This window comes from Dyella sp. (assembly GCF_035685805.1).
Taxonomy (GTDB): Bacteria; Pseudomonadota; Gammaproteobacteria; order Xanthomonadales; family Rhodanobacteraceae; genus Dyella_A.
Map to the genome: position 1 here is coordinate 172,519 of NZ_DASSAB010000043.1, position 43,659 is coordinate 216,177.

Annotated in this window: 40 protein-coding genes and 1 pseudogene (1 of these 41 only partly in view); 26 read left to right on the forward strand and 15 right to left on the reverse strand. The window is 67.2% G+C overall.

From position 1 onward, the window contains the following. From dnaK to dapB, 3 genes are all read left to right on the forward strand, one after another. Nucleotides 1-941: the 3' end of a molecular chaperone DnaK gene (gene dnaK / locus VFG40_RS13020; RefSeq protein ID WP_324898135.1), read on the forward strand. The gene continues 985 nt to the left of window position 1, outside the view; only the last 941 of its 1,926 coding nucleotides appear in the window; the start codon falls outside the window, past its left edge; the stop codon is at nt 939-941. 132 nt (nt 942-1,073) lie between these two features. Then, entirely contained in the window at nt 1,074-2,201 is a 1,128-nt protein-coding gene (gene dnaJ / locus VFG40_RS13025; protein ID WP_324898137.1) for a molecular chaperone DnaJ, read from the forward strand. Between the two features lie 69 nt (nt 2,202-2,270). Continuing rightward, nucleotides 2,271-3,071: a 4-hydroxy-tetrahydrodipicolinate reductase gene (gene dapB / locus VFG40_RS13030; protein ID WP_324898139.1), complete on the forward strand. Its 801-nt coding sequence runs from the start codon at nt 2,271-2,273 to the stop codon at nt 3,069-3,071. A gap of 20 nt (nt 3,072-3,091) precedes the next feature. Here dapB and VFG40_RS13035 read toward each other — a convergent pair whose 3' ends face one another. After that, nucleotides 3,092-3,787, reverse strand: a complete 696-nt coding sequence (locus tag VFG40_RS13035; protein WP_324898141.1) for a 2OG-Fe(II) oxygenase — start codon at nt 3,785-3,787, stop codon at nt 3,092-3,094. 215 nt (nt 3,788-4,002) lie between these two features. Here VFG40_RS13035 and carA point away from each other — a divergent pair, with 215 nt between their 5' ends. From carA to greA, 3 genes are read left to right on the forward strand one after another with little or no spacing between them, the layout of a single operon-like run. Continuing rightward, on the forward strand, nt 4,003-5,139 hold the full coding sequence (carA, locus tag VFG40_RS13040) for a glutamine-hydrolyzing carbamoyl-phosphate synthase small subunit (RefSeq protein WP_324898143.1): 1,137 nt from the start codon (nt 4,003-4,005) through the stop codon (nt 5,137-5,139). Then, nucleotides 5,132-8,359: a carbamoyl-phosphate synthase large subunit gene (gene carB / locus VFG40_RS13045; RefSeq protein WP_324898145.1), complete on the forward strand. Its 3,228-nt coding sequence runs from the start codon at nt 5,132-5,134 to the stop codon at nt 8,357-8,359. The genes carA and carB overlap by 8 nt, the downstream gene beginning before the upstream one ends. Continuing rightward, nucleotides 8,356-8,832, forward strand: a complete 477-nt coding sequence (gene greA, locus VFG40_RS13050) for a transcription elongation factor GreA (protein ID WP_324898147.1) — start codon at nt 8,356-8,358, stop codon at nt 8,830-8,832. Before carB ends, greA begins: the two co-directional genes overlap by 4 nt. A 137-nt stretch (nt 8,833-8,969) precedes the next feature. On the opposite strand, the gene ykgO is transcribed toward greA, so the two are convergent. The 4 genes and pseudogenes from ykgO to VFG40_RS13070 form a co-directional block, all read right to left on the reverse strand. Continuing rightward, entirely contained in the window at nt 8,970-9,095 is a 126-nt protein-coding gene (gene ykgO / locus VFG40_RS13055; RefSeq protein ID WP_008215056.1) for a type B 50S ribosomal protein L36, read from the reverse strand. Nucleotides 9,096-9,158: 63 nt separating this feature from the next. Continuing rightward, nucleotides 9,159-10,070 carry a LysR family transcriptional regulator gene (locus tag VFG40_RS13060; protein WP_324898158.1) on the reverse strand — a complete coding sequence of 304 codons (912 nt, stop codon included), beginning with the start codon at nt 10,068-10,070 and terminating at the stop codon, nt 9,159-9,161. A 256-nt stretch (nt 10,071-10,326) separates the two neighbouring features. After that, a complete protein-coding gene (locus VFG40_RS13065) occupies nt 10,327-12,345 on the reverse strand; it encodes an FAD-dependent oxidoreductase (RefSeq protein ID WP_324898160.1) in 2,019 nt (672 codons plus the stop codon). Nucleotides 12,346-12,441: 96 nt separating this feature from the next. Beyond that, a pseudogene (locus VFG40_RS13070) lies at nt 12,442-12,698 on the reverse strand (acyl-CoA-binding protein). Between the two features lie 109 nt (nt 12,699-12,807). Here VFG40_RS13070 and cmk point away from each other — a divergent pair. From cmk to VFG40_RS13120, 10 genes are all read left to right on the forward strand, one after another. Continuing rightward, nucleotides 12,808-13,488: a (d)CMP kinase gene (cmk, locus tag VFG40_RS13075; RefSeq protein WP_324898222.1), complete on the forward strand. Its 681-nt coding sequence runs from the start codon at nt 12,808-12,810 to the stop codon at nt 13,486-13,488. A gap of 168 nt (nt 13,489-13,656) precedes the next feature. Continuing rightward, the gene (gene rpsA / locus VFG40_RS13080) at nt 13,657-15,330 is read left to right on the forward strand and encodes a 30S ribosomal protein S1 (protein WP_324898162.1); all 1,674 of its coding nucleotides are present in this window, start codon (nt 13,657-13,659) and stop codon (nt 15,328-15,330) included. Between the two features lie 9 nt (nt 15,331-15,339). Further along, a complete protein-coding gene (locus tag VFG40_RS13085) occupies nt 15,340-15,711 on the forward strand; it encodes an integration host factor subunit beta (protein WP_324898224.1) in 372 nt (123 codons plus the stop codon). 142 nt (nt 15,712-15,853) lie between these two features. Continuing rightward, entirely contained in the window at nt 15,854-16,108 is a 255-nt protein-coding gene (locus VFG40_RS13090; protein ID WP_324898164.1) for a lipopolysaccharide assembly protein LapA domain-containing protein, read from the forward strand. Beyond that, complete coding sequence (lapB, locus tag VFG40_RS13095; RefSeq protein ID WP_324898166.1) at nt 16,105-17,277, forward strand: lipopolysaccharide assembly protein LapB; 1,173 nt, start codon at nt 16,105-16,107, stop codon at nt 17,275-17,277. Before VFG40_RS13090 ends, lapB begins: the two co-directional genes overlap by 4 nt. 106 nt (nt 17,278-17,383) lie before the next feature. Continuing rightward, nucleotides 17,384-18,316: an MraY family glycosyltransferase gene (locus VFG40_RS13100; protein WP_324898168.1), complete on the forward strand. Its 933-nt coding sequence runs from the start codon at nt 17,384-17,386 to the stop codon at nt 18,314-18,316. Further along, nucleotides 18,303-20,198 (forward strand): polysaccharide biosynthesis protein, encoded by a 1,896-nt coding sequence (locus VFG40_RS13105; RefSeq protein ID WP_324898170.1) that lies wholly within the window; start codon nt 18,303-18,305, stop codon nt 20,196-20,198. Before VFG40_RS13100 ends, VFG40_RS13105 begins: the two co-directional genes overlap by 14 nt. Next, on the forward strand, nt 20,199-21,071 hold the full coding sequence (galU, locus tag VFG40_RS13110; RefSeq protein ID WP_324898172.1) for a UTP--glucose-1-phosphate uridylyltransferase GalU: 873 nt from the start codon (nt 20,199-20,201) through the stop codon (nt 21,069-21,071). Nucleotides 21,072-21,190: 119 nt separating this feature from the next. Next, nucleotides 21,191-22,528: an NAD(P)/FAD-dependent oxidoreductase gene (locus VFG40_RS13115; protein WP_324898174.1), complete on the forward strand. Its 1,338-nt coding sequence runs from the start codon at nt 21,191-21,193 to the stop codon at nt 22,526-22,528. A 64-nt stretch (nt 22,529-22,592) separates the two neighbouring features. After that, the gene (locus VFG40_RS13120) at nt 22,593-22,943 is read left to right on the forward strand and encodes a tRNA-binding protein (RefSeq protein ID WP_324898176.1); all 351 of its coding nucleotides are present in this window, start codon (nt 22,593-22,595) and stop codon (nt 22,941-22,943) included. A 34-nt stretch (nt 22,944-22,977) separates the two neighbouring features. Here the strand turns inward: VFG40_RS13120 and VFG40_RS13125 are convergent, their stop codons facing one another. From VFG40_RS13125 to VFG40_RS13135, 3 genes are all read right to left on the reverse strand, one after another. Further along, a complete protein-coding gene (locus VFG40_RS13125; RefSeq protein ID WP_324898178.1) occupies nt 22,978-23,922 on the reverse strand; it encodes an MBL fold metallo-hydrolase in 945 nt (314 codons plus the stop codon). A 244-nt stretch (nt 23,923-24,166) separates the two neighbouring features. Beyond that, nucleotides 24,167-24,868: a pirin family protein gene (locus tag VFG40_RS13130; RefSeq protein WP_324898180.1), complete on the reverse strand. Its 702-nt coding sequence runs from the start codon at nt 24,866-24,868 to the stop codon at nt 24,167-24,169. 123 nt (nt 24,869-24,991) lie between these two features. Next, on the reverse strand, nt 24,992-26,005 hold the full coding sequence (locus VFG40_RS13135; RefSeq protein ID WP_324898182.1) for an NAD(P)H-quinone oxidoreductase: 1,014 nt from the start codon (nt 26,003-26,005) through the stop codon (nt 24,992-24,994). Nucleotides 26,006-26,172: 167 nt separating this feature from the next. Between VFG40_RS13135 and VFG40_RS13140 the strand changes: the two genes are divergently transcribed. Next, nucleotides 26,173-28,074 carry an esterase/lipase family protein gene (locus tag VFG40_RS13140; protein WP_324898183.1) on the forward strand — a complete coding sequence of 634 codons (1,902 nt, stop codon included), beginning with the start codon at nt 26,173-26,175 and terminating at the stop codon, nt 28,072-28,074. A 358-nt stretch (nt 28,075-28,432) separates the two neighbouring features. Here the strand turns inward: VFG40_RS13140 and VFG40_RS13145 are convergent, their stop codons facing one another. After that, nucleotides 28,433-29,314, reverse strand: coding sequence for a formate/nitrite transporter family protein (locus VFG40_RS13145; protein WP_324898184.1), 882 nt, complete (start codon nt 29,312-29,314; stop codon nt 28,433-28,435). A gap of 174 nt (nt 29,315-29,488) precedes the next feature. Here VFG40_RS13145 and VFG40_RS13150 point away from each other — a divergent pair, with 174 nt between their 5' ends. Beyond that, entirely contained in the window at nt 29,489-31,009 is a 1,521-nt protein-coding gene (locus VFG40_RS13150) for a methyl-accepting chemotaxis protein (protein WP_324898186.1), read from the forward strand. A 97-nt stretch (nt 31,010-31,106) separates the two neighbouring features. Beyond that, nucleotides 31,107-31,763 (forward strand): hypothetical protein, encoded by a 657-nt coding sequence (locus VFG40_RS13155; protein WP_324898188.1) that lies wholly within the window; start codon nt 31,107-31,109, stop codon nt 31,761-31,763. A 35-nt stretch (nt 31,764-31,798) separates the two neighbouring features. Here the strand turns inward: VFG40_RS13155 and VFG40_RS13160 are convergent, their stop codons facing one another. Continuing rightward, complete coding sequence (locus VFG40_RS13160) at nt 31,799-33,124, reverse strand: PQQ-dependent sugar dehydrogenase (RefSeq protein WP_324898190.1); 1,326 nt, start codon at nt 33,122-33,124, stop codon at nt 31,799-31,801. A gap of 126 nt (nt 33,125-33,250) precedes the next feature. Continuing rightward, nucleotides 33,251-33,688, reverse strand: a complete 438-nt coding sequence (locus tag VFG40_RS13165; RefSeq protein WP_324898192.1) for a PepSY domain-containing protein — start codon at nt 33,686-33,688, stop codon at nt 33,251-33,253. Nucleotides 33,689-33,850: 162 nt separating this feature from the next. On the opposite strand from VFG40_RS13165, the gene VFG40_RS13170 reads away from it, so the two are divergent. The 4 genes from VFG40_RS13170 to VFG40_RS13185 all read left to right on the forward strand — a co-directional run bounded on the left by VFG40_RS13170 (nt 33,851) and on the right by VFG40_RS13185 (nt 35,869). Continuing rightward, nucleotides 33,851-34,453 carry a molybdopterin-dependent oxidoreductase gene (locus tag VFG40_RS13170; protein ID WP_324898194.1) on the forward strand — a complete coding sequence of 201 codons (603 nt, stop codon included), beginning with the start codon at nt 33,851-33,853 and terminating at the stop codon, nt 34,451-34,453. Between the two features lie 84 nt (nt 34,454-34,537). After that, on the forward strand, nt 34,538-34,939 hold the full coding sequence (locus VFG40_RS13175; RefSeq protein ID WP_324898196.1) for a VOC family protein: 402 nt from the start codon (nt 34,538-34,540) through the stop codon (nt 34,937-34,939). A 23-nt stretch (nt 34,940-34,962) separates the two neighbouring features. After that, on the forward strand, nt 34,963-35,226 hold the full coding sequence (locus VFG40_RS13180) for a hypothetical protein (protein ID WP_324898198.1): 264 nt from the start codon (nt 34,963-34,965) through the stop codon (nt 35,224-35,226). A 58-nt stretch (nt 35,227-35,284) separates the two neighbouring features. Next, the gene (locus tag VFG40_RS13185; RefSeq protein ID WP_324898200.1) at nt 35,285-35,869 is read left to right on the forward strand and encodes a TMEM175 family protein; all 585 of its coding nucleotides are present in this window, start codon (nt 35,285-35,287) and stop codon (nt 35,867-35,869) included. A 68-nt stretch (nt 35,870-35,937) separates the two neighbouring features. Here the strand turns inward: VFG40_RS13185 and VFG40_RS13190 are convergent, their stop codons facing one another. Next, nucleotides 35,938-36,423: a hypothetical protein gene (locus VFG40_RS13190; RefSeq protein ID WP_324898202.1), complete on the reverse strand. Its 486-nt coding sequence runs from the start codon at nt 36,421-36,423 to the stop codon at nt 35,938-35,940. Nucleotides 36,424-36,541: 118 nt separating this feature from the next. Here VFG40_RS13190 and VFG40_RS13195 point away from each other — a divergent pair, with 118 nt between their 5' ends. Continuing rightward, entirely contained in the window at nt 36,542-38,032 is a 1,491-nt protein-coding gene (locus VFG40_RS13195; RefSeq protein ID WP_324898204.1) for an ATP-binding protein, read from the forward strand. 1 nt (nt 38,033) lies between these two features. Then, on the forward strand, nt 38,034-38,708 hold the full coding sequence (locus VFG40_RS13200) for a response regulator (protein ID WP_324898206.1): 675 nt from the start codon (nt 38,034-38,036) through the stop codon (nt 38,706-38,708). Between the two features lie 47 nt (nt 38,709-38,755). On the opposite strand, the gene VFG40_RS13205 is transcribed toward VFG40_RS13200, so the two are convergent. Continuing rightward, nucleotides 38,756-40,024 (reverse strand): helix-turn-helix transcriptional regulator, encoded by a 1,269-nt coding sequence (locus tag VFG40_RS13205; protein ID WP_324898208.1) that lies wholly within the window; start codon nt 40,022-40,024, stop codon nt 38,756-38,758. A gap of 75 nt (nt 40,025-40,099) precedes the next feature. On the opposite strand from VFG40_RS13205, the gene VFG40_RS13210 reads away from it, so the two are divergent. Next, nucleotides 40,100-41,518 (forward strand): tyrosinase family protein, encoded by a 1,419-nt coding sequence (locus VFG40_RS13210; RefSeq protein WP_324898210.1) that lies wholly within the window; start codon nt 40,100-40,102, stop codon nt 41,516-41,518. Nucleotides 41,519-41,629: 111 nt separating this feature from the next. On the opposite strand, the gene VFG40_RS13215 is transcribed toward VFG40_RS13210, so the two are convergent. Both VFG40_RS13215 and VFG40_RS13220 read right to left on the reverse strand, forming a co-directional pair. After that, the gene (locus tag VFG40_RS13215; RefSeq protein WP_324898212.1) at nt 41,630-42,835 is read right to left on the reverse strand and encodes an acetyl-CoA C-acyltransferase; all 1,206 of its coding nucleotides are present in this window, start codon (nt 42,833-42,835) and stop codon (nt 41,630-41,632) included. Nucleotides 42,836-42,939: 104 nt separating this feature from the next. Continuing rightward, nucleotides 42,940-43,659 (reverse strand): enoyl-CoA hydratase/isomerase family protein (locus VFG40_RS13220; RefSeq protein WP_324898214.1); only part of this gene is annotated, 720 nt, incomplete at its 5' end.

Genomic DNA, 43,659 nt, shown 5'->3' on the forward strand with positions numbered 1-43,659 from the left:
GGCTGCGCGTGTCCGACATTACCGAGGTGATCCTCGTCGGTGGCCAGACCCGTATGCCCAAGGTGCAGGAGTCGGTGAAGGAGTTCTTCGGCAAGGAGCCGCGCAAGGACGTCAACCCGGACGAAGCCGTTGCCGTGGGCGCGGCGATCCAGGGTGGCGTGCTGGGCGGTTCGGTCAAGGACGTGCTGCTGCTCGACGTGACCCCGCTGTCGCTGGGTATCGAGACCATGGGCGGCGTGATGACCAAGCTGATCGAGAAGAACACCACGGTGCCGACCAAGGCCTCGCAGACTTTCTCCACCGCCGACGACAACCAGACCGCGGTGACCGTGCACGTGCTGCAGGGTGAGCGTGAGCGCGCCAGCGCGAACAAGTCGCTGGGCAAGTTCGATCTGCAGGGTATCGAGCCGGCGCCCCGCGGCATGCCGCAGATCGAGGTCACCTTCGATATCGATGCCAACGGCATCCTGCACGTGTCGGCCAAGGACAAGAAGACCGGCAAGGAGCAGAAGATCGAGATCAAGGCCGGTTCGGGCCTGTCCGAGGAAGAGATCCAGCGGATGGTCGCCGACGCCGAGGCGAACAAGGAAGAGGACAAGAAGTTCCACGAGCTGGTCGCCACCCGCAACAAGGCCGACCAGCTGGTGCATGCCACCCGCAGCGCGCTGAAGGAGCACGGCGGCAAGATCCCGGCCGATCAGTTGTCCACCATCGAAGGGACCCTGTCGGATCTGGAGAAGGTCAAGGACGGCGACGACAAGGCCGCGATCGAGGCCAAGGTCGAAAAGCTCGAGCAGGCCGCTCAGGCGCTTTACGCCGCGGCGCAGGCCGGTGGCCAGGGCGATGCCGGTGCGCAGTCCGCGCCCGGCGGTGGCTCGGCTCAGCCCGATGACGTGGTGGACGCGGAGTTCACCGAGGTCAAGGACGACGAGAAGAAGTAATCGTCGGCAGCGGGACAGCCGATAAGACCAGCCCGCGCCGGAGCCGCAAGCCGGCGCGGGCTGTTTGCTTCAGTGGGGCATGCAGTCCGAGGGGGCTTGGTGCTGGACGTGGTCGATGTCGTGGGTATCTGAATGAGCAAGCGTGACTATTACGAAGTGCTGGGCGTGGAGCGCAGCGTCACCGAGGTGGAGCTGAAGAAGTCGTTCCGCCGCCTCGCCATGAAGTACCACCCGGACCGCTGTCCGGATGACCCCGAGGCGCAGGAGAAATTCAAGGAGGCCAAGGAGGCCTATGAGGTGCTGGCCGACGGCCAGAAGCGCGCCATGTACGACCAGCACGGGCACGCGGCATTCGAAGGCGGCATGGGTGGACGCGGTGGCGCCGGCTTCGGCGACATGGGCGACATCTTCGGGGATATCTTCGGCGACATCTTCGGACGCAGTGGCGGCGGTCGCGGTCGGCCGCGCCGCGGCGCCGACCTGCGTTACATCATGGAGCTGGATCTGGAAGAGGCGGTGTTCGGCATCGAACGCGCCATCGAGATTCCTACCCAGGTCAATTGCCATCACTGCAACGGCAGCGGCTCGGCCGACGGCAAGACCGTGCAGTGCCGCACCTGCCATGGCCACGGCCGCGTGCGCATGCAGAACGGCATCTTCTCGATCCAGCAGGCGTGCCCGCATTGCCACGGCAGCGGCCAAACCATCGAGAAGCCGTGCAAGTCGTGCCACGGCGAAGGCCGGCTGGAGGAAACCCGCAAGCTCTCCGTGCGGATTCCGGCAGGCGTCGACAATGGCGATCGCATCCGGTTGGCCGGCCAGGGTGAGGCCGGTCCGTCCGGTGCCGAGTCCGGCGACCTTTACGTGGAGGTGAGTGTGCGCGAGCACGTGATCTTCCAGCGCGATGGCAACGATCTGCACTGCGAGGTGCCGATCCGCTTTTCGCAGGCGGCGCTGGGCGTGGAGTTGCCAGTGCCGACGCTGGAGGGCGAGGTGCCGATCACCATTCCGCCGGAAACCCAGACCGGGCAGCACTTCCGGCTGCGCGGACGTGGCGTGAAGTCGGTCCGCAGCGGTCGCCACGGTGACCTTATCTGCCGCGTCGTGGTGGAGACGCCAGTGCGCCTGACGCGCGAGCAGCGCGAGCTGTTCGAGCAACTGGAGGCAACCTTCGCCGGCGGTGGCGCCGAAAAGCACATGCCACGTGCACAGACATGGGTCGATGGCGTCAAGCAGTTCTGGTCACGCGTCACGTCCTGACGGAAAGGCGACGCGCCAGCGGGCCCGGTTAGCCGGGTTCGCCGGTTTTCAATACGGGGGAAAGTCAACATGGGTGAGATCGTTCGCGTTGCAGTCAACGGGGCCACCGGCCGCATGGGCCGCGTCCTGCTGGATCTGTTGCGGCGCGACCGTCGGTTCGCCCTGGTCGGTGCGCTCACTGCGCCAGATTCGCCCGAGATGGGCGCCCCAGTCGCCCACGGCAGCGACCTGTGCTTTACGCACGACTGGTCCCGTCTGGGTCCGGTCGACGTGGTGATCGACTTCAGCGGCCCGGAAGGGTTCGCCGCCGCGCTCGCTCATTGTCGGGAAACGGCCGCCGCGCTGGTGACCGGCACCACCGGTCTAGATGCTCAACTGAAGGCGCAGCTTGACCAGGCTTCCGCCCGGATTGCCTGCCTGCACTCGGCCAATTTCAGCCTGGGTGTCGCGGTGCTATCGCGCCTGCTGCGCGAGGCGGCCGCGGCGCTGCCCGAGTGGGACCTGGAGATCGTGGAGGCACATCATGGGCGCAAGGAAGATGCTCCCTCGGGTACGGCGCTGGCGCTGGGCGAGGTCGCGGCATCCGCCCGCAGCGTGCTGCTGACCGAGCAGGCCGTGCATGCGCGCGAGGGGCACACCGGTCCGCGTCGCGCCGGCAGCATCGGCTTCGCCGTCGTGCGCGGTGGCGACGTGGTTGGCGAGCATTCGGCGTTGTTGCTGGGGCTGGGCGAGCGGATCGAGCTGTCCCATCGCGCCACCGACCGTTCGATTTTCGCGCGCGGCGCGATCGAGGCGGCCCACTGGCTCGCGGGCAAGCCGCCCGGATGCTATGCCCTGGACGCAATGCTGGCCGAGCGCCTGCCGCGCTGATCGCTGGAAGCTGCTGCGGGTCAGTCGCGGTGCGAGGCGTCGCGGGCGCGGCCGGCACCCAGCCGCGTATCGAGCTTGCCAAACAGCTTCTTGAAGGCGCGAGAGAATTTGCCGCGCTTGGTTTTGCGCAGTTTCTCGTCCTCGCTGGTGAGCCAGGCGACTTGGATCACCCGTCGTTCGCCTTCGTACGGCAGGTGCCCGTGATAGGAGTTGTCGCAGCGCTTGAACACGGCGAACTCGCCGTACAGCGGTTTGAGCTCGGGCACGATCATGTCGTCGATGTCGTCGATCCGCTGCAGGAATCGCAGGCAGCCGTCGCTGGTGTCCGGCCACCGCGAGTTGAGATAGAGCAGCGCAGTGGCGACCTTGGACTTGCTGTCGGTATGGATGGTGCCGTGACGCTTGTTGAGCGAGCGGCACAGGGTCACCAGCGTCGGATACTGCGCCAGGTTCTCGATCCCCAGCCGCTTGCCCACCGCGCCGGCGAATGCGGGTGCGGTGAGGTGGTCGACCAGCGCCTGGATGGTCGGGCCGCAGTCGCTGGGGTCATAAGGGAAGAAACCCGCGCTGGTGTAGCGCGGAAAGTCGCGCTCCAGGTCCCCTCGTGCGTCATCCGGTAGCTGGCCGTGGGCGATCATGAACGGGAACGGCTCGGCGCGCACCTCGGTGTCGGGACGATCCAGACGGGCAGGGTCGAGCAGCACGACAGCGTTCATGACCAATCAAGCTCCTCTGCGGACAGCGCCGTAGTGTAGCGTTCCAGCGCGCCCGGGAAGGCGGTCCCGGCACGTTCGTTCACGCACCGTCGGTGGACAGCGAACGCCGTCGAGCCTATCATTTCGACCCGCCCAGACCCATCCACGACCTAAGGTCCACAAGCCAGCTTCACTGCGGCTTGCGGGCTTTGCTGCACCTAAAGGCGGCCCTCCCGATGATTATTCCTGCTCTGCTTGCTCTCGAAGACGGCAGTGTTTTCCGCGGCCATGCCGTGGGCGCCACCGGCCAGACCGTGGGCGAGGTGGTGTTCAACACCGCCATGACCGGCTACCAGGAGATCCTCACCGATCCCTCCTACGCCCGGCAGCTGGTCACCTTGACCTATCCGCACATCGGCAACACCGGCTGCAACGCCGACGATGCCGAATCCACTGCCGTGCATGCAGCCGGCCTGATCGTGCGCGACGTGCCGCGGCGGGCGAGTAACTGGCGCAGCAGCGAGAGCCTGCCCGATTACCTCAAGCGCCAGGGCATCGTGGCGATCGCCGGCATCGACACGCGGCGACTGACGCGCATCCTGCGCGACAAGGGCGCGCTCGGCGGCTGCATCGTTGCCGGCGACTCGATCGACGAGCAGGCTGCGATCGCGGCGGCACGGGCGTTTCAGGGCCTCAACGGCATGGACTTGGCGAAGGTGGTCAGCACCACCGAGAACTATGCTTGGCGAGAAGGCGTCTACGATCTGGACCGGACTCAGGCCAGCGATCCGGCCAAGCGCTTCAAGGTTGTCGCCTACGACTATGGCGTGAAGCACAACATCCTGCGGCTGCTGGCTGAACAAGGCTGCGACATCACGGTGGTGCCGGCGCAGACGCCCGCCGCCGAGGTGCTGGCGATGCAGCCCGATGGCGTGTTCCTGTCCAACGGCCCCGGCGATCCGGCCGCCTGCGATTACGCAGTCACGGCCACGCGCGAGTTGCTGGATGCGAAGGTGCCGCTGTTCGGCATCTGTCTCGGTCACCAGCTCATGGGTCTGGCCGTGGGCGCGCGCACGCTGAAGATGAAGTTCGGCCACCACGGCGCCAATCACCCGGTCAAGGACCACGACGACGGCCGCGTGCTGATCACCAGCCAGAACCACGGATTCTCGGTGGACCCGGACACGCTCCCGGCGAACGTGCGTGTCACCCACACCTCGTTGTTCGACGGCTCGCTGCAGGGCTTCGCCCTGACGGACCGACCCGCGTTCTGCTTCCAGGGCCATCCGGAGGCCAGCCCCGGTCCGCACGACATCGGCTACCTGTTCGATCGATTCGCCGCCCTGATGCAGGAGTCCCGCAAGCATGCCTAAGCGCACCGATATCAAATCCATCCTGATCATCGGCGCCGGCCCGATCGTGATCGGCCAGGCCTGCGAGTTCGACTACTCCGGCGCCCAGGCCTGCAAGGCGCTGAAGGAAGAGGGTTACCGGGTGATCCTGGTGAACTCCAATCCCGCCACCATCATGACCGACCCGGATACCGCCGATGCGGTGTACATCGAGCCGATCAACTGGCAGATGGTCGAGCGCATCATCGCCAAGGAGCGTCCGGACGCGGTGCTGCCCACCATGGGTGGCCAGACCGGCCTGAACTGCGCGCTCGACCTGGCCGACAACGGGGTGCTCGAGAAGTACAACGTCGAGTTGATCGGCGCCTCGCGCGAGGCTATCCGCATGGCCGAGGACCGCGAGCTGTTCAAGCAGGCGATGGCCGAGATCGGCCTGGACTGTCCCAAGGCAGCGGTGGCCAGGAGCTACGAGCAGGCCGTGGAAGTGCAGGCCACGGTGGGCTTCCCCACGGTGATCCGGCCGAGCTTCACGCTGGGCGGCTCCGGCGGCGGCATCGCCTACAACGTCGAGGAGTTCGAGGAGATCGTCAAACGTGGCCTGGAGCTCTCGCCGGTGCACGAAGTGCTGGTGGAAGAGTCGGTCCTGGGCTGGAAGGAATTCGAGATGGAAGTGGTCCGCGACAAGGCGGACAACTGCATCATCGTGTGCTCGATCGAGAACCTCGATCCGATGGGCGTGCATACCGGCGACTCGATCACCGTGGCGCCGGCACAGACGCTGACGGACAAGGAATACCAGCGCCTGCGCGACGCCTCGATCGCCGTGCTGCGCAAGATCGGCGTGGACACCGGCGGCTCCAACGTGCAGTTCGGCATCAACGCCGAGAATGGTCGCGTGGTGGTGATCGAGATGAATCCGCGCGTGTCGCGTTCCTCCGCGCTGGCCTCCAAGGCCACCGGATTCCCGATTGCCAAGATCGCCGCCAAGCTGGCGGTCGGCTACACGCTGGACGAGCTCAAGAACGACATCACCGGCGGCTTGACCCCGGCCTCGTTCGAGCCGGCGATCGATTACGTGGTGACCAAGATCCCGCGTTTCGCGTTCGAGAAGTTCCCGTCGGCCGACGCCCGCCTGACCACCCAGATGAAGTCCGTTGGCGAGGTGATGGCGATCGGTCGCACCTTCCACGAGTCGCTGCAGAAGGCGCTGCGCGGGCTGGAAATCGGCAAGAACGGTCTCAACCCGACCGGCCTGGACATCAGCACCGACGACGGCTTGGCCACGCTCAAGCGTGAGTTGCGCGAGCCGCGGCCGGATCGCGTGTTCCATCTGGCTGACGCGTTCCGCGCGGGGCTCTCGCTGGAGGAAGTGCATGCGCTGAGCCGCGTCGATCCGTGGTTCCTCGCTGCGTTCGAGGACCTGGTGCTGACCGAGGGCGAGGTGAGCAGCCAGGGCCTGACGGCACTCGACGCCGCGCGCATGCGCGAACTCAAGCGGCTGGGTTTTTCCGATGCGCGGCTGGCCGAGTTGGTCGGCACCGACGAGGCTGCGGTGCGCCACCTGCGTCGCACGTTGGGCGTGCGCCCTGTCTACAAACGGGTGGACTCCTGCGCGGCCGAGTTCGCCACCACGACCGCGTACATGTACTCGACCTACGAGGAAGAGTGCGAGGCCAATCCCACCGATCGCGAGAAGATCATCGTGCTCGGTGGTGGTCCCAATCGTATCGGCCAAGGCATCGAGTTCGACTACTGCTGCGTGCACGCCGCGCTTGCCCTGCGCGAGGACGGCTATGAAACCATCATGGTCAACTGCAACCCGGAGACCGTCTCCACCGACTACGACACCTCCGACCGCCTGTACTTCGAGCCGCTGACGCTGGAAGACGTGCTGGAGATCGTCGATCTGGAGAAGCCCAAGGGCGTGATCGTGCAGTACGGCGGCCAGACCCCGCTGAAGCTGGCGCGCGCGCTTGAGGCGGCCGGTGCGCCGATCATCGGTACCTCGCCGGACTCCATCGACCTGGCCGAGGACCGCGAGCGGTTCCAGCAGATGATAGAGAAGATCGGCCTGCGCCAGCCGCCCAACCGCACTGCGCGCAACGCCGATGAGGCGTTGGCGCTGGCGCGCGAGATCGGCTACCCGCTGGTGGTGCGTCCGAGCTACGTGCTCGGCGGTCGTGCCATGGAAGTGGTCTACGACGATGCGGACCTGGCGCGCTACATCCGCGAGGCGGTGCAGGTCTCCAACGACTCGCCGGTGCTGCTGGACCGCTTCCTCGACCATGCGGTCGAGGTGGACGTCGACGTCATTGCCGACGCCGAGGGCAACGTGCTGATCGGCGGCATCATGGAGCACATCGAGGAGGCCGGCGTGCACTCGGGCGATTCCTCCTGCTCCTTGCCGCCGTACTCGCTGTCGGCCGAGGTGCAGGATGAGATGCGCCGACAGGTCACCGCCATGGCCAAGGAGCTCAAGGTCATCGGCCTGATGAACACCCAGTTCGCCATCCAGGGCGACACGGTGTTCATCCTCGAGGTGAACCCGCGGGCGTCGCGCACGGTGCCGTTCGTGTCCAAGGCGATCGGCGTGCCGCTGGCCAAGATCGCTGCGCGCTGCATGGCTGGCCGGTCGCTCGCCGACCAGGGCGCGACGCGTGAGGTGATCCCTTCGTACTACTCGGTGAAGGAGGCGATCTTCCCGTTCCTGAAGTTCCAGAATGTCGATCCGATCCTCGGCCCGGAAATGCGCTCCACCGGCGAAGTGATGGGCGTGGGCCGAAGCTTTGGCGCCGCGTTTGCGCGCGGCCACGATGCTGCCGGCATCAAGACGCCTCCGCGGGGCAAGGTGTTCGTGTCGGTGCGTGACGCCGACAAGGAGCGCCTGCTGCAGGTGGCGCAGGACGTGATCGCCCGCGGTTTCAGCCTGGTCGCAACCGCCGGCACGGCATCGTTCCTGAGCCAGCATGGCGTGGTCTGCGAGCGCATCAACAAGGTGCTGGAAGGGCGGCCGCACATCGTCGACCTGATCAAGAACGGCGAAATCGTCTACATCGTCAACACCACCGAAGGCAAACAGGCGATTGCCGATTCGTTCTCGATCCGGCGCGAGGCGCTGCAGCATCGCGTCACCTATTCCACCACCGTTGCCGGCGCGCGCGCGCTCGTCCATTCGCTTGATTTCCACGGCGATGGCGAGGTGCACAGCCTGCAGGAACTGCACAGGGAGCTGAATCCATGAGTCGTGCACCGATGACCAAGGCGGGCTCGGAGCGCCTGCGCTCCGAGCTGGAGAGGCTCAAATCCCAGGATCGGCCGCGCATCATCGCGGCCATCGCCGAGGCGCGCGCGCACGGTGACCTGAAGGAAAACGCCGAGTATCACGCGGCGCGCGAGCTTCAGAGCTTTACCGAAGGGCGCATCGCGGAGCTGGAGGCTGGCCTGTCCACCGCGGAAGTGATCGACATCACCAAGCTCGGCGCGGGCTCGCGCGTGGTGTTCGGCGCCACCGTCGACCTCGAGGACGAGGACAGCGGCGAATCAGTCACCTACCAGATCGTGGGAGACATGGAGGCCGACATCAAGCAGCGCCTCATCGCGGTCTCTTCGCCGATTGCGCGGGCACTGATCGGCAAGAGCGCCGGCGACAGCTTCGAGTTCACCGCCCCGAACGGCGTGAAGCACTACGAGATCATTGCCGTACGCTATCTCTGAGCGCTCGAGGCGGCTCCTGTGCGGGAGCCGCTTTCGACCTCCAGCGGAGCGCGGCAGCACCGGGTGTCATCAGCCGGTTGGAGCCATAAAAAAAGGCCGCAAATGCGGCCCTTTTTTATGCGGCACGGCGCTAAAGCTCAGCGCTGGCGTGCCTTGAAACGCGGGTTGCTCTTGCAGATCACGAACACTTTGCCGCGACGGCGCACAACCTTGCAGTCACGGTGCCGCTGCTTGGCGGACTTCAAAGAGGAAAGCACCTTCACGGCCAGCTCCTGGAAACAAAAGAAAAATTCAAGTCCGCAATCATAGCCCAGCCAGACGCCTCATCACAAGCTGCCGGACATGGCCGTTTCAGCTACGACCGACAGGAACTGGGCCAGCGCGGGCGAGTCGTCATGGGCGCGGGTGGCTACCGCCAGCAACATGTAGGCGTCCGGATCTTCCACCGTGACGTAGCTCAGGCCCGCCAGCCGCACCGTGCGCATCGTCGCCGGCACCAGCGCGAGGCCCAGGCCCGCTGCGACCATGGCCAGCATGCCGTTGACCTGCTGCGCGTGACGACGGATCTGCGGCTGGAAGCCGGCCTTGTTCGCCAGCAAGACCAGTCGGTCATACAGCGTCACGGATACTTCGCGGGGCTGGGCGACGAATGCCTCGTGGGCCACTTCATCCATCCGCAGGCTGCTGCGGCCCGCCAGTGGATGGCCCGACGGCAGCGCCAGCAGCAGCGGCTCCCGATCGAGGACGGTCATGCGGAAGGCCTTGGCATCGGCCGCCCGCTGCGGCTCGTCGCGCAGGAAGCCGACATCTATTTCGCCGTCGGCCAGCGCTTCGAACTGCGGCTCGGTGTACAGCTCGCACAACTCGACGCGCACGTTCGGCGCGACCTGGCCATAGCGCAACAGCACCCGCGGCAGCGACGGGTGGAACGACACCGACACGGTGTACGCCAGGCGCAGCAGGCCGCTGTATCCGGCAGCGGCTGCGGTCACCTGGGTGCGGGCTTCGTCCGCCTTGGCAAGGATCTGACGCGCATGGTCGAGGAAGATCCGGCCCGGCTCGGTAAGCGCGACGGACCGCTTGGTGCGATCTAGCAGGCGCACGCCCAGGTCCTGCTCAAGCGCCTGGATCTGTTGCGAAAGCGGTGGCTGCGACAGATGCAGGCGGCGGGCGGCGCGGGTGAAGCTGAGTTCCTCGCTGACCGCCACGAAGTAACGCAGCTGGCGGAAATCGAACATATATAGGCGATCCATATAAATCGGTCGCCAAATATATATTGGTCGCCCTGCTGGATCGACTCTATGATTCCGCTTGTCCCGTCACCGACCCCTCCCCCAGGTGACGGCGGCCCCGCCTCGCAGCGACGCTTTTCCCCGCGACATCCGGCTTCCTCCCCTGAGCCCATGACGCTGCGTCGATTTGCGAGGCGTCTTATTCGAGGCACATGCGCCAGCGGCGGCCGATCGGCTTCCGCTGGCGCTTTTGCGTGGACAGCTACAGTCGCGCGGCCAGCTTGGTGCCTTGGGCGATGGCGCGCTTGGCGTCGAGTTCGGCAGCCACGTCGGCACCTCCGATGACATGCGTGGGTAGTCCGGAAGCTTTGAGTTCCGCGACCAGCGACCGGTTCGGTTCCTGCCCCGCGCAGATCACCACGTGGTCCACCGGCAGAAGCCGCGCCTCGCCATGCACCGTGATGTGCAGGCCGGCATCGTCGAAGCGCTCGTACGTAACCGCGCCGAGCATCTGCACATGCTTGGCCTTGAGGGTGGCGCGGTGCACCCAACCGGTGGTCTTGTTCAGCCGCGCGCCCGGCCGCCCCTCGGAGCGCTGCAACAGCCACACCTCGCGTGCCGGTGCCTCCGGATGGGCCGGCTCCAGGCCGCCGCGGTGGGCCATCTCCATGTCCACCCCCCATTCACGGCTCCAGCGAGCCACGTCGGTAATGGGCGACGGGCCAGTTTCAATCAGGAACTGCGCGACGTCGAAGCCGATGCCTCCTGCGCCGATGATCGCCACGCGGGGTCCGACCGGATGATCGTGAGCCAGTACATCCAGGTAACTCAGGACCCGGGGATCGTCTCTTCCGGCGAAGCTCACGGTGCGCGGCGTGATGCCCGTAGCCAGCACCACCTCGTCGAAACCGCCGCCAATCAGGTCGGCGGCCTCCACCGGACGTCCCAGCTGCACGATTACGCCGGCATCGCGCAGGCGATGGTCGAAATAGCGCAGCGTTTCGCTGAATTCCTCCTTGCCGGGGATGCGCTTGGCGTAGTTGAACTGCCCGCCGATGCGGCTGGCCCGATCGATCAGGGTGACCCGATGACCACGTTCGGCGAGTGTGCTGGCGCAGGCCAGTCCCGCCGGGCCGGCACCCACCACGGCAATGTGCTTGGTGGTGCCCGCGGGCGTGATCGCCAGCTCCGTTTCGTGGCAGGCGCGCGGGTTCACCAGGCAGCTCGCCCGGCGGTTCTGGAACACGTGGTCGAGGCAGGCCTGGTTGCAGGCAATGCAGGTGTTGATGCGGTCGGCGCGATCCGCCTCGGCCTTGCGTACCCACTGCGGATCGGCAAGCAGCGGGCGCGCCATCGACACCATGTCGGCCTGGCCGGAAGAGAGGATCTGTTCGGCGACCGCCGGCATGTTGATGCGGTTGGTCGTTACCAGCGGGACGGACACATGCTCCTTGAGGCGCTGGGTGACCCAGGCGAACGCTCCACGCGGCACCGATGTGACGATGGTCGGGATGCGCGCCTCGTGCCAGCCGATGCCGGTGTTGATGATGCTGGCGCCCGCTGCTTCGACCGCCCTGGCCAGCGTTACGATCTCGCTCCAGTCCTGTCCCTGTTCCACCAGATCGAGCATGGACAGGCGGTAGATCAGGATGAAGTCCTTGCCGACCGCCTCACGCGTGCGCTGCACGATCTCGATCGGAAGACGCATGCGGCGGTCCGCGTCGCCGCCCCATGCATCGTCGCGCCGGTTGGTGCGCGCGGCGATGAACTGGTTGATCAGGTAGCCCTCCGATCCCATGACCTCGACGCCGTCGTAACCGGCCTCCCGCGCGAGCACCGCGGTGCGCACGAAGTCGCTGATGGTGCGCTTCACCCCGCGGGCACTGAGCGCCCGGGGAGTGAATGGCGTGATCGGCGACTTGATGCGCGAAGGGGCGACCGACAACGGGTGGTAGCCATAGCGGCCGGCGTGCAGGATCTGAAGGCAGATCCGTCCGCCCTCGGCATGTACTGCACGGGTCACCTTGCGATGGCGTGCCACATGCCACGGCATCGACAGGCGTCCGCCCATCGGTTTGAGCCAGCCTGCGATGCTCGGCGCGATGCCGCCGGTGACCATCAGGCCCACGCCGCCGCGGGCGCGTTCGGCGAAATAGGCCGCCAGTTTGTCGAAATCGGCGGCGCGGTCTTCCAGCCCGGTGTGCATCGATCCCATCAGCACCCGGTTGGGCAGGACGAGGTGGCCCAGATCGAGCGGGGCGAGCAGGTGGGGGAAGGGCATGGGCAGAGTCCGATCAAACGATCGTATGAATCTGCCTGCGGCAGAGGGAGAAAAGCAAGCGGCCCGGCGCGGTCAGCGACGCGTGTCGGCAGGCATCTAGTCCCGCAGCTCGTTCACCAAGGCGATGTAGCGCGCCATGGCGTCATCCCGCGAGGTGCCCCGCAACTGGCTCCACGCCTCGTGCTTGGCGGTGCCGATGAAGTCGAAGAAGCCAGGCTGCGGTTGGTTGACGTCACCCTCCGCGCCCTGTTTGTAGAGCGCATAGAGCTTCAGCAGGGTGTCGTTTCCGGTCGACGCTGCAGCCGCTTGATGTCCTCGGCGGCTTGTTCGAAGGCGTGCTGGAGGTCGCTCATGACGGCTCGGCCGCGGGTCCGGACGGGACGGTGCGCCGGTTGATAGCACGCGCTCGCGCGCAGGGTCAACGCGTTACCATACGGGTTTGATCCACGTCAGGATGTGTCCATGAGCCGTTCCCCCATCGTGCCTGTACTCACCATCGACGGGCCGTCGGGATCGGGCAAGGGCACCATCAGCCGGCTGGTCGCCGAGCGACTCGGATGGCGCCTGCTCGACTCCGGCGCCCTTTACCGCGCGGTCGGCTATGCCGCGGGCGCCGCCGGCCTGGACCTTTCCGATGTCGATGCAGTGACCCGCTGCGCGCAGTCCACGAAGATCCGTTTCCAGCCGTCGGCCGACGGTCACGACACCCGGGTGCTGGTGAACGGCCACGACGCCAGCGACGAGTTGCGCACCGAAACCGCCGGCGCGGCGGCCTCGGCGATTGCCTCCATTCCCTCGGTGCGTCAGGCACTTGTCGACCTTCAGCTGGGCTTCCGCAAGGCACCGGGGCTGGTTGCGGACGGGCGCGACATGGGCACCGTGATCTTCCCTGATGCCGCCCACAAGGTGTTCCTCACTGCCAGCGCCGCCGAGCGGGCGAAAAGACGCTATAAGCAGTTGAAGGAAAAGGGACTCAGCGTTACACTTTCGGGCCTTCAGCGCGAAATTGAAGCGCGTGACGCCCGCGATGCCTCGCGAGCCGTCGCCCCGCTCAAGCCCGCCGCCGATGCGGTTCTGGTGGACACCACCGGCATGCCGATCGCCGACGTCGTCGCCAAAGTATTCGCCGTCGTACGGCCCTGACGGGTCGTTCGACGGTTTCAGCGCCCCAGCCGCGGCATGGGGTTTTGGTCAACGGTGGCAAGGGGATGTTCCCCGACTCACCCACAACCGGTGGGCCCATACGTTTTTTGCGCATTTACATCCGACGGCGCGCAAGAGATCACGGCCTTTCTTATTTCTGGAATCAACATGACTGAAAGTTTTGCCGAGCTGTTTGAACAGAGCCAGCAGGCCATTTCCAAGCTCAAGCCGGGCGCCATCGTCACGGGCATCGTGGTGGAGATCCGCAACGACGTTGTGGTGATCAACGCCGGCCTGAAGAGCGAAGGCATCGTCCCGATCGAGCAGTTCAAGGACGAGAAGGGCGAGTTGGAAGTGCAGGTGGGCGACGAGGTGAAGGTTGCCCTCGACGCGCTGGAAGACGGCTTCGGCGAGACCAAGCTCTCCCGCGAGAAGGCCAAGCGTTCGATGGTGTGGGACGACCTGGAGCAGGCGTTCGACAAGGAAGAGACCATCACCGGCATGATCTCGGGCAAGGTGAAGGGCGGTTTCACCGTCGACATCAAGGACGTCCGCGCGTTCCTGCCGGGCTCGCTGGTCGACGTGCGTCCGGTGCGTGACCCGGTCTACCTCGAGGGCAAGGAACTCGAGTTCAAGATCATCAAGCTCGACCGCAAGCGCAACAACGTGGTGGTCAGCCGCCGCGCCGTCGTCGAGACCGAGTTCTCCGAGGAGCGCGAGAAGCTGCTTGAGCGCCTGACCGAAGGCGCGGTAGTCAAGGGCACCGTCAAGAACCTCACTGACTACGGCGCGTTCGTGGACCTGGGCGGCATCGACGGCCTGCTGCACATCACCGACATGGCGTGGAAGCGCGTGCGTCACCCGTCCGAGGTGGTCAACGTCGGCGACGAGCTGGACGTCCGCGTGCTGAAGTACGACCGTGAGCGCAATCGCGTCTCGCTGGGCCTGAAGCAGCTGGGCGACGATCCGTGGGTTGCGATCGCCCGCCGTTACCCGGTCGGCAGCCGCCTGTTCGGCAAGGTCTCCAACGTCACCGATTACGGCTGCTTCGTCGAGATCGAGCCGGGCGTCGAGGGCCTGGTTCACGTGTCCGAGATGGATTGGACCAACAAGAACGTCAATCCGGCCAAGGTGGTTCAGGTCGGCGACGAGACCGAAGTGACGGTGCTGGACGTGGATGAAGAGCGTCGCCGCATCTCGCTGGGCATCAAGCAGACGCGCTCCAATCCGTGGGAAGCGTTCGCCGCGATGCACAAGAAGAACGACAAGGTGTCCGGCCAGATCAAGTCGATCACCGACTTCGGCATCTTCATCGGCCTGGAAGGCGGCATCGATGGCCTGGTCCATCTGTCCGACATCTCTTGGCAGGTGTCCGGCGAAGACCTCGTGCGCAACTTCAAGAAGGGCGACGAGATCGAGGCCGTGGTGCTGGCGGTGGATCCGGAGCGTGAGCGCATCTCGCTGGGTATCAAGCAGATGGAGCAGGATCCGTTCGGCCAGTTCATGGCGAGCAATCCGCGCGGCACCATCGTGAACGGCACGGTCAAGGAAGTGGACGCCAAGGGCGCCACGATCGACCTGGGCGAGGGCGTCGAGGGTTACCTGCGCGCCAACGACATCGCCAAGGAGCGTATCGACGATGCGACCCAGCACCTGAAGGTGGGCGACAAGGTCGAGGCCAAGTTCACCGGCATGGATCGCAAGGGCCGCGTGCTGCAGCTCTCGATCCGCGCGAAGGACGAGGAGGATGTGCAGGACCTGATGGCGGACTACGGTTCGGCCAGCACCGGCACCACCAAGCTCGGCGCACTGCTCCAGGAACAGCTGAACAAGTCCGAGTAACCTCGGCACCTGCCAGCGAAGCAAGACGCGGGGCGGCTTTACGGCCGCCCCGCCGTTGTAACGTCACGGACATTGGGGACCATGACCAAATCCGAATTGATAGAGGCGCTGGCACGGCGTCAGACGCATCTTGCGTTTGGTGATGTCGAGCTGGCGGTCAAGAGCGTGATCGAGCAGATGAGCCACGCCTTGTCCCATGGTGAGCGCATCGAGGTGCGTGGATTTGGCAGCTTCGCCCTGCATTACCGTCCGCCGCGCATGGGGCGCAACCCCAAGACCGGCGAGGCCGTGGCGCTTCCGGGCAAGCACGTTCCACATTTCAAGCCGGGCAAGGAGCTGCGCGAGCGGGTCAACCAGCAGCTGGAAGTTGCAGCAAGCTGAGTAGTGTTCGAAGCTGTATCGAGATGAGGCAGGCGGCGATGAGTCGGTCCTGCCTTTATTTTTGCGTGCGCTTCGGCGGTGACCCGTGCCCCGCGCATGCCTAGCCTGTGCCGGCCCGGGAGGGATCGGGTAAAGTTGCGCGATGCGCCTTATCGCTCTTCTCGTGATCCTGTTGTTCGTGGCCGCCGGCGTGGTGCTGGGCGCACTCAATGCTGACATGGTCAGCTATGACTTCGCCGTCGCCCGCTTCGCGTTGCCCAAGGGTGCGGCACTGCTCGGCGCCGTGGTGATCGGCTGGCTGCTCGGCGGCCTCACCGCCTGGCTGGGCGTGCAATGGCGCCATCGCAGGTCACGTCGTGCGCTGCTCAAGTCCCGGGACTCCGCCGCCACTCCATGAGCATGATCTACGCGTTGGCGCTGTTGGTTCCGACGGCGTTCGCCACCGGCTGGTGGACGGCGCGCCGGGCCGGCGTGCGGCGTTCCGGTGCCAAGGTGAGCGAGTTGTCATCGGATTACTTTCGCGGCCTGAACTATCTGCTCAACGAGGAGCAGGACAAGGCGATCGAGGTTTTCCTCAAGCTCGCCGAATACAACCGCGATACCGTGGAGACCCACCTCGCGCTGGGCAACCTCTTTCGTCGTCGCGGCGAGGTCGACCGCGCGATCCGCCTGCACCAGCACCTCGTGTCGCGCGAGGGATTGTCTGATGCCATGAAGACGGTGGCGCTGCTGGAGCTGGGGGAGGATTACATGCGGGCCGGCCTGCTCGACCGTGCGGAAACACTCTTCTGTGATCTCGTCGCCATGGATGCCCATGCGCCTTCGGCGCTGCGCCATCTGATTTCGATCTATCAACACGAGCGCGACTGGCACAAGGCCATCGAACACGCGCGTCGGCTCGAGGCAATGACCGGCGAGGACGAGGCGCCGATGGTTGCGCAGTTCTACTGCGAGCTGGCGGAGCGGGCGCGCCAGCATGGAGCACGTGCCGAGGCAGCCGGTTATCTGGAGCAGGCTTTCGCTTGCCAGCCGGCGTGCGTCCGGGCATTCATGCTGACCGGGCGATTGCACGCGGAAAATGGCGAGCATGAGCGGGCGATCGAGGCGTATGAAGCGGCCGTCGCCGCCGATGTGGCGTTCGTGCCGGAGATCCTGCCACCGCTGCTCAACAGTTATGCCTGTGCGCAGCAGATGGACCGCGCGGAGGCATTCCTGCAGGACATTCTTGCGCGCTACCACGGCATCTCGCCGGTGCTCGCGCTGACGCGTCTTCACGAGCAGCGCGATGGCGAGAAGGTGGCGGTGGAGTTCCTTACCGCCCAGTTGCGCCAGCGCCCCTCGGTGCGCGGCCTGATGGCGCTCATCGACGCCACCATGGACAAGATCCAGGGTGAGGCCAGGGACAATTTCCTGATCCTGCGCGACCTCACCAAGAAGCTGCTCGAGGGTCAGGCCATGTACCGCTGCAGCCGCTGCGGCTTCGGCGCCAAGGCACACCACTGGCAGTGCCCCAGTTGCAAGAGCTGGAGCACGATCCGGCCCATCCACGGCGTGGCCAACGAATAGCATGCCTGCAAGCGCGCCATGGCTGGCCTCTGGTCTGTTGCTGCTCTCGCTGGTGTTGTCGCTGTTGATCGTGCGACTGGCGATTCGCTACGCGCAGCGGCGCGGCATGCTGGACCAGCCCGGGCAGCGCCGCTCGCACAGCGCGCCTACCCCCAGGGGCGGAGGTATCGGCGTTGTGGTCGCGGTGCTCGCGTGCCTGCCCGGCAGCCTGCTCTGGCTGCCGCCGTCGCTACCGTCTGCGACGGTGGCAGCCGCATCGATCGGGCTGGTCCTGGTCGCAGCGATCGGATGGTGGGACGACCACCACGCGCTGCCGGTCCTGCCGCGGCTGGCCGTCCAGCTGGCCGCAATCGGCCTGGTCGCGTTCGCCTTCATCGCCACGGGGATGGCCTGGGCATGGTTGCCTCTGCTGTTGCTTGCCGGCGTAGGCAGCATCAACCTGCACAACTTCATGGATGGCATCGACGGGCTGCTCGCCCAGCAGGCCATGTTCGTGATGCTGGCCATGGCATGGCTGGCCTGGCGCGAGGAGCAAGCCGCGCTTGCCGCCGCAGCCGGCGTGGTGGCGCTGGCGTGCGTGGGCTTCTGGGTGTTCAATCGTGCGCCGGCGAGAATCTTCATGGGCGATGTCGGCAGTGGCGCCATGGGCTACTTGATATTCGTCATCGGTGCCATGCTCTGGCGTACGGATAGTGCGCTGATATGGCCCGTGGCCATACTTTGCGGTGCCTTCGTCACCGATGCCGGCTGGACATTGGCCGGACGCATGTGGCGCGGTAGACGCTGGTACAGTGCGCACCGCGAGCACCTGTACCAGTGGCTGGTACGCAAGGGGGCGGGTCATGGGCGGGTGGGCCTTGCCTACGCGGCCTGGAATGTTCTGGTGCTGGCACCGCTGGCATGGCTGGCGTGGCATCTGAAAGAGCAGGGATGGTGGGTCTGCGCAGTGAGTTACCTGCTGACCTCAGGGATGTGGATGATGCTCAAACGCCGGTGTCTGCGGCGCGAGCCATACAGGGTTCTTTATGTCGGTTCGTAAAGCCATCGCAGCGATCCATCCGCGTATCGCGGTCGTGCTGCATGACTTGCTGGCCGCGGCGCTGGCCTGGTGGATCGCCAAGGCGCTGCGTTACGCGATCAAGCCGGACGAGGTCGTCAGTTTCTTCGCCGCCGAGTTTCCGCTGGTGCTGCTGGTGCAAGGTCTGCTGTTCATGTGGACCGGTCTTTACCGCGGCGTGTGGCGCTTCGCCAGTCTGCCGGACCTGTGGAACATCCTGAAAGCCTCGCTCATGGGCAGCCTCGTGATCGGGGCAATGCTGTTCCTGTACAACCGTCTGGAAGGCGTGCCGCGCTCGATCCTGTTCCTTTACCCGGCGATCCTGGTCATTCTGCTCGGAGGGCCGCGGCTCAGTTACCGCTTCTGGAAAGACAGCCGGCTCGACCTGTTCGAATCCAACGCCGTCAAGCGCGTGCTCATCGTGGGCGCCGATCGGGCCGGCGAAGCGCTGCTGCGTGACCTCCGTCGCGACAGCCGTTATTCGGTAGTTGGCTTCGTCGACGACCTGGGCAGCCTGCGTGGAGCCAAGATCGGTGGTTATCCGGTGCTGGGTACGCTTGAGGAGCTGCCTGCCGTCGCCCGTGAGACCGGGGTGGAAATGCTGCTGATCGCTCTGCCCGGCGCCTCCACCGCGCAGATGCGCAAGGTGGTCGAACTGTGCGACGACACGGGCCTCCCGTACCGCACGGTGCCCCGGCTGGAGGACGTCGTCGCCGGCCGCGCGCACTTCAACGAGATCAAGGAGGTCGCGATCGAGGATCTGCTCGGCCGCGACGCGGTAGAGCTGGACTGGACTGCGATTCGTGAAACCCTCACCGGGCGGCGCGTTCTGGTCACCGGCGGTGGCGGCTCGATTGGCTCGGAGCTGTGCCGCCAGGTGGCGCGGCTCGGCGCGCAGTCGCTCACGGTGGTGGAGAACAGCGAGTACAACCTCTATCGCATTGCCAAGGAGCTGGCCGCCGATTATCCGGAGCTAATCCTCGCCCCGGTGCTGGCCGATTGCTGTGATCGCGCGGCCATGCAGCAGGTGTTCGTAGAGCATCGGCCGCAGGTGGTGTTCCATGCCGCGGCGTACAAGCATGTGCCGCTGCTGCAAAACCAGCTGCGCACGGCATTTCGCAACAATATCGTCGGCACACGGCAGATCGCCGATCTGGCGCACGAGCACGGCGTCGGCTGCTTCGTGCTGATCTCCACCGACAAGGCAGTCAATCCCACCAGCGTCATGGGCGCATGCAAGCGTATCGCCGAGATCTGGTGCCAGAACCTCAGCGCACGCTCGTCCACGCGCTTCATCACCGTGCGCTTCGGCAACGTGCTCGATTCCGCCGGTTCGGTGGTGCCGCTGTTTCGTCAACAAATCCGCGACGGTGGCCCGGTTACCGTCACCCACCCGGAGATGTCGCGTTACTTCATGACCATTCCGGAGGCCTGCCAGTTGATCCTGCAGGCCTCCAGCCTGGGTAACGGAGGCGAGATTTTCGCGCTGGACATGGGCGAGCCGGTGAAGATCCGGGATCTGGCCGAGCAGATGATCCGTCTGGCCGGAAAGAAACCCGGCACCGAGATTCCCATCGTCTACACCGGCCTTCGGGCCGGCGAGAAATTGTTCGAAGAGTTGTTCCACGCGCTGGAGAACTACAGCGAGACCTCACACGCCAAGATCTTCCTGGCGCAGCATCGCGAAGTCTCGTGGGACCTTCTGCAGGCCGCACTGAACAAGGCGAGTGCGGCGGTGGACCGTTTTGATGAAGAGGAATTGCGCCATTGCGTGTCGAGCCTGCTGCCGTCGTTCCGCTGGAGCGATACGGCGCAGCCCGCCAACGTGGTGTCGATTCGCCGACAGGACCCAGGAGAGATCTGAGTGAGCAAGCCGCTGCGCAAAGTCGTGTTTCCCGTGGCCGGTCTCGGCACGCGCTTCCTGCCCGCCACCAAGGTGGTGGCCAAGGAAATGCTGCCGGTGCTGGACCGCCCGTTGATCCAGTACGCGGTCGACGAGGCGGTCGACGCAGGGGCGGACACGCTGATTTTCGTCACCAATCGCTACAAGCACGCCATCGCCGACTACTTCGACAAGGCCTACGAGCTGGAGGCCAAGCTGGAGGAGAAGGGCAAGGCCGAGCTCCTGGCCATGGTGCAGGGCACGCTGCCCAAGCACGTGCGGGCGGTCTTCGTCACCCAGCCGGAAGCGCTCGGCCTGGGCCACGCGGTGCTTTGTGCCAAGCCGGTGGTGGGCGACGAGCCCTTCGGCGTGATCCTGCCGGACGACCTGATCTGGCACACCGGTCGCGGCGCGCTCGGCCAGATGGCCGACCTGGCGCAGTCCCAGGAGGCCGGGGTGATCGCGGTGGAAGAAGTGCCGCAGGATGAGACCGACAAGTACGGCATCGTCGACGCGACGCCGGTGGACGAGCGCAGCGCGCAGATCCGCCACATGGTGGAAAAGCCAAAGCCGGCCGACGCGCCGTCCAATCTCGCCGTGGTGGGACGTTACGTGTTGCCCGGACGCATCTTCGCGATGCTGGAGCAGACGACGCCGGGCGCCGGCGGCGAGATCCAGCTCACCGACGCGATCGAGGCGCTCCTGAAGGAGCAGGGCAAGGTGCTGGCCTATCGCTTCGAAGGCACTCGCTTCGACTGCGGCAACAAGGCCGGGCTGGTCCGCGCCACCATGCACATGGCCATGCAGGACCCCGCGCTCGCGGCGGTGGTGCGCGATTTCGTCGCCAGGCGGTGAGGCCCTGAGGGCTAGCCGTTGTTCGGTGCCTTCCGGACACGCACGCGGCGCTGAATAGCCTGCGTGTGCGTCCGCACTGCCCGCCGGCTGCGCAGAGAAGCCGGCAGGCGGATCAGCGCATGCACCGCCCGGACGCCGGGGCGCTATGCTCGCCCACCATGTCCCCCGACTCGCTGCCGGCTGTTTCCTACTATCGCGCCACGGCCACGGCATATCCGTCCTACGGGCGCCTGCAGGGGCGGCACGAGGCACGGGTGGCGATCATCGGTGGCGGCTACGCGGGACTCAACACCGCGTTGGGACTGGCCGAACGTGGCGTACGGGATGTGCTGCTGCTGGAGGCCGATCAGGTCGGCTTTGGCGCGTCCGGGCGCAACGGCGGGTTCGTCTTCGGCGGCTACTCGCTGGGCGAACAGGCCCTGCTGGATCAGTCGGGCGCGGGTCGGGCGCGCGACCTGTTCGCTCTCACCACCGCCGCCGTGCATCGCATCCGCGAACGGATCGCCCGCTACGGGATTGCCTGCGATGCGGTCGACGAGGGAGTGGTCTGGGCGAACTGGTTCCGTGACCCCCGCGTGCTGCGCCGGCGCCAGCAGTTGCTGGCCGAGCATTACGGCGTCGAGTGGCAATGGCTGCCGCGCGATGAGTTGCACGAGCGTGTCTGCAGCAATCGCTACTTCGATGGCTTGTTCGAGCGGGATGCACTGCACCTGCACCCTTTGAACTACGCGATCGGGCTGGCTGGTGCGGCGGCGGCGCAGGGCGTGGCCATCCACGAGCACAGCGCCGTGCGCAAGCTCGAACGACAGGGCCACCGCTGGCGCATCGCCACGGCCGAAGGCGAGGTGCTTGCCGATCAGGTGGTGCTGGCGTGTGGCGGTTACCTGGCAGGTTTGCATCGGCGCATCGATCGCGCGGTGCTGCCAATCGCGACCTACGTGATGGTCACCGAACCCCTGGGCGAGCGTCTTGCGTCCTGCCTGCGCACCCGCGCCGCGGTCTACGACAGCCGTTTTGCGTTCGACTACTACCGCCCGTTGCCGGATGGCCGGCTGCTCTGGGGTGGGCGCATCTCGGTGCGCAACCGCTCACCCGCCGCCGTGCAGAAGCTGCTGCGTCGCGACCTGCTCAAGGTGTTTCCGCAGTTGGGTCCGCACGTGCGCGTGGATTACGCGTGGTCCGGCCTGATGAGCTACGCGCGCCACCAGATGCCGCAGGTCGGTGGCGGCGACGATGGCCTCTGGTGGGCGCAGGCGTTCGGCGGCCACGGCGTGGCGCCGACCTGCGCGGCGGGGGAACTGATCGCCGCCGCCATTGCCTCCGGCGACGATGGCTGGAAGCAGTTTTCCGGCTACGGACTACCGAGCGCGCACCGTCCGGCGGGCTTCGTTGCGGCACAGGCCACGTACTGGTGGCACGAGTTCAACGACTGGCTGAAAACCCGGCTGGAAGCCTGAGCGGCGGCGCTGTGCCTGTCGGTCCGGCTGCGCTAACGTCGCGATTTTCGACGTGGAGCGCGTCATGACCGAAACCATTGCCGTGCCGGAGCTCAGCTGGCCGGAGTTCGAGAAGGTGCTGGCCGTGGCCGGCACCGTAACGCGGGTCGAGCCATTTCCCGAGGCGAGACGGCCTGCCTGGAAAGTGTGGGCGGACTTCGGCCCCTATGGTGAACGCAAGACCAGCGCGCAGATCGCGGCGCTGTACCAGCCGCAGGATCTCGTCGGCCGGCAGATCGTGGGCGTCATCAATTTTCCCGAGAAGCAGATTGGACCGTTCCGCTCGCAGTTCCTGCTCACCGGGTTCCACACCGATCGGGGCGTGGTGATCACGACGGTCGAGCGGCCGGTGCCCAACGGGGCCCGGCTGAGCTGATCTGCCGGGGCTTGCCTCAGGCTGCGCCAATGGCTCAGGTCGCGGCGTGCCGCTGGTTGTCCAGCCACACCTCCAGGCCCTGGGCGTTGAGCTTGATGTCCATGCCCAACACCAGCGCTTCGAGCGCCTCGCGGCCTTTGAGCCACCCGTGTGCCTCGGCGCGCTCGGTGTAGAGGTTGGCCAGTGACTGCGTGAGCGCCTCGTGGCGATCGTCGCGGCCATCGGCGGCACGGGCCAGTGCCACCATCGCATCGATCTGCGCGTGCAGGTCGGCGCCCAGTCGCTGCACGTCCTCGACCCGGCCGTAGTGGGTCAGGTACATGGCCTCGGGCTCGAGCGCGAGCAGGCGATCGATCGAGGCGTGCAGCGCCGGCGGGTCGAACTGCACTGGCGAGGTGGTCGGGATGATGAACGGCCCCTTGTCGGTATCGAGGGCGCGATAGGACAGCCCGAACGTGTCGCCGGTGAAGCAGACGTTCGCCTTCTTGTCATAGATGGCGTTGTGATGGCGGGCGTGTCCGGGCGTGTCCAGGCACACCAGCGGCCGCCCGGCCAGGTCCACCACATGTCCATCCGGCGCTTCCACCACGCGTTCGGACGGCACCGGCAACAGTCGGCCGTAGGTTTCGTCCATGACCGCTTCGCCATACACCTCGGCGGCCCCGTCCCACAGTCGCGACGGGTCGATCATGTGTCGTGCCCCGCGCGGGTGCACCACCAGCTGCGCCTGTGGCAGCAGCGAGAGCAGTTCGCCGGCGCCACCGGCGTGGTCCAGATGCACGTGGGTGAGGATCAGCCAGTTCACGTGCGCCGGTGTGAGTCCGGCCGCGTCCAGTGCCGCCATCATGCGCGGAATGCTGTAGTTGGTGCCGCAGTCGATGAAGGCAGCACGGTCTCCCTCGACCACCAGATAAGCCGCGTCGAAGTGCTGCCGCACGAAGCCGGTGTCGATGGTGTGGATGCCGTGTTCGTTGCTCATGGGCGCCTCCGCTGGAATCAAGCCTCGGAGGGTAGCAAGCCCGTGCGTGACGGGCAGTTGAACCTTTGTCGGGTGGGACAGGCTGCGCACCGGTGCTGTCGCCAGCGCGACCTGCACCTCGAGCCGACGTCGCCGGACGTGGCGGCTCCGCTGCAACGAAGACCGGCATCCTCCACGACCATTCCGGACGAAAACGGCGGCCCTGCGGTCGCCGCTCTCGTCGTGTTCGAGCTGAGCCCGGGTGTCAGGCCGCGGCGTCCACCAGCACCAGCTCGGCATCCTCCAGCGCGGTCACGCGCAGCGCCGGTTCGTTGCGGATGGCCGCACCGTCGCGGGCATCCAGCTTCACGCCGTTGACCTCGACCGAGCCGGTCGACGGCACCAGGTAGGACTGGCGGCCATCGGCCAGCACGTAGGTGGTGCTCTCGCCGGCTTTCAGCGTGGCGCCCAGCACGCGGGCGTCGGTGCGCAGGGGCAGAGCGTCAGTGTCGTCGGCAAAGCCGCTGGCCAGCGCCACGAACTTGCCCGAGCGCTCGCCGCGCGGGAACGGCTTGGCGCCCCACGACGGCGGCTTGCCGGTTTCGGTGGGGATGATCCAGATCTGGAAGATCCGCGTGGTGCCCGGCTCCAGGTTGTACTCGCTGTGGGTGATGCCGCTGCCCGCGCTCATCACCTGCACGTCGCCCGCTTCGGTACGACCTTCGTTGCCCAGGTTGTCGCGATGGGTGATGGCGCCCTCGCGCACGTAGGTAATGATCTCCATGTCGCCGTGCGAATGCGGCGGAAAGCCGGTGCCCGGGGCAATGGTGTCGTCGTTCCACACGCGCAGTGCGCCCCAGCCCATGCGCTTGGGATCGTGGTAGCTGGCGAACGAGAAATGGTGCTTGGCATCGAGCCAGCCGTGGTCGGCGCCGCCGAGGCTGTCGAAGGGTCTGCGTTCGATCATCACGTTCTCCCGAATGGAGGCGCCGTTCGGCGCCATGCAGCGAACGATAGGCTTGTTTCTCCCGTGCGCCTAGATGCGGCTAAAGAACTGACTGTTGTCCTATTGGATACATTTGAGAAACAGTCACTCGTCCCAGGACAGCATGATCTTGCCGATGTGATGCGAGCTTTCCATCAGCGCATGGGCCTGCGCGGCCTGCGCCGCGGGAAACACCTGGTGGATCACCGGGCGGACCGCTCCACGCCCGATCAGTGGCCACACCACGTCGTGCAGGCGCTGCGCGATGGCCGCCTTGAACGCCACCGGGCGGTTGCGCAGGGTGGAGCCGGTGACGGTGTGACGCCGGCGCATGAGTGCGCCGGCGTTGAACTGCACGTCGGCGCCGCCCAGCGTGGCGATGATTACCAACCGGCCGCCCTCGGCCATCGCCTCCAGCTCGCGCGGCACGTAGTCGCCGGCCACCATGTCGAGCACCACGTCGACGCCACGTCCGTCGGTGAGCCGCTTCACCTCGGTGACGAAGTCCTGTGTGCGGTAGTTGATGGCCGTGGCGCCCAGCGCCTCGCAGGCGCGGCATTTGTCGTCGCTGCCGGCGGTGGCGAACACTCGATGGCCGAGCGCGTGCGCGATCTGGATCGCGGTGACACCGATGCCGCTGGAGCCGCCTTGCACCAGCAATGTCTCGCTGGTGCCGCCTTCGCCATGGCCGAGCTGACCGCGGTCGAACACGTTGCTCCACACGGTGAAATGGTTCTCCGGCAAAGATGCCGCCTCGATCAGGCTCAGCCCCTCCGGTGCCGGCAGGCACTGACCCAGCGGCGCCACGGCGTACTCGGCATAGCCGCCGCCGGCCAGCAGCGCGCAGACGGCGTCGCCGGTCCGCAGGCCGAACGGATTGGCGCCGACAAAGTCGCCCTCCACCAGCGTGCCGGCCACTTCCAGCCCCGGCAGATCGGAAGCACCGGGCGGCGGCGGGTACTTGCCTTGGCGCTGGAACACATCCGGCCGGTTGACGCCCGAGGCGGCCACCTTGATCAACACCTCGCCGGGGCCGGGCACCGGCCGGGGTCGCTCGCAGGCAGCGAGCGCTTCGGGACCGCCCGGCTGGCGGATTTCGATGGCGCGCATGGCGGTCATGGGGTTTGCCTCGCAACAACGGGAAAACGGGCATCATCACGCATCGGCGGTGCAGAGCGCGCGACGCACGTCTACACCGTCCACACGGGGAGCAGCGGATGCAGCCATGCTGGCGCGATGACGCACGAGGGCGCGGGCTGACGACGCTGATGCGCCGGGTCGTGCTCATGCTGCCGGTCCTGCTCGCGATCCAGCTTGGCGGTTGCGCGCTGGTCCAAGTCAGGCAAGACGACCCGCGCAGCTATGACGAGAATCGCCGCGGCGACATCCTCACCACCGGTGCACTGAGCTTCGCCACGCGCAACGCGATCGCCCGCCTCGGCCTCGCGCCGGAGCGCTGCGGTGGTGCAGCGACTGCCTGTATCCAAGCCTTGCGGGCGGCCACCTTGCTCGACCACGACGCGCAGCTCGCTGCATTGGCCGAACTGACGCTGGGCGAGGCGCTCAAGGCGGACCGGGCAGGGGCCGTCAGTGCGCCGCGTCGCGTTGGTGCCTATCTCGACGCGGCGCGTTGCGCGTATGCCTATCTGTTCTTCGGCGACCGTTCGCCGCGCGAGCGCGCGTTCGAGGATCGCCAGACCCAGGTGCGCGATGCTTACAACTACGCGGTGGAACGCGTCGCCGCGCTGATGTTCGAGCAGGGCCAGCGGGCCGGACGCTTCCACCCGCCCGTGCCGGGCAGCGTCGAGGCGATCGATGGCTGGCAGTTGCGCTACGGCAGCATCGATCTGGTCTTGCCGCGGGGCGCGCCGAAGCTCGAAGCCATGGTGCCTGCCTCGCGCCTGCGTATCGATGGACTGGCGAGTGTCTACCGCCGCGACGGGCTGGGCGCCGAAGTGGTGATGGTGGCGCGCCCTGCTGCTGGCGTCGCTCCATCGCGGATGTCGCCGTTCGCCGATACCGGATACCTCCCGGCCACCGTGCTGCTGCGGTTTCCCGGCGCGTCGCTTGCGCAGGTGCTCGACGGGCACGAGGCGGTGGTCGATGCCCTCGATCCGTATCGCCGCGACAGCACTGCCGTGGCGGGGCAGGTGGTGCCGCTGGCGGCAAACTTCAGCGCGCCTTATGCGCTGTGGCTGGCTGATGCGGGCTTCGGCCGCAAGGCGATCGACAACCTGCTGGGGCGCGATAACGCGCTCGACCGGCCGCGTGTGTTTCTCATGCAGCCTTATGACCCGCGCCGGCTGACGGTGGTGATGATCCACGGGCTCGCCTCCAGCCCCGAAGCGTGGGTGAACCTCGCCAACGAGGTAATGGGCGATGAGGCGTTGCGCCAGCGCTACCAGATATGGGAGGTCTACTACCCCACCAACGCGCCTATCCCGGTGAACCTGGTGCAGATCCGCGCGGCGCTGGCGCAGACGTTCGCTGCACTGGACCCGCTCGGCACCGCGCCGGCCAGCCACCACGTCACGCTGGTAGGGCACAGCATGGGCGGGGTCATTGCGCGACTGCTGGTGGTCAACAGCGGTGACGCGCTGTGGCAGCGCATCTTCCGCGCGCCGGTTGACTCGCCGCGGCGCAAGCGGCTGGCCACGCTGGCGCCTTACCTGTCCATCACCCCACTGCCCGGGGTGGACGAGGCCATTTTCCTGGCAGCGCCGCACGCCGGCACCCCGATCGCGGGACACTGGCTGGCACGCGTGGTGACCCGGCTTATCCGTCTGCCCAAGACCCTGCTGGAGACCTCCGCGCGCATCGCCGAAGTGCTTGCCGGCGAGCTGCCCGAGCAGGCCGCGCTGTTTCGCACTGCGCCTACCGGCGTTGACTTGCTGCGCGATTCCAGCCCTTACCTGCGCGCCACGTCCACGCTGCCGATCGTGGACGGCGTGCGCTACCACTCGATCATCGCGCGGCGCAGCGCAGGCGTTCCGCTGGCCGAGTCCACCGACGGCTTCGTGCCGTACGCCAGCGCCCATCTGGCGGGGGCAGCCAGCGAAAAAATCATCATGTCCGGCCACAGCGTGCAGGAGACACCGCAGGCGATCCTGGAGATCCGCCGCATCCTGCGCGAACACGCCGGCGTCGGGCCGGCGGACACGGCACCGCCCGCGCAAGGCGCTCGCTGAGCTCACCCCCGATGCTGCCCACGGCGCACTGTGGCCTGTCGGCGCCGGCGCCGGTGCCCGGGCCGGCCAACGAGGACGAAGCCGCTCCTGCGCCCGGCAGCGGCACGCGGGATGCGCATGCGACAGGATGCCAAGGCTCCGCCTCACCCGACCGCTGGCGAAACCGACCAGCGGACGACACGCAATTTCCGGTCGCCACGACGATGGGCGCGAGTCGAGGAAGCGCGGACGGGGACCACGTCGCCGGCTCGTGCGCCAAGGTTTGCTCCCGCCGACCCGCAGCACTGCTGCCCGCGCCGGGGCTGCGTCATGGCGTGCGGCCCGGGCGGTACTCGACCAGCACGCGGCCGTGCCGCGGCTAGTGGCCTGCGTGCTGCTCTTCGTCGTTCTCGTCGTCGCTGCGCACCTGGGCATGGCTGATCAGCGCGAAGATCAGGCTGCCGCCCACGATGTTGCCGGCGAGCGTGGGCAGGGCGAACCGGGTGGCATAGTCACCGGCACTCACCGTGCCTTCGAACACCAGGTACATCACTTCGACCGAGCCGACGATGATGTGCGTGAAGTCGCCCAGTGCGATCACGTAGGTGACGATGATGATCACCGCGATCTTGCCGCGCTCGGCGGCGGGCAGGAGCCACACCATGGTGGCGATCAGCCAGCCGGCGGCGATGCCCTTGGTGAACATCTGCCACGGAGTGTTGTGCATCAGCGCGGTGCCCATCGCGTGCAGCGACGCCTGGGTCGAGGCATCGAACAACTGCATGTTCAGCATGCCCCAGGCGAACAAGGCGCCGCCGACCACGTTGCCCAGGAACACCACGCCCCACAGCCGCAGCAGGCAGCCGAGCTTGCCCCAGCCCGGCTCGGTCATCAGCGGCAGCACCGCGGTCATGGTGTTCTCGGTGAACAGCTGCTGGCGCGCCAGGATCACCACCAGAAAGCCGAACGGATAGCCCAGGCTTTCAATCAGGAAGGCGCCGGGCAGGCCCTGCACGTGGTGGTGGAGCAGGGCGCGAGCCAGCATCGAGAAGCCCATCGTCATGCCGGCGGCCAGCGACGACCAGCCCAGCGCCGAGACGCTGCGCTCGAGCTCCTGCTCGCCCTCGCGGCGGATCGTTTCGTGCAGTACGACCGGGCGCGGCGGACGCAGGTGGCGCACGTCGCCCCGCTCTTCGGTCGACATGGCGAAGCCCTCGCCGTCCTCCTTGGTGGTGGGCTCTTCTTCCGATGGCTTGGCCACGGGCAGTTCCGTACAGTTGGGTCCGGCGACCGTAGGCGCCGGCATGTCACGCGAGTGTGGACGCCCCGCTCAAGTCCATCGCAGCGCCGCCGCTATGCGAAGAGAGAAGTTCCTCCGTCCCGCCGCGCCACCTGCCGCGGTGGCCAGTACTCGAGCCCTCGCGGAGGGTGTCGCATGTTGGATTGGTTACCGTCTTGCCTGGCGCTCGCCGCCGTTGATGCGCCGTTTGCGGCCTGGCCGGCTGTCGGTGCCCACGCCGCCGGTGGTGCGCTGCTGACGCTGGTGGCACTGGCCTCGCGCATCGGCCTACGGCGTCCCGGCCAGACGCGCAACGCGCTGGCGGCCTTCATCGCGGGGCGGCTGGAGCGGATCATGCTCGGCGGCGCCGAGAACTCGTTCTTCCTCGACCGGCTCAAGGCAAAGACCAGCCAGGACGTGGACCGCGCCCGCCAGATCGCCGGTCATGCCGACGCCATTGCCGACACCACGCGCCAGATCGCCGACGGCGCCGCCCGCGCCCGCGACGTGGCTGCGCGCTCACGCCAGGAGAGTGAACGCGGCAGCGCAGAGATCGCGCTCAGCCTGGGCCGCTTTCAACGGGCGCGGGAGCGCGCAGCCGCCACCGCGCACGACATGCGCACGCTGCAGCAGCAGGCCGAGACGATCCAGCGCATCGCCGACGTGATCGGCGACATCGCCATGCAGACGCACCTGCTCTCGCTCAATGCGTCGATCGAGTCGGCGCGCGCAGGCGAGCACGGCAAAGGCTTTGCGGTGGTGGCGCAGGAGGTGCGGGCGCTGGCCCATCGGGCCCGCGATGCGTCCAAGGACATTCTCGTATCGCTGCAGGACGTCCACGAGCAGGCCGACCGCACCGCCGGGGCCATGCAGGCGCTCAGCGCCGAAGTGGACCAGGGCGCAGAACAGGCCGAGGCCGCAGTGGGGGTGCTCGGCCGCATCGGCCAGCTCGCCGCGGACGCGGAGCACGAGATCGAATACATCGCCGGCATGGCCGCCACCCACGTCGATGCCACGCGGCTGATCTCCGACGCCGTACAGGCCATGCTCGACGGGCTCGCGCATACCGAGAGCGAGCTGCCGAAGGCGGCGGACGCCAGCCTGGCCCAGGCCGACGTGGCCGAAGAACTTTTCGACGCCACCATCGACCAGGCCGACCCGCTGCACCTGCGCCTGCGCGAGGCCGCCATGCGCGCGGCTGCCGCCGTGGGCGCGCAGTTCGAACGCAGCATCGACGACGGTCGCATCAGCCTGGATGACTTGCTCGATCGGGCCTATCAGAGCGTACCCGGCACGCGCCCGGAGAAATTCCGCACCCGCTACGACAGCTACACCGACGAGGTGCTGCCGGCGATCCAGGAGCCCGTGCTGGCCGCGAACCCGGAGGCTGCGTTCGCCTGCTCGATGGACGACGGCGGCTATTTCGGCACCCACAACCGCGCCTTTTCGCAGCCGCTGACGGGCGACTACGAGAAGGACGTGAAAGTCAGCCGCTCCAAGCGCCGCCTCACCGATCGCACGATCAGCCGCTGCGCCGCGAGCACCCGGCCGTACCTGTTGCAGACCTACAAGCGCGACACCGGCGAGACCATGTATGACGTATCCGCGCCGGTCATGGTCAAGGGCCGGCACTGGGGCGCCTTCCGGATCGGCTACCGCCCGCCCGTGCGGCCCTGAGCGATCGCGTCAGCGGGCTGTTTACGTGCAGGCCCGCCGGCGGTCCTGCGGGCAGATCGGTCGCAAGGACTTGCGCTAGCCGCGGGCAGGCGCGATCGTGGCGCGGCCGGTCGGGGGACTGGCTCATCCCAGGGGAAGCACCATGACGTTTTTTCATCCACGCGTGCGCGGCGCGTCACTGTTCCTGCTTGCCTCGCTGGCGCTGCTTGCGAGCATGCCCGTCGGCGCTCAGAGCACGGACTTCAGGAACGGCACCTACATGGTCAAGGACGGCGGATACACCATTGATGTGAGCCATCAGGGCGTCGCGATGCGCGTGACCGAGCCGAACCGGGTGTCGGATTATCTGCCGGCGGCGCCGGGCACGTACCAGTTCTTCAGCGACAAGACGCAGACCCGATACGGCATGCGCGTGGTCGACGACCATACGTTGATGGCGTTCAAGCCCGACCGCCCAGATGTCGCCGGGACCGAACTGGTGCTGATCAACAGTGCACCGGGGGAGGGCGGCGCGGCCGTGTCGGAGGAGGCCGCTGGCCGCTACGAAGCACTGGCCGAGCAGTACCGGCAGAAATCGGAGAGCGACGCTGCCAACGTCCAGGTGTGGACGGCGTGTTCGGCCGTGGCGCTCAAGCGAAGCATCTCCAACGCTTCGGAGGCGGACGCCTTCAGTGCCCAGATGGCCGGCATGCTCAGGCAAATACTGGTGGACACCACCACGTCGCCGTGTCCAGACGTGATCCCGCAGTGGTAGCTGCCGCGTAAGCGGCGTTTGCGGCGCCGGGCGACCTACTTTGCCGCCGTGACGCGCCAGACGGTGTTGCCGACATCGTCGGCCACCAGCAGTGCCCCGCGGTCGTCGATGGCCACGCCCACGGGGCGCCCGCGGGCACGGCCCTTCGCGTCCACGAACCCGGTCAGAACATCCTCGGGCAGGCCGCGCGGCTGGCCCTCGGCAAAAGGCACGAACACCACCTTGTAGCCGCTGATCGGTTTGCGGTTCCACGAGCCGTGCTGGCCGATGAAGGCACCGCCGTCGTAGCGCCCGGGCAACACGCCGGACGTATAGAAGGCCAGACCCAGAGAAGCGGTGTGCGGACCTAGTGCGTAATCCGGCGCGATCGCCGCGGCCACCTTCGCGGTGTCCGTCGGCTGCACACGCGTGTCCACGTGCTGGCCGTAGTAGCTCCACGGCCAGCCGTAGAAGCCGCCGTCTCGCACGTGGGTCATGTAGTCGGGCACCAGGTCCGAGCCGATCTCGTCGCGCTCGTTCACTGCCACCCACAGCGCGCCAGTCACGGGCTGCCACGCCATGCCGTTGGGGTTGCGCAGCCCGGTCGCGAACGGCCTCGACTGGCCGCTGGCAAGGTCCACCGCGATGATCCGCGCGCGCCCCTGCTCGGCCTCCAGCCCGTTTTCGGCCACGTTGCTGTTGGAGCCGATGGTGACGTAAAGCGTGTGCCCGTCGGGACTGGCCAGCAGGTTCTTGGTCCAGTGGTGATTGCGCGGCCCTGCCGGCAGATCGACCAGGGTGCGGCCGGATGCAGTGATGCGCGTCTGGCCGACGCGGTATGGGAAAGCCATCACCGCGTCGGTGTTGGCCACGTAGAGCGTGTCGCCAACGCGGGCCATGCCGAACGGCGAGTGCAGGTGGTCCAGCAGCACGCTGCGCAGATCCGCCACGCCGTCGCCGTTGGTGTCGCGCAGCAGCGTGATGCGGTCGGCGCTGGGTACCGTGGCGCCCGCGCGGGCCATGATGCGGTCGGCGATCCAGCCCTTGATGCCGGCGCTGTCCTGCGGGCGCGGCGGCGCGTTGGTCTCGGCCACCAGCACGTCGCCATTGGGCATCACGGCGAGCCAGCGCGGATGGTCGAGCCCGGTGGCGAACGCACCCACCGCCAGCCCCGGTGCGGGAATCGGCGCGGTGCCCGCGGGCCAGCCTACCGCCGGCGCGATATCCACCGTCGGCAATACCGTGTCGCGCGGCGGCGGCAGCGCCGGCTGCGGTCCGCTGCCCTCGCGCACGCTCAACGTGGCGCGTTCGCCGCAACCGCACAGGCCGAGCAGGGCCGCAGTGACCAGGGCAGTGGAAGCGCGGCGTGGCAGGACTGGCATGGTGATTCCCTTGATGAAAAAAAGCCGGTGGGGTGCCCCCACCGGCCATATATACGGGTGACTGCCCGATGCGGCTGCACCGCGACCGCTGCATCGCGACAGTTGGAATCGCGACCGTCAGCCGGATCAGTCGTCCGTGCCCACGACCTTGCCGGTGTCCGGATCGATCTGCAGCTCGACATCCTTGCCGGCGCTGTTTTCGCCCTTGGCCTGCCAGACGCCTTCATCGAACTCGACGTCGTGCACGTCGGTGTAGCCGGCACTGGCCAGCGAGGCGCGCACCTCGTCCTTGCTGAGACGCGACGTCTTTCGCTCATCGGCGTAGGCCTTGCCGCTGGCCGGGTCGATCCGCAGATCCACGTGCTCGCCGTTGCCGCTGCGGGCGTCGGCATGCCACATGCCGTGTTTGAACTCGAGGTCGTCGACGTGGGTGTAGCCCTGCTCCTGCAGATGGGTACGCACCTGTGCCTCGGTGAGCGATCCATGGCCGTCAGACTGCGCGGTCGCGGGGCCGGCCATGCCGCATGCGATGGCAAGGGCGGCGGAAAGAGCGATCGTTTTCATCGCGGCGTCTCCAGTGGAAAGGGAGCGCCGAGTCTTTCGCCGGGTCAATCAGCGCGCGGTGAAGGGCGTGTCGCGACCACGGTAGCCGTTCAGGCTCAAGCCCCGGAAAGCATCGCCGACGCGGTGCTAGATTCACGCCACCATCGTCGGGAAGCCATCGCCATGTCCGAACCCGATCACGCCGACAGCCCCGGCACCGCATTTCCGCGATTGCCGCCGCGGCAGGTCGTGACGGCGAAATTCCCGGTGATGTCGAAGGACGCCACCCCAGCGCTCAACGCTGCGCACTGGGCGCTCGTGCTGAAACATGGAGTGCGACCGCTCAAGCGATGGGACAGCGCCAGCTTCGACGCCCTGCCCAGGGGACGCATGGTGTGCGACATCCACTGCGTCACCCGCTGGTCCAAGCTCGATACGGCCTGGGAAGGCGTCATGCTGGACGATCTGCTGGCCGACGCCGGCATCGCCGCGCCCACCGGTTTCCTGCTCGCCCACAGCGCCGACGGCTACGTCACCAACCTGGCTGTCGAGGACGTGCTGGACGGTCGAGCGATGATCGCCACCCACTACGACGGCCAGCCGCTTGCTCCCGCCCACGGCGGACCGGCACGTCTGCTGGTGCCGCACCTGTATTTCTGGAAGTCGGCCAAGTGGCTCACCGGCCTCCAGTTCACCGTGCGCGAGGAAGCCGGGTTCTGGGAGCTGCGCTGCTATCACCGGCGCGGCGATCCGTGGAAGGAACAACGCTTTGCGGCCGACGATTAGTGCCGGCGCCGGCAGTCGACTCATGCGTGTCGTGCCTACGCGGCCTACACTGGGCGGCCATTGGACAGACAAGGGAATGCCGCCATGCCCGACGCAGGATCAGCGGCCGCAGTGCTGTACGCGAAGGATATCGCCCCCGTCGCCCGCTTCTACGCCGAGGTCGCCGGCCTCTTGCCCGTGCATCGGGAGGGGGAGTACATCGTGCTGGAGTCGCATGCGTTCCAGCTGGTGGTGCTGGCCGTTTCGCCGTCCCTCGCCGCAGCCATCCAGCTGAGCCGGCCGCCGCGCCCGCGCGAGGACACCGCAGTCAAACTGGTGCTGTTCGTCGACAGTCTCGATCGCGCGCGCCGCGCCGCCTTGATGCACGGAGGGCAGCTCCATCCGCCCGCGCGGGAGTGGTTGTTTCGCGGTGACCGCGTCTGCGATGGCGTCGACCCGGAAGGCAACGAGGTGCAGTTCCGCGCACCTGCTGCGGCCGCACCGTAGGAGAACCCGCGAGGACACTGATGATGGACGAGCGACAGGCCGACGCAGTGGCCCAGGTACTGCTTGCTCCCGGGCAGAAGGCTCAGGACGAGGCGCGCGCCGCGCGCGAACGGGCAGCCGCCCTGCGGGTGCGCCAGCGCCGCGTCGCTTGGCTGGGACTGGCCGGTGCAGGTGCGGGTGCCGCGGTCGCGTGGCATGGCGAGGTCAGCCTGGGGCTGGGCGTGATCTGCGGCGTCGCAGTGGGTGCACTGACCGGCGTGCTGAACAGGCGCCTGGCCAGCAACTGAGGTTTGCGCGTGGTGGCGTGGCTACACTGCCATCTCTCCCACTGCCCGGCGCTCCGGCATGCGCAAGACCCGACTCGAAGCATTCAGCGATGGCGTGCTCGCCATCATCATCACCATCATGGTGCTGGAGATGAAGGTGCCGCACGGGGAGTCGGTGGGCTCGCTGCTGCCGCTGGCGCCGGTGTTCCTGAGCTACGTGCTGAGCTTCGTCTACGTGGGCATCTACTGGAACAACCACCACCACTTGCTGCACATGGCCGGGCCGGTGTCCGGCGGCAGCCTGTGGGCGAACCTGCACCTGCTGTTCTGGCTATCGCTGCTTCCGTTCGCTACCGGTTGGATGGGCGAGAACCACTTCGCGGCGGCACCCTCTGCGCTTTACGGTGCGGTGTTGCTGATGGCAGCCGTGGCCTACTGGCTGCTGCAGCGCGCGTTGATCCACGCCGAGGGTGAGGGATCGGCCCTGGCGCGGGCGCTGGGCAATGACTGGAAAGGCAAGGTCTCGCCGCCGATCTACGCGCTGGGTATTGCGCTGTCGTTCCATGCCGCGTGGATGTCGCAACTGCTCTATGCCGGCGCTGCGATGCTGTGGCTGGTGCCGGACCGGCGCATCGAGCGCGCGCTGCGCGACCTTCCGGGCTGAGCCCGCCGACGACGGCACGCCGGGCGAACAGCCGCGGCGTGCGTTTCGCCGGGCGCGTCGTCGCTGCCTTAGCGAGCGTCAGCCGGCGGCTGCGGCGGCTGCGGCGGCTCTGGCGCCATCGGTGGCATCGGCGGCAGCGGCGGGGGCGCACTCGCCTCGGCCCAGCGCGTCATCGCCTGCTCGCCGACGATATCGCGCAACCGTGCGCACAGCGCCTGCTGGTCGCTGCGCTGCTGGCGGCGTTCCTTCTGCATCCCCGCGGCGCTGTCCTGCATGAGTTTCTGCACCTGCCGCGCTTGCGCCTCGGTGACGCCCAGGGCGCTGCGCCACTGCTCATCCGCAGCAAAGTCGGGCATGGCGGGGCGGGTGGGCGGTTGCGGCAGATCGGCGCGGCAGAATGGCGGCAGCGGCGGGATGTGCTTGCCCGCGAGGCGCGGCCGGCCAGCACCGTCGTGCGCGAACAGCGGCGTGTCCTTCATGGGCACGGCGCGCTGTGCGGTGGCGGTGCCAGTGACGGCCAGGCCGGCGAGCATGGCCAGCAGGGTGATCTTCATGGGTTGATTCCTTGCGGTGCCGGTGATTCGACGCACCCCACGATGCCGTGCAAGGTCGCAGGAAATATGCAGAAAATGAGGACGCGCGGGGCCGTGGCCGCCGCTATGCTGCGCGGCTATGGACCGCCCTCTGCCACGATTGCGCCTGCGCCTGGCGCACAAGCTGTTCCTGCTGCTGGCCAGCGCCATCGCGCTCGCACTGGCGACCCTGGGCGGGCTTACCATCCACAACCTGCGCAGCGGTTTCATCGACTACGTCAACACCCAGGACCTGGCGCGGCTGGATCCGCTGGCACGGGCACTGGTCGCCCGCCCGGACGCCGATAGCGGGTTCCCCGGATTGCGCGACGGGGACACGTGGCGCCATTTGCTGGAACGTTCGATCGACCCACCCCCGGCTCAGGCGCAGCGGCGTGGCGGGGGGCTCTCGTCTTCGCCGCTGGATCCGCCGCCGCCGCCGCGTCCCCCGCCGGCACCACTGCCGCCGCAGGCGCCACCCCCACCGGGACCACCGGCGGCACCGCTGCCTCCGCCACTGCCTCAGCGCGTCTCCCTGCTGGACTCGCAGCGACACCTGATTGCCGGTCGCGCGCCGCGCGCCGACGCGCTGGAGCGTCCGCTGCGGCAGGGCGACGCAGTGGTGGGCTGGCTGGCCCTGCAGCCGCTGGCCCGCCCGGTGGAACATCGCGATACCGCCTTCCTCGCCGCGCAGATCCGCAACCTGGCCGTGCTCACCGGCCTGCTGCTGCTGTGTGCGCTGGCGCTGGCATGGGTTTTTGCGCGCCATCTGCTGGCGCCGTTGCAGGCGGTCGAGCACGCAGCCCGGCAGTTGTCGGGCGGCGATTTCGACCTGCAATTGCAGACGCGTCGCCGCGATGAGCTGGGCGACCTCGTGCATCACGTGAATCGCCTCAGCCTGGCGTTGCAGGCGCATGAAACGGCACGCCAGCGCTGGATGGCCGATATCTCGCACGAGCTGCGCACGCCGCTGGCGATCCTGCGCGGCGAGCTCGAGGCGATGCGTGACGGCGTACGCGCCGCTGATGGTCGCGCGCTGCAGTCGCTGCACGATGAAGTGATGCGGCTGGATCGGCTGGTAGGGGACCTGCACCAGTGGTCGATGGCCGACCCCGGCTCGCTGAGCTACCGGCCGCAACCGCTCGATCTGGCCGCGCTGGCGGAAACGGCCTGCGCGCGCTTCGCGGCGGCGGCGAAGGACGCCGGCTTGGGGCTGCACTGCGTCGGTACCGCGGTAACCGTCAATGGCGACGCGGATCGGTTGCGTCAGCTGATCGACAACGTGGTCGGCAACAGCCTGCGCTACAGCGACGCCGGCGGCCGGATCGAGGTCAGCACACGTACCGACGGCAGCACCGCCTGCCTGTGCGTGGACGATTCGCCGCCGGGTGTATCGCGCGAGGCGCTGGCCCACCTGTTCGACCCGTTGTATCGCGCCGAACCCTCGCGCAACCGTGCCTCCGGTGGCAGCGGACTGGGACTGGCGATCGCGCGGCGCATCGCCCAGGCACACGGCGGATCGCTCACCGCTTCGCCGTCGCCGCTGGGTGGCCTGCGGCTGGAGTTGCGGTTGCCGCGGGAGGCATCCTGAGATGGGTCAACCGACCGTGCTGGTGGCCGAGGACGAGCCGAAGATCGCCCAGTTGCTGGTGGATTACCTGGTGCAGTCCGGCTACCGCGCCGTGGTGGTGGCAGACGGCGCCCGAGTGCTGGCGGCAGTAACCATCGAGCAGCCCGACGTGCTGCTGCTGGACATCATGCTGCCGGGGCGGGACGGGCTGGAGATCCTGCGCGAGCTGCGCCGCCGCAGCACGCTGCCGGTGATCATGCTGACGGCGCGGGTGGAGGAGATCGACCGGCTGCTGGGGCTCGAGCTGGGTTCGGACGATTACATCTGCAAGCCGTTCAGCCCACGCGAAGTGGTGGCGCGGGTACGTGCGCTGCTGCGCCGAAGTACATCCGCCGCGACCACGCACCCGTTCGAGGTGGACGACGCGGCGCAGCGGATCCGGGTGGCGGGCCGGCCGATGCCGCTCACCCACACGGAATACCGGCTGATGCACGCGCTGGTGAGCCATCCCGGCCGCGTCTACTCGCGCGATCAACTGCTCGACCTGATGCACGATGACCTGCGCGACGTCACCGACCGGGTCGTGGACAGCCACATCCGCAACCTGCGGCGCAAGCTGGATGACCTGCTGCCCGGGCAGCAGGTCATCCACGCGGTGTACGGCGCCGGCTATCGCTTCGAGATCCTCGAGCCCTAGCAACTGGCGTGCGGCGGGGGCGCCTGGAGAACGCGGTCCGGTCGGGCTCATGCGTGCGAGAGCGTGAGCAGCACCCGCACCAGTTCGGCCTGGCGGTGCGTCTCGGTTTTCATGAACAGCGAGCGCAGCTGGCTGCGCACGGTGTTCTTGCTGACGCTCACGCGTTGCGCCGCCTCCTCGAGAGAACAACCGCGCATCAGCTGCTGCGCCAGCTGCGCCTCGGCAAGGGTGAAGCCCCATTGTTCCCTCAACTCCGGCACCAGGGCGACGGGGGCGCCGGGCTCCAGCCGCCGGATGAACGCGAGCACGCGCACCGCGTCGCTGTCGCCATCGGCCGGAGGTGCCGTGCACAGCTTGAGCGTGGCCATCAGGCGGCCGTGGCTGCCGTGGATCTGCAACAGCTGGCTTTGCACGTCCGGCGAGGTCCCGAGGTGGCGCAGAGCCTGTTGCAGCTGATGCTCGTCGCGCGGGTTGGGCAGGCCAAGGCGGCCGTCCGAGCGCCAGGCGAACAGGCGATGGCCGGCCATGGCGCGGGCGGCCGCGTTGCAGAACATGGGGCGGCCATCTTGGTCCAGCATCAGCACGCCTTCGGCCAGGGCATCCAACGCCAGCCGAAAGCGTTCGGACTGGTGGTCGATCGAGCTGAAGCGCTGTTGCCAGGCGCACACGTTGCGCAGATGGGGCTGCAGCGAGCGCGCCAGATCCCGCTCGTCATCGTCGAACCGGCCCGCCGTTTGGTCCCGCCAGAGCACCAGCAGGCTCCACTCGACATCATCATCGCCGCCGATCAATACCGCCATGGCGCTCCGGCTGGACCGCGCCAGCGGGACGCAGTCGGGGCCGCACGATGGCGCCAACTCCCCGCCGCACACCTCCACCACGCCATCGTCATGCAGGCGCTCGAGCACCTCGTTCAGCCACGGAAGTGTCGCAGTACCTGTTCCGTCGGAAGGCAACAAAGACGCAGACACGGGGCTCTCGAAGTAGGCGCAGATGCGGCTGCTTCGATGGCCGGCGTCCAGACGGTGCAGTTCCACCTGATCGCACTGGAATACCTGGACGAACGCGAGCAGCACCGTAGACCAGTCTGGCGCGCGGGTGTCCATCCCGTACAGGGCGGCCAGCAGTCGGGTGGTGCGCCGCCGATCCATCTCGCTCCCCAAGCGCCCGTGCGTTGCTTCATCCGTTTGGATGATGACCGCTCTGGACGCTAGCAGTAGAAGACTCTCCAAGGCGTGAAGCGCCCACGCTCCGGGTGAAGTTCCGCGACGGCCCGACGTGGCCTCCTTGATCCGGTCCGTGGCAGCTCCGTTCACGCCTGCGGCGCGTTTGCCGCTCGTTGGCGTGGCGCTGAAGCGACCTCGGCGCAAGGATCAAAGGGAGAGACTGACATGGTTACGAGACGACGCTTTCTGAAGGGATCACTGGCCGCGGGCGCTGTAGCGCTGCTGCCGTGGGTGCCCCGAGTGGCCGAGGCGGCCACCCTCCGCATACGACCGAGCTGGAGCACCTTCTGCGCCAGTGAGATGTTCCCGGTCTACATAGAAGCCATTCGCACGATGCAGGCTAACCTCAACTCGGCCGATCCCGCGTCGTGGAGCTATTGGGTGGACGTGCACAAGAACTTCTGCCCGCACCGCACGGCGTATTTCCTTGCCTGGCACCGCGGCTTTCTGTTCCGGCTGGAGGCGCAGTTGCGCAAGGTGGCCGGCAACAGCAACCTGACCTTGCCCTACTGGGATTACTACACCAATCCCGTCATGCCGGTGGAGTTCACCGACCCGGCGAGCCCGCTCTATGTTCTCAATCGCCGTAATACCGATGTGACTGCTGCGCTGGCCCTGGATGCCTTCGCCGACTCGGTGGTGAATTTCCAGAGCGGGCTCGTCAACGCTTTTGAGAGCACGCTGGAAAGCCTGCCGCACAACCCCGTGCACAACATCATTGGCGGGGCGATGGGATCGGTGACGGTATCGCCGAGAGATCCGATCTTCTGGCTCCATCACGCCAATGTCGATCGCTTGTGGGCGGCATGGGTGAGTGCCGGCAACGGCCGCACCATGCCGCCGAAGTCGGATACCTACTGGAAGGGCTCCTTCGTCTACGGTGCTGCCCTGCCGACCATGGCGCGAACGTGGGCATTCGACACCCTTGGTCTGGGCTACCAGTACGAGGACGGCAGCATGCCCGTTGCGTTACCCGCGCCGCCTCCGCCCGCACCGGTTTCGGCGGTGACGATGCAGGCGTTTTCGTCGACGCTGCCGCAGGCGCTGGTGATGACCTTGGGTAGCGGCCAGCCGCTGGCACTGGACGAGCGCTCGGTGACGATCAAGGTGCCGTTGGATGCCGCCGGCCGATCCACGGTGCGCTCGCTGCTGTTGCGTCAGCCTGCCAAGGGCGCGCCGCCGGCAGTGAACAGCTCGCTGCGCGTCGTTCTGGACGGCGTGCGACTGACCCCGTTAGGCAAAGAGGGCGGCTTCTTCCACAAGCTCTACATCAACCTGCCCACCACGCCGGGTCTGTCGCAGCCGGAGAGCCGGTACCTGCTGGGAACGCTGGGACCTTTTGAAATTACCAGCATGCTGAATCACGAAAGACTGCACGGCGGCAAGATGCACGCGGACAACGATCCGGTGCAGTTGAGTTTCCCGATAACCGACGCGCTCAGAGAGATCTGGCCGGAGCAGTTGGAGGTGCTGACAATTTCCTTCGTTCGCATGGACAACGGCACGCCCAGAAAGGGCAGGGTCATCACGGTGCAGGAGCTGCGGGTGGACGCCTCGGACCCGGCGGCAATGCCGGCCATGTGAGAGGGGGCGCGGGCGCCGGTCGCCGCAACGGATTCTTCCGCCATCGCTGGCGCCCAAAGAAAAAGCGCCGCATGGATAGCGGCGCTTTTTCGATCGATTCCGAAGGCCTGATCAGAGCGCTTCGAACACGCCCGCTGCGCCCATGCCGGTGCCGATGCACATGGTCACCATGCCGTACTTCTGCTTGCGCCGGCGCATGCCGTGCAGCAGCGTGGCGATGCGCACCGCGCCGGTGGCGCCCAGCGGATGACCAAGCGCGATCGCGCCACCCAGCGGATTGACCTTGGCCGGGTCGAGCTTGAGGTCGCCCATGACCGCGAGCGCTTGCGCGGCGAAGGCTTCATTGAGCTCGATCCAGTCGAGCTGGTCCTGGCTGATGCCGGTCTGCTTGAGCGCCTTGGGAATGGCTTCTTTCGGGCCGATGCCCATTACCTCCGGCTTGACGCCGGCCACGGAGAACCCGACGAAGCGGGCCAGCGGGGTCAGGTTGTATTCCTTGATCGCCTTCTCGCTGGCCAGCATCATCGCGCCAGCACCGTCGGACATCTGCGACGAGTTGCCGGCGGTGACGCTGCCGCCGAACTTGTCGTTGCGGAACACCGTGCGCAGCTTGGCCAGCACCTCCAGCGTGGTGCCGGCGCGCGGGCCCTCGTCTTCGCTGATGCTGCGGCTGTCGGTGACGATGCCGCGGGTGGCGAGGTTCGGGTAGTGGTCGTCCAGCTGGAACGGGCTGATCTCGTCGTTGAACTCGCCGGCCGCCTGCGCGGCGAGTGCGCGGCGGTGGCTCTCGACGGCGAAGGCGTCCTGCTGCTCGCGGCTCACCTTCCACTGCTTGGCGACATTCTCGGCGGTGATGCCCATGCCATAGGCAATGCCGATGTTTTCGTCGGTGAAGATCGCCGGGTTCATCGCGATCTTGTGGCCCATCATCGGCACCATGCTCATGCTCTCGGTACCACCGGCGAGCATCAGGTCGTCCTCGCCCAGGCGGATGCGGTCCGCGGCCATCGCCACGGCCTGCAGGCCGGACGAACAGAAGCGGTTGATGGTGACGCCGGGCACGGTGTCGGGCAGCCCGGCCAGCAGCACGCCGATGCGCGCCACGTTCATGCCTTGCTCGGCCTCGGGCATGGCGCAACCGATGATGGCGTCGCCAATGCGGTGGGGGTCGATACCCGGGCACTGCGCCATCACGGCGCGGATCACGTGGGCGAGCATGTCGTCGGGGCGGGTGTTGCGGAACACGCCGCGCGGCGCCTTGCCGACCGGGGTGCGGGTGGCGGCGACGATGTAGGCGTCCTGGATTTGTTTGGTCATGACGGAACTCCAAAAGGGTGAGAAAAGAGTGGAGAGGAGCGAGAAGTGAAAGAAAGCCTGGGCTTCGACTCTCACTCCTCACTTCCGCGCGCGCAGCGCGCTCACTAGTTCCTCAAAGGTTTGCCGGTGGTCATGGTGTGGGCGATGCGGGCCTGGGTTTTCTCGGTTTTCGCAAGCTCCACGAAGTGCTTGCGTTCCAGTGCCAGCAGCCATTCCTCGTCGACGGTCGAGCCGCGCTCGATCACGCCGCCGCACAAGGTGTCGGCGATGCGCGAGGCGATGTCGACATCGTGCTCGGAGGCGAAGTAGCCGGCTTGCAGGTTGGCCAGTTGCGCCTTGAAGGTGGCGGTGCCGACGTCGCCGGCCACCGGGATGGCGCGGGCGTACAGCGGTGGACGATAGCCGGATTCGGCCAGGGCATTGGCGACCTGCTTGGCCACGTAGAGCAGCTCGTAGGCGTTGAACACGACCACGTCACTGTCGCGCAGCAGGCCCAGGTTCTTTGCCTCGAATGCGCTGGCGGGGACCTTGGCCATCGCCACGGTTTCGAACACCTTCTTCAGTTCCTCGAACGGGTCGGCTGGGTTGGCCTTGCCGGCGCGCACGGCCAGCTCGTGCAGGCCGCCGCCGGCCGGCAGCAGGCCGACGCCGGCCTCGACCAGGCCGATGTAGCTCTCCAGCGCGGCCACGGTGCGTGCCGAATGCATCTGGAACTCGCAGCCGCCGCCCAGGCACAGTCCGCGGACGGCGGCCACGACGGGAATGAGCGCGTGCTTGATGCGCATGCTGGTGCGCTGGAAGTTGGCGACCATCGACTCGAACGC

Coding starts and splice junctions, on each gene's coding strand:
- VFG40_RS13180 (WP_324898198.1), top strand. CDS start 34,963: ATGGACGAGCGACAGGCCGACGCAGTGGCCCAGGTACTGCTTGCTCCC.
- dapB (WP_324898139.1), top strand. CDS start 2,271: ATGGGTGAGATCGTTCGCGTTGCAGTCAACGGGGCCACCGGCCGCATG.
- VFG40_RS13160 (WP_324898190.1), bottom strand. CDS start 33,124: ATGCCAGTCCTGCCACGCCGCGCTTCCACTGCCCTGGTCACTGCGGCC.
- VFG40_RS13060 (WP_324898158.1), bottom strand. CDS start 10,070: ATGTTCGATTTCCGCCAGCTGCGTTACTTCGTGGCGGTCAGCGAGGAA.
- VFG40_RS13150 (WP_324898186.1), top strand. CDS start 29,489: ATGTTGGATTGGTTACCGTCTTGCCTGGCGCTCGCCGCCGTTGATGCG.
- lapB (WP_324898166.1), top strand. CDS start 16,105: ATGAGCATGATCTACGCGTTGGCGCTGTTGGTTCCGACGGCGTTCGCC.
- VFG40_RS13130 (WP_324898180.1), bottom strand. CDS start 24,868: ATGATCGAACGCAGACCCTTCGACAGCCTCGGCGGCGCCGACCACGGC.
- VFG40_RS13120 (WP_324898176.1), top strand. CDS start 22,593: ATGACCGAAACCATTGCCGTGCCGGAGCTCAGCTGGCCGGAGTTCGAG.
- cmk (WP_324898222.1), top strand. CDS start 12,808: ATGAGCCGTTCCCCCATCGTGCCTGTACTCACCATCGACGGGCCGTCG.
- VFG40_RS13065 (WP_324898160.1), bottom strand. CDS start 12,345: ATGCCCTTCCCCCACCTGCTCGCCCCGCTCGATCTGGGCCACCTCGTC.
- VFG40_RS13090 (WP_324898164.1), top strand. CDS start 15,854: ATGCGCCTTATCGCTCTTCTCGTGATCCTGTTGTTCGTGGCCGCCGGC.
- VFG40_RS13105 (WP_324898170.1), top strand. CDS start 18,303: ATGTCGGTTCGTAAAGCCATCGCAGCGATCCATCCGCGTATCGCGGTC.
- VFG40_RS13190 (WP_324898202.1), bottom strand. CDS start 36,423: ATGAAGATCACCCTGCTGGCCATGCTCGCCGGCCTGGCCGTCACTGGC.
- rpsA (WP_324898162.1), top strand. CDS start 13,657: ATGACTGAAAGTTTTGCCGAGCTGTTTGAACAGAGCCAGCAGGCCATT.
- greA (WP_324898147.1), top strand. CDS start 8,356: ATGAGTCGTGCACCGATGACCAAGGCGGGCTCGGAGCGCCTGCGCTCC.
- VFG40_RS13195 (WP_324898204.1), top strand. CDS start 36,542: ATGGACCGCCCTCTGCCACGATTGCGCCTGCGCCTGGCGCACAAGCTG.
- carA (WP_324898143.1), top strand. CDS start 4,003: ATGATTATTCCTGCTCTGCTTGCTCTCGAAGACGGCAGTGTTTTCCGC.
- VFG40_RS13210 (WP_324898210.1), top strand. CDS start 40,100: ATGGTTACGAGACGACGCTTTCTGAAGGGATCACTGGCCGCGGGCGCT.
- VFG40_RS13185 (WP_324898200.1), top strand. CDS start 35,285: ATGCGCAAGACCCGACTCGAAGCATTCAGCGATGGCGTGCTCGCCATC.
- VFG40_RS13125 (WP_324898178.1), bottom strand. CDS start 23,922: ATGAGCAACGAACACGGCATCCACACCATCGACACCGGCTTCGTGCGG.
- VFG40_RS13165 (WP_324898192.1), bottom strand. CDS start 33,688: ATGAAAACGATCGCTCTTTCCGCCGCCCTTGCCATCGCATGCGGCATG.
- VFG40_RS13115 (WP_324898174.1), top strand. CDS start 21,191: ATGCACCGCCCGGACGCCGGGGCGCTATGCTCGCCCACCATGTCCCCC.
- VFG40_RS13140 (WP_324898183.1), top strand. CDS start 26,173: ATGCTGCCGGTCCTGCTCGCGATCCAGCTTGGCGGTTGCGCGCTGGTC.
- VFG40_RS13100 (WP_324898168.1), top strand. CDS start 17,384: ATGCTGGACCAGCCCGGGCAGCGCCGCTCGCACAGCGCGCCTACCCCC.
- VFG40_RS13215 (WP_324898212.1), bottom strand. CDS start 42,835: ATGACCAAACAAATCCAGGACGCCTACATCGTCGCCGCCACCCGCACC.
- dnaJ (WP_324898137.1), top strand. CDS start 1,074: ATGAGCAAGCGTGACTATTACGAAGTGCTGGGCGTGGAGCGCAGCGTC.
- VFG40_RS13200 (WP_324898206.1), top strand. CDS start 38,034: ATGGGTCAACCGACCGTGCTGGTGGCCGAGGACGAGCCGAAGATCGCC.
- VFG40_RS13135 (WP_324898182.1), bottom strand. CDS start 26,005: ATGACCGCCATGCGCGCCATCGAAATCCGCCAGCCGGGCGGTCCCGAA.
- carB (WP_324898145.1), top strand. CDS start 5,132: ATGCCTAAGCGCACCGATATCAAATCCATCCTGATCATCGGCGCCGGC.
- VFG40_RS13175 (WP_324898196.1), top strand. CDS start 34,538: ATGCCCGACGCAGGATCAGCGGCCGCAGTGCTGTACGCGAAGGATATC.
- VFG40_RS13035 (WP_324898141.1), bottom strand. CDS start 3,787: ATGAACGCTGTCGTGCTGCTCGACCCTGCCCGTCTGGATCGTCCCGAC.
- VFG40_RS13170 (WP_324898194.1), top strand. CDS start 33,851: ATGTCCGAACCCGATCACGCCGACAGCCCCGGCACCGCATTTCCGCGA.